59 protein-coding genes (1 of these 59 cut by a window edge) are annotated in these 54,598 nt (G+C 69.1%); 18 read left to right on the forward strand and 41 right to left on the reverse strand.

Annotation, left to right across the window (positions count from 1 at the left end):
• Positions 1-33: 33 nt before the first annotated feature.
• The 5 genes from ACNJ7K_RS04435 to ACNJ7K_RS04455 form a co-directional block, all read right to left on the reverse strand.
• Positions 34-1,599: a bifunctional uroporphyrinogen-III C-methyltransferase/uroporphyrinogen-III synthase gene (locus tag ACNJ7K_RS04435; RefSeq protein ID WP_016693742.1), complete on the reverse strand. Its 1,566-nt coding sequence runs from the start codon at positions 1,597-1,599 to the stop codon at positions 34-36.
• A 63-nt stretch (positions 1,600-1,662) separates the two neighbouring features.
• Positions 1,663-2,673: a hydroxymethylbilane synthase gene (gene hemC, locus ACNJ7K_RS04440; protein WP_120280057.1), complete on the reverse strand. Its 1,011-nt coding sequence runs from the start codon at positions 2,671-2,673 to the stop codon at positions 1,663-1,665.
• Entirely contained in the window at positions 2,670-4,097 is a 1,428-nt protein-coding gene (locus ACNJ7K_RS04445; protein ID WP_159417742.1) for a glutamyl-tRNA reductase, read from the reverse strand. Before ACNJ7K_RS04445 ends, hemC begins: the two co-directional genes overlap by 4 nt.
• A complete protein-coding gene (locus ACNJ7K_RS04450; RefSeq protein ID WP_120280059.1) occupies positions 4,094-4,963 on the reverse strand; it encodes a redox-sensing transcriptional repressor Rex in 870 nt (289 codons plus the stop codon). Before ACNJ7K_RS04450 ends, ACNJ7K_RS04445 begins: the two co-directional genes overlap by 4 nt.
• Positions 4,964-5,122: 159 nt before the next feature.
• On the reverse strand, positions 5,123-5,413 hold the full coding sequence (locus ACNJ7K_RS04455; RefSeq protein WP_006552340.1) for a glutaredoxin family protein: 291 nt from the start codon (positions 5,411-5,413) through the stop codon (positions 5,123-5,125).
• Positions 5,414-5,654: 241 nt separating this feature from the next.
• Here ACNJ7K_RS04455 and ACNJ7K_RS04460 point away from each other — a divergent pair, with 241 nt between their 5' ends.
• Positions 5,655-6,611, forward strand: coding sequence for an HAD family hydrolase (locus tag ACNJ7K_RS04460; RefSeq protein ID WP_120280060.1), 957 nt, complete (start codon positions 5,655-5,657; stop codon positions 6,609-6,611).
• A 66-nt stretch (positions 6,612-6,677) separates the two neighbouring features.
• On the opposite strand, the gene ACNJ7K_RS04465 is transcribed toward ACNJ7K_RS04460, so the two are convergent.
• From ACNJ7K_RS04465 to ACNJ7K_RS04495, 7 genes are all read right to left on the reverse strand, one after another.
• Complete coding sequence (locus ACNJ7K_RS04465; RefSeq protein WP_120280061.1) at positions 6,678-7,661, reverse strand: lysophospholipid acyltransferase family protein; 984 nt, start codon at positions 7,659-7,661, stop codon at positions 6,678-6,680.
• Positions 7,658-8,689 (reverse strand): NAD-dependent epimerase/dehydratase family protein, encoded by a 1,032-nt coding sequence (locus ACNJ7K_RS04470; RefSeq protein ID WP_120280062.1) that lies wholly within the window; start codon positions 8,687-8,689, stop codon positions 7,658-7,660. The genes ACNJ7K_RS04465 and ACNJ7K_RS04470 overlap by 4 nt, the downstream gene beginning before the upstream one ends.
• Before the next feature lie 225 nt (positions 8,690-8,914).
• Positions 8,915-9,016: a 30S ribosomal protein bS22 gene (locus ACNJ7K_RS04475; protein WP_003402602.1), complete on the reverse strand. Its 102-nt coding sequence runs from the start codon at positions 9,014-9,016 to the stop codon at positions 8,915-8,917.
• Positions 9,017-9,277: 261 nt separating this feature from the next.
• Positions 9,278-9,514, reverse strand: a complete 237-nt coding sequence (locus ACNJ7K_RS04480; protein WP_006552345.1) for a helix-turn-helix domain-containing protein — start codon at positions 9,512-9,514, stop codon at positions 9,278-9,280.
• Between the two features lie 259 nt (positions 9,515-9,773).
• Positions 9,774-10,634 (reverse strand): pyrroline-5-carboxylate reductase, encoded by an 861-nt coding sequence (proC, locus tag ACNJ7K_RS04485; protein ID WP_120280063.1) that lies wholly within the window; start codon positions 10,632-10,634, stop codon positions 9,774-9,776.
• Between the two features lie 77 nt (positions 10,635-10,711).
• Positions 10,712-11,569: a thioesterase family protein gene (locus tag ACNJ7K_RS04490; protein WP_120280064.1), complete on the reverse strand. Its 858-nt coding sequence runs from the start codon at positions 11,567-11,569 to the stop codon at positions 10,712-10,714.
• The gene (locus tag ACNJ7K_RS04495; protein ID WP_120280065.1) at positions 11,566-12,231 is read right to left on the reverse strand and encodes a MerR family transcriptional regulator; all 666 of its coding nucleotides are present in this window, start codon (positions 12,229-12,231) and stop codon (positions 11,566-11,568) included. Before ACNJ7K_RS04495 ends, ACNJ7K_RS04490 begins: the two co-directional genes overlap by 4 nt.
• Positions 12,232-12,346: 115 nt before the next feature.
• Here ACNJ7K_RS04495 and ACNJ7K_RS04500 point away from each other — a divergent pair, with 115 nt between their 5' ends.
• On the forward strand, positions 12,347-12,763 hold the full coding sequence (locus ACNJ7K_RS04500; RefSeq protein WP_016693729.1) for a hypothetical protein: 417 nt from the start codon (positions 12,347-12,349) through the stop codon (positions 12,761-12,763).
• Here ACNJ7K_RS04500 and ACNJ7K_RS04505 read toward each other — a convergent pair.
• Genes ACNJ7K_RS04505 through ACNJ7K_RS04515 form a run of 3 tightly spaced genes read right to left on the reverse strand, consistent with a single transcriptional unit; the run spans position 12,722 to position 15,964 of the window.
• Positions 12,722-13,675, reverse strand: a complete 954-nt coding sequence (locus ACNJ7K_RS04505) for a sugar phosphate isomerase/epimerase family protein (RefSeq protein ID WP_120280066.1) — start codon at positions 13,673-13,675, stop codon at positions 12,722-12,724. The two genes, ACNJ7K_RS04500 and ACNJ7K_RS04505, sit on opposite strands and share 42 nt — an antisense overlap.
• A gap of 4 nt (positions 13,676-13,679) precedes the next feature.
• On the reverse strand, positions 13,680-15,014 hold the full coding sequence (locus tag ACNJ7K_RS04510) for a hypothetical protein (protein ID WP_487041274.1): 1,335 nt from the start codon (positions 15,012-15,014) through the stop codon (positions 13,680-13,682).
• On the reverse strand, positions 15,011-15,964 hold the full coding sequence (locus tag ACNJ7K_RS04515; RefSeq protein ID WP_487041275.1) for a Ppx/GppA family phosphatase: 954 nt from the start codon (positions 15,962-15,964) through the stop codon (positions 15,011-15,013). The genes ACNJ7K_RS04510 and ACNJ7K_RS04515 overlap by 4 nt, the downstream gene beginning before the upstream one ends.
• 45 nt (positions 15,965-16,009) lie before the next feature.
• On the opposite strand from ACNJ7K_RS04515, the gene ACNJ7K_RS04520 reads away from it, so the two are divergent.
• The gene (locus tag ACNJ7K_RS04520) at positions 16,010-16,840 is read left to right on the forward strand and encodes a DUF3109 family protein (RefSeq protein WP_487041311.1); all 831 of its coding nucleotides are present in this window, start codon (positions 16,010-16,012) and stop codon (positions 16,838-16,840) included.
• On the opposite strand, the gene ACNJ7K_RS04525 is transcribed toward ACNJ7K_RS04520, so the two are convergent.
• The 3 genes from ACNJ7K_RS04525 to ACNJ7K_RS04535 form a co-directional block, all read right to left on the reverse strand.
• Positions 16,822-17,511 carry a response regulator transcription factor gene (locus tag ACNJ7K_RS04525; RefSeq protein WP_006552355.1) on the reverse strand — a complete coding sequence of 230 codons (690 nt, stop codon included), beginning with the start codon at positions 17,509-17,511 and terminating at the stop codon, positions 16,822-16,824. The two genes, ACNJ7K_RS04520 and ACNJ7K_RS04525, sit on opposite strands and share 19 nt — an antisense overlap.
• A 61-nt stretch (positions 17,512-17,572) precedes the next feature.
• Positions 17,573-18,754: a sensor histidine kinase gene (locus ACNJ7K_RS04530; protein WP_120280070.1), complete on the reverse strand. Its 1,182-nt coding sequence runs from the start codon at positions 18,752-18,754 to the stop codon at positions 17,573-17,575.
• A gap of 201 nt (positions 18,755-18,955) precedes the next feature.
• Entirely contained in the window at positions 18,956-19,702 is a 747-nt protein-coding gene (locus ACNJ7K_RS04535; protein ID WP_060650675.1) for a phosphoglyceromutase, read from the reverse strand.
• 212 nt (positions 19,703-19,914) lie between these two features.
• Here ACNJ7K_RS04535 and ACNJ7K_RS04540 point away from each other — a divergent pair, with 212 nt between their 5' ends.
• Positions 19,915-21,669 carry a hydroxysqualene dehydroxylase gene (locus ACNJ7K_RS04540; RefSeq protein WP_487041276.1) on the forward strand — a complete coding sequence of 585 codons (1,755 nt, stop codon included), beginning with the start codon at positions 19,915-19,917 and terminating at the stop codon, positions 21,667-21,669.
• Positions 21,670-21,729: 60 nt separating this feature from the next.
• Here the strand turns inward: ACNJ7K_RS04540 and ACNJ7K_RS04545 are convergent, their stop codons facing one another.
• From ACNJ7K_RS04545 to ACNJ7K_RS04570, 6 genes are all read right to left on the reverse strand, one after another.
• Positions 21,730-23,316: an AMP-binding protein gene (locus ACNJ7K_RS04545; RefSeq protein WP_120280072.1), complete on the reverse strand. Its 1,587-nt coding sequence runs from the start codon at positions 23,314-23,316 to the stop codon at positions 21,730-21,732.
• 247 nt (positions 23,317-23,563) lie between these two features.
• The gene (locus ACNJ7K_RS04550) at positions 23,564-23,893 is read right to left on the reverse strand and encodes a transglycosylase family protein (protein WP_006552360.1); all 330 of its coding nucleotides are present in this window, start codon (positions 23,891-23,893) and stop codon (positions 23,564-23,566) included.
• Between the two features lie 444 nt (positions 23,894-24,337).
• Entirely contained in the window at positions 24,338-24,892 is a 555-nt protein-coding gene (locus ACNJ7K_RS04555; protein WP_006552361.1) for a type III secretion system chaperone family protein, read from the reverse strand.
• Positions 24,889-26,223: a D-inositol-3-phosphate glycosyltransferase gene (gene mshA / locus ACNJ7K_RS04560; RefSeq protein WP_060650672.1), complete on the reverse strand. Its 1,335-nt coding sequence runs from the start codon at positions 26,221-26,223 to the stop codon at positions 24,889-24,891. The genes ACNJ7K_RS04555 and mshA overlap by 4 nt, the downstream gene beginning before the upstream one ends.
• Positions 26,220-27,122, reverse strand: coding sequence for an alpha/beta fold hydrolase (locus ACNJ7K_RS04565; RefSeq protein ID WP_230791048.1), 903 nt, complete (start codon positions 27,120-27,122; stop codon positions 26,220-26,222). Before ACNJ7K_RS04565 ends, mshA begins: the two co-directional genes overlap by 4 nt.
• A 5-nt stretch (positions 27,123-27,127) precedes the next feature.
• Positions 27,128-28,321, reverse strand: a complete 1,194-nt coding sequence (locus ACNJ7K_RS04570) for an MFS transporter (RefSeq protein ID WP_487041277.1) — start codon at positions 28,319-28,321, stop codon at positions 27,128-27,130.
• 185 nt (positions 28,322-28,506) lie between these two features.
• Here ACNJ7K_RS04570 and ACNJ7K_RS04575 point away from each other — a divergent pair, with 185 nt between their 5' ends.
• Positions 28,507-29,601: a tocopherol cyclase family protein gene (locus ACNJ7K_RS04575; RefSeq protein WP_487041278.1), complete on the forward strand. Its 1,095-nt coding sequence runs from the start codon at positions 28,507-28,509 to the stop codon at positions 29,599-29,601.
• Positions 29,602-29,616: 15 nt separating this feature from the next.
• Here ACNJ7K_RS04575 and ACNJ7K_RS04580 read toward each other — a convergent pair whose 3' ends face one another.
• Positions 29,617-30,942 (reverse strand): ROK family transcriptional regulator, encoded by a 1,326-nt coding sequence (locus ACNJ7K_RS04580; protein ID WP_487041279.1) that lies wholly within the window; start codon positions 30,940-30,942, stop codon positions 29,617-29,619.
• Positions 30,943-31,223: 281 nt separating this feature from the next.
• Entirely contained in the window at positions 31,224-31,901 is a 678-nt protein-coding gene (locus ACNJ7K_RS04585) for a TetR/AcrR family transcriptional regulator (RefSeq protein ID WP_120280076.1), read from the reverse strand.
• A gap of 82 nt (positions 31,902-31,983) precedes the next feature.
• Here ACNJ7K_RS04585 and ACNJ7K_RS04590 point away from each other — a divergent pair, with 82 nt between their 5' ends.
• Together ACNJ7K_RS04590 and ACNJ7K_RS04595 are read left to right on the forward strand one after the other, a co-directional pair.
• Positions 31,984-32,733: an SDR family NAD(P)-dependent oxidoreductase gene (locus ACNJ7K_RS04590; protein ID WP_120280077.1), complete on the forward strand. Its 750-nt coding sequence runs from the start codon at positions 31,984-31,986 to the stop codon at positions 32,731-32,733.
• 63 nt (positions 32,734-32,796) lie between these two features.
• Complete coding sequence (locus ACNJ7K_RS04595) at positions 32,797-33,831, forward strand: DUF2804 domain-containing protein (RefSeq protein WP_120280078.1); 1,035 nt, start codon at positions 32,797-32,799, stop codon at positions 33,829-33,831.
• Positions 33,832-33,847: 16 nt separating this feature from the next.
• Here the strand turns inward: ACNJ7K_RS04595 and ACNJ7K_RS04600 are convergent, their stop codons facing one another.
• A complete protein-coding gene (locus tag ACNJ7K_RS04600; protein WP_120283586.1) occupies positions 33,848-34,942 on the reverse strand; it encodes a UDP-N-acetylmuramate dehydrogenase in 1,095 nt (364 codons plus the stop codon).
• A 23-nt stretch (positions 34,943-34,965) separates the two neighbouring features.
• Here ACNJ7K_RS04600 and ACNJ7K_RS04605 point away from each other — a divergent pair, with 23 nt between their 5' ends.
• The 3 genes from ACNJ7K_RS04605 (at position 34,966) to ACNJ7K_RS04615 (ending at position 36,865) form a co-directional block, all read left to right on the forward strand.
• Positions 34,966-35,475 carry a DUF2505 domain-containing protein gene (locus tag ACNJ7K_RS04605; RefSeq protein ID WP_120280079.1) on the forward strand — a complete coding sequence of 170 codons (510 nt, stop codon included), beginning with the start codon at positions 34,966-34,968 and terminating at the stop codon, positions 35,473-35,475.
• 76 nt (positions 35,476-35,551) lie between these two features.
• Complete coding sequence (locus tag ACNJ7K_RS04610) at positions 35,552-36,052, forward strand: DUF2505 domain-containing protein (RefSeq protein WP_120280080.1); 501 nt, start codon at positions 35,552-35,554, stop codon at positions 36,050-36,052.
• 3 nt (positions 36,053-36,055) lie between these two features.
• Positions 36,056-36,865 carry a class I SAM-dependent methyltransferase gene (locus ACNJ7K_RS04615; protein WP_120280081.1) on the forward strand — a complete coding sequence of 270 codons (810 nt, stop codon included), beginning with the start codon at positions 36,056-36,058 and terminating at the stop codon, positions 36,863-36,865.
• A 29-nt stretch (positions 36,866-36,894) separates the two neighbouring features.
• On the opposite strand, the gene ACNJ7K_RS04620 is transcribed toward ACNJ7K_RS04615, so the two are convergent.
• The gene (locus ACNJ7K_RS04620; protein WP_060650660.1) at positions 36,895-37,512 is read right to left on the reverse strand and encodes a type IV toxin-antitoxin system AbiEi family antitoxin domain-containing protein; all 618 of its coding nucleotides are present in this window, start codon (positions 37,510-37,512) and stop codon (positions 36,895-36,897) included.
• Positions 37,513-37,616: 104 nt separating this feature from the next.
• Between ACNJ7K_RS04620 and ACNJ7K_RS04625 the strand changes: the two genes are divergently transcribed.
• Complete coding sequence (locus ACNJ7K_RS04625) at positions 37,617-38,369, forward strand: LmeA family phospholipid-binding protein (RefSeq protein WP_120280082.1); 753 nt, start codon at positions 37,617-37,619, stop codon at positions 38,367-38,369.
• A 56-nt stretch (positions 38,370-38,425) separates the two neighbouring features.
• Here the strand turns inward: ACNJ7K_RS04625 and deoC are convergent, their stop codons facing one another.
• Positions 38,426-39,091, reverse strand: a complete 666-nt coding sequence (gene deoC / locus ACNJ7K_RS04630) for a deoxyribose-phosphate aldolase (protein ID WP_019291175.1) — start codon at positions 39,089-39,091, stop codon at positions 38,426-38,428.
• Positions 39,092-39,285: 194 nt separating this feature from the next.
• Here deoC and ACNJ7K_RS04635 point away from each other — a divergent pair, with 194 nt between their 5' ends.
• Genes ACNJ7K_RS04635 through purU form a run of 3 tightly spaced genes read left to right on the forward strand, consistent with a single transcriptional unit; the run spans position 39,286 to position 41,620 of the window.
• Positions 39,286-39,819, forward strand: a complete 534-nt coding sequence (locus ACNJ7K_RS04635; RefSeq protein WP_120280083.1) for a GNAT family N-acetyltransferase — start codon at positions 39,286-39,288, stop codon at positions 39,817-39,819.
• A complete protein-coding gene (locus tag ACNJ7K_RS04640; protein WP_120280084.1) occupies positions 39,816-40,688 on the forward strand; it encodes a class I SAM-dependent methyltransferase in 873 nt (290 codons plus the stop codon). The genes ACNJ7K_RS04635 and ACNJ7K_RS04640 overlap by 4 nt, the downstream gene beginning before the upstream one ends.
• Positions 40,689-40,732: 44 nt before the next feature.
• Complete coding sequence (purU, locus tag ACNJ7K_RS04645; RefSeq protein WP_006552379.1) at positions 40,733-41,620, forward strand: formyltetrahydrofolate deformylase; 888 nt, start codon at positions 40,733-40,735, stop codon at positions 41,618-41,620.
• Positions 41,621-41,702: 82 nt separating this feature from the next.
• On the opposite strand, the gene ACNJ7K_RS04650 is transcribed toward purU, so the two are convergent.
• The 6 genes from ACNJ7K_RS04650 to ACNJ7K_RS04675 form a co-directional block, all read right to left on the reverse strand.
• The gene (locus tag ACNJ7K_RS04650) at positions 41,703-42,740 is read right to left on the reverse strand and encodes an alpha/beta fold hydrolase (RefSeq protein ID WP_487041280.1); all 1,038 of its coding nucleotides are present in this window, start codon (positions 42,738-42,740) and stop codon (positions 41,703-41,705) included.
• Between the two features lie 40 nt (positions 42,741-42,780).
• Positions 42,781-43,704 (reverse strand): AurF N-oxygenase family protein, encoded by a 924-nt coding sequence (locus tag ACNJ7K_RS04655; RefSeq protein WP_060650655.1) that lies wholly within the window; start codon positions 43,702-43,704, stop codon positions 42,781-42,783.
• A gap of 174 nt (positions 43,705-43,878) precedes the next feature.
• Positions 43,879-44,169, reverse strand: a complete 291-nt coding sequence (locus ACNJ7K_RS04660; RefSeq protein ID WP_024101750.1) for a DUF2516 family protein — start codon at positions 44,167-44,169, stop codon at positions 43,879-43,881.
• Positions 44,170-44,233: 64 nt separating this feature from the next.
• Positions 44,234-45,160, reverse strand: coding sequence for a heparin-binding hemagglutinin (locus tag ACNJ7K_RS04665; protein ID WP_487041281.1), 927 nt, complete (start codon positions 45,158-45,160; stop codon positions 44,234-44,236).
• Entirely contained in the window at positions 45,157-45,633 is a 477-nt protein-coding gene (locus ACNJ7K_RS04670; protein ID WP_059383424.1) for a helix-turn-helix domain-containing protein, read from the reverse strand. Before ACNJ7K_RS04670 ends, ACNJ7K_RS04665 begins: the two co-directional genes overlap by 4 nt.
• A 61-nt stretch (positions 45,634-45,694) precedes the next feature.
• A complete protein-coding gene (locus ACNJ7K_RS04675) occupies positions 45,695-46,906 on the reverse strand; it encodes a DUF445 domain-containing protein (RefSeq protein WP_269072781.1) in 1,212 nt (403 codons plus the stop codon).
• A gap of 156 nt (positions 46,907-47,062) precedes the next feature.
• Here ACNJ7K_RS04675 and ACNJ7K_RS04680 point away from each other — a divergent pair, with 156 nt between their 5' ends.
• The 3 genes from ACNJ7K_RS04680 to ACNJ7K_RS04690 are packed head-to-tail and all read left to right on the forward strand — an operon-like array spanning position 47,063 to position 49,123.
• Entirely contained in the window at positions 47,063-47,806 is a 744-nt protein-coding gene (locus ACNJ7K_RS04680) for a TetR/AcrR family transcriptional regulator (protein WP_120280087.1), read from the forward strand.
• Positions 47,807-47,850: 44 nt separating this feature from the next.
• A complete protein-coding gene (locus ACNJ7K_RS04685) occupies positions 47,851-48,210 on the forward strand; it encodes a DUF4873 domain-containing protein (RefSeq protein WP_487041282.1) in 360 nt (119 codons plus the stop codon).
• Positions 48,211-48,265: 55 nt separating this feature from the next.
• Positions 48,266-49,123, forward strand: a complete 858-nt coding sequence (locus ACNJ7K_RS04690; protein WP_120280089.1) for a polyphosphate kinase 2 family protein — start codon at positions 48,266-48,268, stop codon at positions 49,121-49,123.
• A gap of 100 nt (positions 49,124-49,223) precedes the next feature.
• Here ACNJ7K_RS04690 and ACNJ7K_RS04695 read toward each other — a convergent pair whose 3' ends face one another.
• The 4 genes from ACNJ7K_RS04695 to ACNJ7K_RS04710 form a co-directional block, all read right to left on the reverse strand.
• The gene (locus tag ACNJ7K_RS04695; RefSeq protein WP_487041283.1) at positions 49,224-49,445 is read right to left on the reverse strand and encodes a hypothetical protein; all 222 of its coding nucleotides are present in this window, start codon (positions 49,443-49,445) and stop codon (positions 49,224-49,226) included.
• 63 nt (positions 49,446-49,508) lie between these two features.
• Positions 49,509-50,072, reverse strand: a complete 564-nt coding sequence (locus tag ACNJ7K_RS04700) for a dihydrofolate reductase family protein (RefSeq protein ID WP_159417720.1) — start codon at positions 50,070-50,072, stop codon at positions 49,509-49,511.
• Positions 50,069-51,052, reverse strand: a complete 984-nt coding sequence (locus tag ACNJ7K_RS04705) for a helix-turn-helix transcriptional regulator (protein ID WP_120280092.1) — start codon at positions 51,050-51,052, stop codon at positions 50,069-50,071. Before ACNJ7K_RS04705 ends, ACNJ7K_RS04700 begins: the two co-directional genes overlap by 4 nt.
• Before the next feature lie 65 nt (positions 51,053-51,117).
• Positions 51,118-51,975, reverse strand: coding sequence for an SDR family oxidoreductase (locus ACNJ7K_RS04710; protein WP_120280093.1), 858 nt, complete (start codon positions 51,973-51,975; stop codon positions 51,118-51,120).
• A gap of 128 nt (positions 51,976-52,103) precedes the next feature.
• Between ACNJ7K_RS04710 and ACNJ7K_RS04715 the strand changes: the two genes are divergently transcribed.
• Positions 52,104-53,123, forward strand: a complete 1,020-nt coding sequence (locus ACNJ7K_RS04715) for an iron-containing redox enzyme family protein (RefSeq protein ID WP_487041284.1) — start codon at positions 52,104-52,106, stop codon at positions 53,121-53,123.
• Between the two features lie 77 nt (positions 53,124-53,200).
• Here the strand turns inward: ACNJ7K_RS04715 and ACNJ7K_RS04720 are convergent, their stop codons facing one another.
• Positions 53,201-53,473, reverse strand: a complete 273-nt coding sequence (locus ACNJ7K_RS04720; RefSeq protein ID WP_006552395.1) for a hypothetical protein — start codon at positions 53,471-53,473, stop codon at positions 53,201-53,203.
• Positions 53,474-53,598: 125 nt separating this feature from the next.
• On the reverse strand, positions 53,599-54,598 hold the 3' portion of the coding sequence (locus ACNJ7K_RS04725; RefSeq protein ID WP_487041285.1) for an NAD-dependent epimerase/dehydratase family protein. It continues 107 nt past the right edge of the window; 1,000 of the gene's 1,107 nt are visible here — the last part of the coding sequence; its start codon lies beyond the right edge, outside the window; it ends in the stop codon at positions 53,599-53,601.

A 54,598-nucleotide genomic window follows, 5' to 3' on the forward strand; every position in this document is an offset into this window, starting at 1 on the left:
GGGACCGCGCACGGATCATCGGATCACGAGAGATCAGCGGCGGGCGCGGGACTTCTTCCGCGGCGGAGGCAGTGCGCCTTCCGCGCGGAGCCGGGCCGCGTGCTCGGCGAGCGCGTCGACCAGGGGCCCGATCTGCGCGGTCTCGGGCTGCACGTCCACCCGCAGGCCGAACTCGATCGCCGTCTCGGCCGTCTTCGGGCCGATGCACGCGACGATCGTGCGGGCGTGGGGCTTGCCGGCGATACCCACGAGATTGCGGACGGTCGACGACGAGGTGAAGCACACCGCGTCGAAGCCACCGGTCTTGATCATCTCGCGGGTCGCGGCCGGCGGCGGAGCGGCACGCACGGTGCGGTAGGCGGTGACGTCGTCGATCTCCCAGCCGCGCTCGCGCAGGCCCTCGGCGAGGGTCTCGGTGGCGATGTCGGCGCGCGGCAGCAGCACCCGGTTGACCGGGTCGAAGACGTCGTCGTACGGGGCGAACTCGGCGAGCAGGCCGAGGCTGGACTGTTCGCCGCTGGGCACGAGCTCGGGGATGATGCCGAACGAGCGCACCTTCGCGGCGGTGGCCTCACCGACGCACGCGATCTTGACGCCGGAGAACGCACGCGCGTCGAGACCGAACGCCTCGAACTTCTCCCACACCGCACGCACCGCGTTGGTGGAGGTGAACACCACCCACTGGTACCGGCCGTCGACCAGGCCCTTGACCGCACGTTCCATCTGCGCGGGGCTGCGCGGCGGCTCGACCGCGATGGTCGGCACCTCCATCGGGATCGCGCCGTGGGTGACGAGCCGCTCGCTCATCTCGCCGGCCTGATCCTTGGTGCGGGGCACGAGCACGGTCCAGCCGTACAGGGCGCGCGACTCCCACCACGACATCTTGTTGCGGTGCGAGACGACCTTGCCGACGGTGACGACGAGCGGCCCGACGAGCTCGGAACCCGCATCGTTCAGCGTCGCGAGGGTGGCCTCGACGGTGCGCTGCTGACGGGTGGTGCCGCGCACGGTGATCGCGGCGGGGGTCTGCGGCGCCAGGCCGTGTTCGACGAGCGCGCTGGCGGTCTCGGCGAGGTGACCGGAGGTCGCGTGGAGGACGAGGGGGCCGGGGGCTGCGGCGAGCGCGGCCCAGTCGACCTCTCCGCGCACGTCGACCTCGGTGTGGCACGAGCCGAGCGCCATACCGGCGTAGCTCGGCACCGACGACCCGGCGGGCAGGCCCGGCAGGACCTCGAAGACCACCTGGGTGCGGGCGACGGCGTTGACCTCGGCGATCACCGAGTCGGTGGTGAGGGGGTCGCCGGCGACGAGGCGCACCACGTCGCGTCCGGCCTTCGCCTCGGCGACGAGCGTCTTGGCGACCTCGGCGGGCTCGCCGAGCGCGGGACGGACCTCGGCGACGGGCTCACCGGTCTCCGGGTCGGTGCCGTGGTCGACACCGACGAGGGCCACGACACCCTTGTCGACATCGGGGTCGGTGAAGGCGATCGTGGCGCCCGCCAGCACGTCACGCGCGCGCACGGTGAGCAGCGCAGGATCGCCCGGACCCGATCCCACGAACAGGATGCGCCCGGGGTTGTGCTTACGGACTCGGCTCATCGGTCATTCTCCAGTGCGGTCAAATCAGCGGTAAGGGCAAATCGGGTGACGGTGACGGCTGGGTCAATCATCGGCAGGTCTCGTCTCGGGGACGACGCCGTGCTCGACCATGAGCTCGCGCGCACCGAGGTCGAGCAGTTCGCGGGCGATACGGCGACCGAGTTCCTCGGCCCTCTCCGGCGCCCCCACCGCGCTCGCTCGCAGCACATCCGATCCGTCCAGGGCGGCGGCGCATCCGCGCACCGACAGTTCCTCGATCACCCGGCCGTCGTCGTCGAGCGATTCGACGACCTCGGCGATCGCCCCCACCGGTGCGGTGCATCCGGCTTCGAGTTCGGCGAGCAGCGAACGCTCCGCGACGACGGCGGCGCGGCTCGGCGCATGGTCGAGTCCGGCGAGCAGCTCGATCATCTCGGGATCGTCCGACCGGCACTCGACGGCGAGCGCACCCTGCGACGGCGCGGGCAGCATCTGCACCGGTTCGAGGGACTCGGTGACGCGGTCCAGGCGTCCGATGCGCGACAGTCCGGCACGCGCGATGACGATCGCGTCGAGTTCGCCGGAGTCGACCTTGCCGATGCGGGTGTCGATGTTGCCGCGCAGCGGTTCGATCTGCAGTCCCAGACCGAGCGCGGCGAGTTGTGCCCGCCGGCGCGGCGCCGAGGTACCGACCTTCGAGCCGGGCGGCAGCTCGCCGAGGACGAGTCCGTCGCGGGCGACGAGCGCGTCGCGCGGGTCCTCCCGCTCGGGGACGGCCGCGACGACGAGGCGCGGATCCTGGAAGGTCGGCAGGTCCTTGTAGGAGTGCACGGCGACGTCGACCTCACCTGCGAGCAGCGCCTCGCGCAGCTCGGCTGTGAACACGCCGACACCGATGCGCTGCACCGGGCCGGGCGTCACGTCGCCCTTGGTGGTGATGATGACGAGCTCTGCCGGGCGACCGGCGGCGATGAGTGCGTCGCGCACGGTACCGGCCTGGGTCGTGGCGAGCACGCTGCCGCGGGTACCGATCCGCAGGGGACGATCCTGCCGAGCAACGTCGTCGCGGGAAACCGATGCGGCTTCGGTGCTCATGCGGTGCCGTCCTTTCGTGAGGCCTGGAGTTCGGTGGTGACAGCGGGATCCAGTGCGGCGGACAGATCCCCCGAGAGGGTGGGATCGGTCAGCGTGCTCAGTTCCAAATCCTTGGTGGGTGTCGCGACCGCTTCGGCCGAACCCGGGCTCAGCTCGAAGAGTTCGCGCAGAGCCTCGGCGTACTGGTCGCCTCCCGGCGTCGACGCGAGTTGCTTGACGCGCACCGTCGGTGCGTGGAGGAGCTTGTCGACGACCCGGCGCACGGTGCGGGCGACCTCGCCGCGCTGACCGTCGTCGAGATCGGGCAGTCGCGATTCGAGGCGCATCAGTTCGCCCTCGACCACCTCGGCGGCGCGCTGACGCAGTGCCGTCACGGTGGGGGTGACCTCGGCGAGTCGCTGCGCGGTGAGGTACTGCGACAGTTCGGCGGCGACGATCTTGCGGGCGGCCTCCGCGTCGGTCGCGGCGGCGCCGGCCGACGGATCGCGCTGCAGCGACTCCATGTCGAAGACCTGCACGCCGGGAAGACCGGCCACGGCGGTGTCGACGTCGCGCGGCAGACCGAGATCGCAGATCGCGAGGGGGCGTTCGCCGCGGCCGGGCTGCGCGAGTGCGCGGTGCGCGTCGGCGAGGGTGACGACGGCCCCCACCGCTCCGGTGCAGGTGACGGCGACGTCGGCGCGGCTCAGCGCGGTCGCGAGATCGTCGAATCCGACGACCTCGGCGTCGACACCGGCGGCCCGTGCGGTCTCGGCGAGTCGCTCGGCGCGGTCGCGGGTGCGGTTGGCGACGACGATCGAGCCGACCTCGGCCCGGACGAGATGCGCGACGGCGAGGCCGCCCATGGCGCCGGCACCGATCACCGCGGCGGTGCGGCCACGGAGGTCGCCTCCGAGGAAGTTCGCGGCCTTGTCGAGCGCGACCGACACGACGGACGCACCGGCGGCGTCGATGCCGGTCTCCGTGTGCACCCGCTTGCCGACGCGCAGCGCCTGCTGGGCGAGTTCGTGCAGGGTGCGGCCGGCGGCCTGCTGGGCGTCGGCGGCGGCGTAGGCGGTGCGGATCTGGCCGAGGATCTGCTGCTCCCCCACGACCATCGAGTCGAGTCCGCTGGCGACGGAGAAGAGGTGTTCGGCAGCGGCCTCGCTGTACCGGACGTAGGCGTGCTTGTGCAGTTCGGTGACGGGCAGACCCGAGTGCTCGGCGAGCAGTTCGCTGACCGCGGCGAGTGCGCCGTGGAAGGCGTCGACCACCGCGTAGATCTCCACCCGGTTGCAGGTGGAGACGATCATCGCTTCGGAGATCTTGTCCGACGCCAGCATCTTGTCGGTGAGCTTGGGGCGGTCGGTGTCCGTGACCGCCACCTTCTCGAGCACCGGGACCGGTGCGCTCCTATGCGATATCCCGACGAGGAGAACACTCACGGTGCGATCACCGATCCGTTTCTGGTCGCGGCCGAGCCCATCGGACCCGCCTTTCCTGTTGTGGTATGCCGAGCAGAGCTTCGGGTGGACACCCGCGGGATGCCGGCGGGGCGTACGTCGCCGGCAGCAGGACGAACGTCAGCCGTCGCGGCGCGGGGGGTCTCCCCGTTACGCGTGCTGTTGAAGGACAGGACCTGCATCTCGACGGACAGATCGACGCGTCGGATCTCGACGTGGTCGGGGACATCGAGTTCGACGGGAGCGAAGCTCAGGATGCTGCGCACTCCTGCGAGCACGAGCCGATCGCACACCTGCTGCGCTGCCTCGTCGGGGGTGGCGACGACACCGATGGTCGCGCCGAGTTCACGGGCTCCGTTCTCGAGATCGTCGACGTGACGCACGACGAGATCGCCCACACGTGTGCCCACCACGTCGGGATCGGAATCGAAGAGTCCGGCCATCGTGAAACCGCGGCGGTCGAAGCCGGGATATCTGGCGAGGGCGCGTCCGAGACTGCCCACTCCGACGAGCACGACGCGATGGCCCCGGTCGAGTCCGAGCGCTGCTTCGATGCGGGACTGGAGGCGCAGGACGTCGTAGCCGACGCCGCGCACTCCGTTGGGTCCGAGGAAGGACAGATCCTTGCGCAGTTTGGCCGAACCGACCCCGGCGGCTGCCGCGAGTTCCTCACTGGAGACGATGAGCGTGCCCGCTTCGGCGAACGCACCGAGGACCCGGAGGTAGGTCGCGAGACGCGTCACAGTAGCCTGTGGGATATCGCGGACCGGAGGGGTGGGAGTGGCACCCTCGCCGGACTCGGCGGTGCCGCGAGCGTCCTCGCCCTGCGGTGGGTGCAACTGCGTCACGGTACGTGGCTCCTCGTCCGGCCGGTGGATACACGCCTGGCCTCACGGTGATCCGGGAATTCGTTCACACCACGGTAACCGCTTGTGAAGCCATGCACAAAGTTGCTCGAAGCACCCCGAATGTGCTTCCCACCTGCTGTACGACGAGGACCTGCCGACTCAGCGAGCGAGATCTGCGCGCAGTCGCGGCTCGTCGACCTCCCAGTAGCTGTGCTCGCGTCCGTCGAGCAGAACGACGGGCAGACGGTCCCCGAATTCGGCCCGCAGATCGGGATCGGTTGCGGCAGCGACATCCACGTCGATGCAGGTGACCTCGACGCCGAGCTCCTCCGCGAGCGCCTCGAGCTGCTCGCGCGCCGGACCGCACGCACCGCACCCGGCGCGCACGAGAAGGGTCAGGTGATGACGGCTCGCGGAGCCGCTCGTTGCCGATGACGATTGCTCACTCATGCCTCCACTGTGCGGCACGGCCTGTCGAGATGAACGTCACACCCGGTCACGGGGGCGACGGCCTCCCGGTGAGGGGCGGTATCGCGGGCTAGGCTTGGCGCGGGTCGCCCGTGCATGCGGTCGTCGTGTGGGCGGCGCCCGGAGCGCTGGGGTCACACGGAGCCCGCCCGTTTCGACAGCCCCGCCCGTTACGACACCGGAGGTGCGAGTGCCAGGACGTTCGTTTCCCTACGGATGGGGCATGGGTGAGACGTGGGCGCGCATCATCCGTCCCGGACGTCGGCTCTTCTCTCGCAAGTTCGGGCCCAGCGAGGAAGAGGTCCGCGCCAATCTCGCAGGTGAGGCGAGCGCCGATGCCGCCCTCGCGTTGCAGGAATCCCGTGTCGAGCCCGAGCCCTCCCCCGACACCGCTCCCGTCCCGCGTGATCTGACCGCGGCGGCGTTCTTCGATGTCGACAACACGATGGTGCAGGGCGCGTCGATCATCCACTTCGCCCGCGGCCTCGTCGCCCGGGACTACTTCGACAAGTCCGACCTGTTCGAGTTCGCCTGGCAGCAGGTCAAGTTCCGCCTGACGGGCAAGGAGAACATGAACGACGTCGCGTCCGGTCGCGACAAGGCGCTGTCGTTCGTGCAGGGCCGCTCCACCGAAGAACTGCGCCGGCTCGGCGAGCAGATCTACGACGACATCATCGCCGACAAGATCTGGCCGGGCACCCGCGCGCTCGCGCAGATGCACCTCGACGCGGGCCAGCAGGTGTGGCTCGTGACCGCGACGCCGGTCGAACTGGCCGACGTCATCGCCGAACGCCTCGGCCTCACCGGTGCGCTCGGCACCGTCGCCGAGTCGGAGGACGGCGTCTTCACCGGCCGCCTCGTCGGCGACATCCTGCACGGTCTCGGCAAGGCGCACGCAGTGCGGGCCCTCGCGATCCGCGAGGGTCTGAATCTCAAGCGGTGTACGGCCTATTCGGACAGCCACAACGACGTGCCGATGCTCTCGGTGGTCGGCACGGCCGTCGCGATCAATCCCGATCCGGATCTACGGCAGGTCGCCCGCACACGCGGGTGGGAGATCCGCGACTTCCGGACGGCGCGCAAGGCCGCGAAGGTCGGGGTGCCGACGGCGCTCGGTCTGGGTGCCGCGGGTGGTGCCGTCGCGGTCCTCGTGGGTCGCCGCCGCGATCGAGCGGCCTGACAGTACAGTCGCGATCGAGCGGCCTGACAGTACAGCCGCGACCGAGCGGCTCGATTTTCGAGGTGCTCAGCCGAGGAAGACGTTCCGTCTGCGTGTGAGCAGCTTGTAGAGGGTCTGCTGGATCGTCTCGCGCACGTGGTCGGTGACCTCGAACAACACCATCGGATCCTCCGCCGAGGCGTCGTCGTACACGTCGGTGACGATGGGGGTGCCGAACTCGATGTACCACTTCGACGGCAACGGCACGATCCCGAGCGGGCCGAGCGCCGGGAACAGCGGGGTGATCGGGAAGTAGGGCAGTCCGAGCAGGCGCGCGAGCGAGGTGAGGTCGGCGATGTTCGGGTAGATCTCCTCGGAGCCGACGATCGAGCACGGCACGATGGGCGCCTGGGTGCGCAGAGCCGCCGACACGAAGCCGCCGCGGCCGAACCGCTGCAGTTTGTAGCGCTCCTTGAACGGTTTGCCGAGGCCCTTGTAGCCCTCGGGGAAGACCGCGACCACCTGGTCCTGGCGGAGGAGTCGTTCGGCGTCGGGATGGCACGCGAGGGTGTGGCCCGCCTTGCGGGTCACCGTCCCCACCACGGGCAGACCGAAGGCGAGGTCGGCGGCGAGCATCCGCAGGTGACGATCCGCATGGTCGTGCACGGCGACGGAGGTCATCAGTGCGTCGACGGGGAGCGTGCCGGCGTGGTTGGCGACGACGAGTGCGCTGCCCTCGGCGGGGATGTTCTCCACGCCGCGGACCTCGACGCGGAACCATTTGTCGAACAGGGGTCGCAGCACCGGCAGGACGACGTTCTCGGTGAAGTGCGGGTCGAAACCGAAGTCGTCGACCTCGTAGTCGCCGGTCATCCGGCGGCGGACGAACTCGGCGGTGGCGGTGACCTGGTGCGCGAGGGTGCCGCGCAGGTCGTCGAGGAACCGGTCGGTGCGGCTCATCTGCTCGGGGGTGGGCGGTGGCCCCATCGACGGATGGGGTGTGCGTGTGACCCGTTCGCCGGGACGGCGGTTGCCGGCATGCAACGGGATGACCTTCGCGACCTCCGTCATCGCGTCTCCCTCGTCTCTCCGAGCACGGAGAGCGCCATCGACTCGGCCTTGTCCACCCATTCGGTCTTCACGATGCGGGTGAGGGCGAGGCCCCGGGCGAAATCGTCGAGCGCTTCTCTCGTGGTCCAGCGTGGTTCGAATCCGAACTCGTTGCGCATGCGCGTGGTGTCGAGTCCGCATCCGAAATGGAAATAGTCGAGTTCTTCCTTGGTGAAGGAGTTCATCACCGAACCCATGAGTGCGTGCCCGACCGTGCGGAACAGCGCATAGGGCATCGGCACCGTCATGCCCCCGGCCCGGCGTACTGCCTGGGTCATCATGACGATCCCTTCACCGGCGATGTTGTACGTCCCGGGCGGTCCGGCGACGACCGCGTGTTCGAGCGCACCGAGCGCGTCCTCCTCGTGCAGCAACTGCAGTCGCGCGTCGCGGCCGAGCACGTTGGGGACGAGCGGGGAGGTGAGATAACTCGACACCGAGCCGGGCAGCCGGGTCCCCACGGTGGGGGCGAGCCGGAGGATGGTGGTCGCGAGGTCGGTGCGCCGCCGGGCGACGCCGCGCAGATACCCCTCGACTTCCATCATGTCGCGGGCGAAAGCGCCCGTGGGCCGGCGGCGGGCGCTCATCTCCTCCGTGAACTTCGCGGGGTCCTTGGCACTCGAGCCGTAGACGACGGACGACGAGCGCAGCACGATCCTGCGCACCGAGGGCGCCTTCTGGCACACCGCGAACAGTTGCATCGCGCCGAGGACGTTCATGTCCTTCATCGCCGTGCGACTCCCGGACTTCGGGGCCTTCGTGACGGCGGACGCGTGGACGACGGTGTCGACGTCCATGTTGCGGATGATCTTGCCGATGAGAGGGTTGCGGATGTCGGCGAGCACGAATTCGGCCCGGCCCATGCGTCGGAGCATGTCCTTCGACGGCGACTGGGTGTCGACGCCGATCACCCGCTCGATGTCCGGATTCTGGGCGAGCCTGGTGACGAGGAAACCACCCAGGAACCGACTCGCTCCGGTGACCAGCACGACTCGTGGACGTGCCACTTCGTGCCCCTGCGAAACCACTCGTGAAACCCCCTGCTGCACCACACGCGTCATCGGTCACATTCGCCCCGACGCGGTATGCCGTCCCACAATACGGCCACTTCGCTGCCATCGCACGACTCGCGGGTGAACTTTCGGGTGTGGGGATGCGCAGACGAACGATGCCCGCCACCATGGAAGGTGACGGGCATCGGACAGGCGCAGGGCTTACTTGCCGAGTTTACGACGCTGCACTCGGGTGCGGCGGAGCAGCTTGCGGTGCTTCTTCTTCGACATGCGCTTACGGCGCTTCTTGATCACAGATCCCATGTGGGCATCCCTCACGTTCCTTGTAGCGTTCCTGCGCACGCCGGTGACGTACGCCTGATGTATGTCGACGCTGGGCCTCGTGGCGACGAGTAACAGCGCCTCACGACACCGGCTGGCCGGTACGACGACAAGCAATCCTACCGGGGCGGCCCACCCGGCGTGAAACCGAGGTCCGCCCCGGAACGCGACTTCCCTCGCGCACCGGATCCGTTCGTCGTACCGTCGTCCCCCGACGACGCGCCGATCGTCCCTGTCCGACCTCTATCCGACGTCGAAGTACGACGTCTCGAGGTAGTCGTGGACGGCCTTCGCATGCACGCGGAACGAGCGTCCCACGCGCACTGCGGGTAGTTCGCCACTGTGCACCAGCCTGTACACGGTCATCTTCGACACCCGCATGAGAGCTGCCACTTCGGCAACCGTCAGGAACTGGGTACCGGCGAGAACCGACTGTCCGTCTTGAGGTTGACCCTTCGACGGCGTGTTTCCTGAAACCATTACACACCTCCGGCACGCCCGCGCCGCCGGCTTCCCCTCCGGCGGAACAGACACGCACGTGCTGATTCGAGCTTAGCGTGACGAATGGTTCCTGTGCGACGATGCAGCCGGGGAATTTCCGGCGGGCGGCTGTTCGTCGCCACGCTACGCCCCGCAGTGACGTCTGTCAGCGTTCCGCAGGGACGTCTGTGAGCGTTCCGCAGTGACACCTGTCGGCGTTCCGCAGGGACACCTGCGAGAGCCTCGGGTGGATGCCCTGTCAGGCCGTCCCGGAGAGCCCCTCGCGGGCCGCGGGCGATGGCTGATCCGATGCCGCCCCGAGTTGCGCGGAGCGGCGCTTCGCGGCGTCGAGCGCCTCGTAGAAGGCCGTACGCAGGCCTCCACGCTCGAGTTCGCGGATCGCGGCCGCCGTGGTGCCACCCGGCGAGGTGACCGCGGCGCGCAGGTCGGCAGCGTTGTCCCCCGAGCGCGCGAGCATCGCGGCCGAGCCGGTCATCGTCTGCACCACCAGATCGGTGGCCACCGCCCGCGTCAGGCCGAGCGAGACACCCGCGTCGATCATCGCCTCCGCGACGAGGAAGAAGTAGGCGGGGCCGGATCCGGAGACCGCGGTGACCGCGTCGATCTGCGATTCCGGGACCACCGAGACCGTTCCCACGCTCGCGAGGATCTCGCGGACCGTGTCGAGATGCTGCTGCTTGACGTACCGACCGGCGGACAGCACGCTCGCGCCCTCCCCGACGAGCATCGGGGTGTTCGGCATCACGCGCACGACGGGGAAGCCGGCCGGGAGCTTGGTCTCGTAGCGGACCGTCGGGATGCCCGCGGCCAGCGACACCAGGATCTGCTCGTCGTCGTTCCCGGCGTCGACCGCCGCGAGAGCGGTGACGACGACGTCCACGTCGTTGGGCTTGACGGCCACGACCACCACGTCGGCGCCTTCCGCGGCGTCGGCGGTGCTGTCGGTGACCCGGATCGAGTAGGCCCGGGACAGTTCCTCACGCCGTTCTTCGAACTTCTCGGCGACCACGAGATCCTTGGTCGCGAAGCCGTTCTTCAGCAGACCCGAGACCAGCGCCTCGCCGATCCTGCCGCCACCGATCACTGCGATTCTCGTCATGGGGACAGCCTGCCACGACCGCCCGTGCGGCCTACACCACGGTCACCGCCTGTCGGAACCTGCCGCGCTCGGGCGCATCAGCGCGGCATCATGGCCAGCTGACGCGATTGCACGACCACCTGGCCGGTCGAGTCGACGACGGTGTGGTCCTCCTCGAACCAGGTGTTGCCGAGCACGCTGCTCTCCGCGATGACCCGCAGCCATCCCGGAGCCGGAACCCGCCGCAGATAGGCGGTGAGCTGCACCGTCGGCGCCCAGCCGAATCGGCCGAGGTTCATCGCGACGGGAGCCGACACGTCGCCGCACATGAGCGCGAACAGCACCGAGGTGTCGACGTCGGCCTCGTCGCCCGGCGACGGCCGCGTCCACATCGACACGAGCGGTTCACCCTGCTGCCCGTCGAGGAAACGCGCGGTCGAGGCGTCGATCCGGAGCCGGGAGGTGGCGGCGAACTTCACGATCTGCCCCATGGGGTGCTCGGGGGTGACGAGCACCGACTCGGCCGGCGGGTCGACGGGCATGGTGGTCGCGCGGTGCGGCACCGTGTGGAAGGGCTCCTCGGAGTCCGGCGTACCGAGGGTGACACTCGCCCGCACCGCCACACGTCCGGCCTGGGACAGTTCGACGTCCACAAGGGTGATCTGCTTGCCCTGCTTGCGCAGGAGGGTGGTGAGTTCGACGTCACCGGGGTCGGGCGCGGCGACGAACGAGGCACTCACGGCGAGCGGCTGGGTGAGCGGGTCGACGCCGGCGTCGAGCACCGACCTGCGCGCCGCGGACGCGCAGACCGCGAGCATGCATCCGCCGTGCACCTTGGGTCCGATGGTCCACACCGGATCGATGTGCGCCTGCCAGGCATCGGTGCCATCCGGGTGCTCCCCCGGCACTCGGGTGACCGAGGTCAGGTCGAGGAAGGGCTGGTCGGTGGGGGTCACTGCTGCTCCTGGTCGTCGTTCGGGGCCGGATCGGCGCCGGTGGTGGGGAGTTCACCGGACCCGAACATGCGGGCGGCGAGATGCTGGTGGGCCAGTCGGCGCATGGCCGTGAGGACCGGTTCGTACAGAGCCGTCCCGAGCACGGCCGCTTCCACGGTGGCCTCCCGGGAGTGCGTCGGCAGCAGTTCGAGGTCGAGTTCGGCGATGGCGCGGACGTGACGGCCGTAGGCGTCGATCCGGCGGTCGTCCATCCGCAGGCCGGCGGCTTCGAGTGCCGTGAGCGCGTGTTCGAGTTGCGCCACGGCCGCGAACCGGGGGTCGTAGATCTGGCCGAGGTGCTCGAGCACGCGGCGGGCGCGGGGATAGTCGAGACCGGCCGAGTCCTCGACGTAGGGCGGCAGCGCGGCGATGGCGTGGCCGAGTTCGACGAACAGGTCGTCGCGGGGGTTGTCGACGAGATCCACGACGGTCTTGATCTTCTCGAGAGGCAGACCCTGCGCGGCAAGTGCCCGGACCAGGCCCAGGCGCCGCACGTGCCGGTCGTCGTAGGTCGCCGAGGTGACGCTCGTCGCCACGCCCGGCATGAGCAACCCCTCGCGCAGGTAGTACTTCACCGTCGGCAGCGGTATGCCGCAACGCTCGGCGAGTTCCGAGATACGCACCGATCACCTCCGTCCTTGACACCGGATACTACAACTATCCAGTATTGGATAGTGAAGCTATCCAGCAACGGACAGTGGAACCGTCAGTCACGGAGTACCGGCCGAGGAGGCCCTCATGCATCCGATCGTGACCATCGTTCTCGGGAGCACCGTGCTCACCGTCGCAGGCATCGCCTTCGGAGGCACCTTCCTGCTACGCGTCGCCGCGGGCGGCGTACCCACCAACGACCTGCAGAAGACGTTCTTCCGTGCCGGTCACGCCCACGCGGGAGTACTCGTCACGCTGGGGCTGCTCATCGCCGTTCTCACGCACGTCGTGGGCGCATCACCCGGTTGGTCGGCGGCCGGCGCCATCGCCGTGCTCGTCGCCGCGATCCTGATCCCGGCAGGCTTCTTCCTGTCGGTTCTCGGGCCCGATCCGACGCGGCCCGGCCGGATGTTCGCGGCGGTCCGGCTCGGCGCCGTCTCCCTCACCGCGGGTGTGCTGATCTCAGGTGTCGCCGTGCTCGCCGCCGGAATCGCTGCCCTCTGAGGCGGGGACGCGCGCGATGTCCGTGTGCCGGGGACTCTCGGGGCCGGCGGTGATCGCGCGCGTCGCCGAGCGATCCAGGTGCGTGCGCGCGAAGGCCAGCGAACGCGCCAGCATCCCGGCGCGCTCCGCACGCGTCCGTGCGCTCTGGGTGCTGATCTCGAGCACCACGTGACCGCCGAAGTCGCTCGCGGCGAGCCGGCGGCACACGTCCGCACACGGCTGCGTGCCCGTTCCCGGGACGAGGTGTTCGTCGAGCGAGGAGCCCCGGCCGTCGGCGAGATGGAGGTGGGCGAGCCCCTCCCCCATCCGATCCGCGAGCGCGAGGGCGTCGGCCCCCGCGGTCGCGGTGTGCGACAGGTCGAGCGTGTAGTGCGCGAAACCGGTGTCGGTGGGGTCGAGTGACGGACTGTAGGCCGAGACCGCGCGGCCGGGACCGCGTCGGCGCAGACGTTCGGCGCCGCGATCACGACCGCCGAAGACGACGTCGGCCCTCATCGGGTACATGTTCTCGACCGCGACCACCACGTGGCTGTCGGCCTCGAGCGCCGCGACCTGGTCGGAAAATCCCTCCGCATAGCGACGCTGCCACCGGAAGGGCGGATGGACCACGACGGTCTCCGCACCGAGGATCTCGGCGACACGCACCGAACGGTCGAGTTTGGCGGCGGGATCGGATCCCCACACGCGCTGCGAGATCAGCAGGCACGGCACGTGTACGGCGAGCACCGGCACGCCGTACTCGCGGACCAGGCGCTCCACCGAGGTGGGGTCCTGGCTCACCGGTTCGGCCCACACCATCAGCTCGACCCCGTCGAAGCCGAGATCGGCCGCGAAGCGGAACGCCGCTTCGGTGTTCTCCGGATAGACCGAAGCGGTGGACAGCCCTACCCGGATTCCCTGCGCGGTCGGCATCGGCTCACCCGGGCAGCAGGAACAACAGCGGCCCGAAGGCCACGAATGCTCCCACCGCGAGCGCGATGAGCTGACTCGTGATGTCGTCGGTGCGCCGCAGGACACGCACCAGCGCGACCAGGCCCACGATCACCAGCAGCGCGAGTGCGAAGGCGACCCACGGCATGAGGTCCCACAACCGCTCGAAGCCCTTGAAGAGCAATCCGCCCGCGACGATCGCGGCGACGCTCTCGCCGATCAGCAACGCCCACTGCTTGAGGCCACTGCCCTGCTCTGCATCGGTGGAATCGTCGTCCGCACTCTTCCGTGCCGAGTCGTCGGCGGCGTCGGACGTCGCCTTCCTGCCCTTGCCGCGGGACTTCCGCGACCGCGACGATGCCGATCCCTCGGAAGCGTCGGACGCGGCATCCGCAGCACCGATGGTGTCGGTGGAGTCGTCGGCGTCGGAACCGGTGCCCTGCAGGTCGCTGGCCGGGCCGGACAGCAGTCGAGGTTCGGCGACGTCGGCCTTGCGCACCGACACCGCAGGGGCGCTCGCCTTCTCGGACTTCTTGTCGGCGAACGCCGCTCCCTCACCGGACGGCGAGCCCGTCGCGACCGCTCCGAGATGCGCCCGCGCACGCCGCGGAAGCGCCTCGGGGCGGATGACCTCGGTCGGCGACTCGATCTTGGGTGGAGCCGCCGCGGCCGCCTTGGACGCTGTCTCCGTCGACGCAGCCGCCTTGGACGTTGCACCCGCCTTCGACACTGCATCCGTCGATGCGGGCGCCTTCGACACTGCGTCCGTCGATGCGGGCGCCTTCGAGGCCGGGCCCGGCGGTGTCTTCGCGGCGGGCGGTGTCTTCGCGGCGGGCGTCTTCGGGACGGACGGCGCCTTCGTGACGGCAGGCGTGCCCGTTCCGGCCTTCGGCGGGGGCGTCTTCGTCTCGACGGCGACCCGCGGGGTCACGGTGGTCTTCTCGATGTCGGACAGCGCGAAAGTCGCCGTCTTCGGCGTCTCGAGCTTCGGTGTCTCGCTGTTCGGGGTCTCGGCCTTGCGCGGCGCCGGGGCGACCTTCGGCGGGGTCCTCACATCGGTAGCCGCGGCAGAGGAAGCCGAATCCGACTGTCCGGCAGCACTTTCCGCGTCGGCGGCGGTGTGTCGCTCGCCCTTGCTGTCTGCGCGGTCGTCGGCCGCGCGCGTGATCGGGATCTCGCCCGTCAGTTCGGCGACGGAGATGCCGCCGCTCGCGCCTCGTCGGCGTCGTCCCCCGGCCCGCGTTCCCACCTTCTGGCCGTTACGCGCCAACAGCTCGGCCACGGAGATCTGCCCCGTGTCGTTGCTGCGATTCTCGCTCATCCGGTTGCCACCACCAGTTCGCCACCCATATCCGTATCGAGCTTCCGAAGAATCAGGCCTTCGCGCAACGCCCACGGGCAGATCTGCAGCGTCTCCACTCCGAGGGCACGCATGCTGGCCTCCGCGACGAGGGCGCCGGCGACGAGTTGCTCGGACCGGTCCGAGCTGACACCTTCGAGTTCTGCCCGGTCCGCCGTGGTCATCCGGGAGATGAAGGCGATGAGCTGGCGCAGGCCGCTGGCCGTCAGGGTCCGTTGTACCCGCAGGCCGGCGGACGAGGGGGCCGCGCCGGTCAGGCGGGCGAGGGTCCGGAAGGTCTTGGAGGTACCCACACACAGGTCGGGGTCGCCCGCGTTGCGTATGACCTTCGCCGGCTCGGCGAGTTCGGCGTCGAGCCAGTCGCGCAGCGCCGAGATCCGGCGCTTGCCGGGCGGGTCCTCACGGAACCAGTCACGGGTGAGCCGTCCAGCACCGAGCTGGAGCGAGTAGGCGATCTCGGGGTCCTCGTCGCCGCCGAAGGTGAGCTCGAGCGAACCACCGCCGATGTCGAGGTCGAGGATGTTCCCGGCGCTCCAGCCGTACCAGCGGCGCACGGCCAGGAAGGTCAGCCGCGCCTCGTCCTCGCCGGAGAGCACGTCCAGCGACACCCCGGCCTCCCGGCGCACCCGCTCGAGAACGACCTCGGAGTTGCCGGCGTCGCGCACCGCGGACGTCGCGAACGCCATGAGCTCACCGCATCCCGAGGTGCGGGCGATGCTGGCGAATTCGGCGGTGGTCTCGACGAGCCGCTCGGCCCCCTTGGAGGTGATGTCGCCGTTGTCGTCCATGTTCTCGGACAGCCTCAACGTGGCCTTCGTCGAACTCATCGGCGTGGGGTGCCCACCACGATGGGCGTCCACCACCAACAGGTGAACGGTGTTGCTTCCGACGTCGAGTACCCCTAAGCGCACATCAATACGGTACTGGGTCTACCGTCGGGACCTGTGACAGCAGGTATGTCCCATGCCCCACACAAACTCGACCCGGCCCCCGAAGTCCCTCTCGACTTTCCTCGGGAATGGGTGGAGTTCACCGACCCCGACAACGACGAACACGTCATCGCTGCAGACATGACATGGCTGCTCTCGCGGTGGACCTGCGTGTTCGGCACTCCGGCGTGCCAGGGCATCATCGCCGAGCGACCCGACGACGGGTGCTGCTCGCACGGTGCGTTCCTGTCCGACGACGACGATCGCAAGAAGCTGGCGAAGGCAGTGAAACACCTCACGCCGGCCGATTGGCAGTTCATGGACAAGGGCCTGGGCAAGAAGGGCTACCTCGAAGAGGACGAGATCGACGACGAGCCCGCCCTGCGCACCCGCCGCTACAAGGGTGCGTGCATCTTCCTGAACCGTCCCGGATTCGAGGGCGGCCAGGGCTGCGCCCTCCACACCATGGCGTTGCGACGCGGCATCGAACCGCTCGAGATGAAGCCCGACGTGTGCTGGCAGCTCCCGATCCGGCGCACCCAGGACTGGGTCGAGCGTCCCGACGGCACCGAGATCCTGCGCACGGTCGTCACCGAGTACGACCGGCGCGGCTGGGGTGAGGGTGGCCACGACCTCGACTGGTACTGCTCCGGCTCTCCCGACGCGCACGTCGGCGAGCGTCCGGTCTGGCAGTCGTACGCCCCCGAGCTCACCGAACTCCTCGGTGCGGCGGCCTACGACGAGCTCGCGCGCCTGTGCCGGCGACGCCAGGGGCTGGGGCTGATCGCGATCCATCCCGCGACGTCGGCAGCACAGGCGGGCTCCGGTGCCGGTTCCGATCAGGCCTCGAGCTTGTAACCCAGGCCGCGCACCGTCACGAGGTGACGTGGCTTGGCAGGATCCTCCTCGATCTTCGAGCGCAGACGCTTGACGTGGACGTCGAGGGTCTTGGTGTCGCCGACGTAGTCGGCGCCCCACACCCGGTCGATGAGCTGTCCGCGGGTGAGCACCCGCCCGGAGTTCCGCAGGAGATATTCGAGCAGGTCGAATTCCTTGAGCGGCATGGCAACCGGCTCACCGTTGACGTGCACGACGTGACGGTCGACGTCCATCCGCACGGGCCCGGCCTCGAGTAGTCCGTCGTCCGCCGCTACCTCGCTCTCGGTGTCGGCCCCGCGTCGCAGGACCGCGCGGATGCGGGCGATGAGTTCGCGCGCCGAGTACGGCTTGGTGACGTAGTCGTCGGCGCCGAGTTCGAGCCCGACGACCTTGTCGATCTCGCTGTCGCGAGCGGTGACCATGATGACCGGCACACCCGAGCGGGTCCGCAACTGCTTGCACACGTCGGTGCCGCTCATCCCGGGGAGCATCAGATCGAGCAGGACGATGTCGGCGCCCTCCCGGTCGAACTCGGCGAGGGCCGAGGGGCCGTCGCCGGCGATGGTCGTCTCGAACCCCTCCTTCCGCAGCAGGAAGGCGAGCGGATCCGCCAACGATTCCTCGTCCTCGACGATCAGCACACGCGTCACGAGCTGGTCCTCCGTCTGTTTCTCGATATCCGTCCGCCCGGGAGCCCGGGTGGGGTCTGCGTCACGATCCGACCACCTTCTCGGTGCGGTCGGCGGTGTGGTTCTCGTCGTCCTCGGCGTCCTCGACGTGGGCCGGGACGAGGAGGGTGAAGGTGGAGCCGGTACCGGGCTTGCTCCACAGGGTGATCTCGCCGTGATGGTTCGCGGCGACGTGCTTGACGATGGCCAGCCCGAGGCCGGTGCCTCCGGTGGCCCGCGACCGGGCCTTGTCGACGCGGAAGAAGCGCTCGAAGACCCGTTCCTGGTCCTCCTTGGCGATACCGATCCCCCGGTCGGTGACGGCCATCGCGACCTTCCCGTCGCGCAGCGACCTGCTGATCGTCACCGGTGAGCCGGCCGGCGAGTAGGCGATCGCGTTCTCGATGAGGTTGGTGAGGGCGCTGACGAGCAGCGTCCGGTCGCCGAGGATCTCGAGGCCGCTCGGCCGGTCGGTGCTGATGGTGATCGAGGCGTTCTCGGCGGTCAGGCGCGTGCGGTCGAGGGCCTCGTCGACGACGGCGTCGACGTCCACGACCTCGAGATCGGGCAGTTTCTCGGCGCCCTGGAGCTTGGAGAGGGCGATCAGTTCGGTCACCATGTTGCCGAGGCGCGTCGCCTCGCGTTGGACCCGTTCGCCGAAGTGACGGACGGTCTCGGGATCGTCGACGGATTCGAGCAGCGCCTCCGCGAGCAACGCCATCGCGCCGACGGGGGTCTTCAGTTCGTGGCTGATGTTGGCCACGAAATCGCGCCGGGTGGCCTCCATGCGGACGTGTTCGGAGTCGTCGAAGGCGTAGAGCACGACGAAGCGCGGGTCCTGGTCGAGCAGCGGCCGGACGGTGCAGCGCACCGCGACGGGCTCGCGGCCGAGCAATGCCTTCGCGCCCAGGTCGAGTTCGATCGACTTCCTCGTCTCGAGCACCTGGCAGGCGGCCACCCAGGCCCGGTCGTCGATCTGCCGGTTGCGGACGAGGCCGAGTTCCTCGGCGCGCGGGTTCGACAGGACGACGTCGTGGAACTTGTCGACCACCGCGATACCGGTCGACGCCCCGTGCACGACCCGGTCGAGCACGTCGAACATCGTGAGGTCGGTTTCGTCGCTACCGTGGGCCCGGCGCTGCACCAGCCTCCCGACGGCGACGGTGACGATCCCGCCGAGGACCGCTGCGACCACGGCCAGCAACACGGCCTGCGTAACACTCACACTTCGAATCGTAATGACACCGGTACCCCACCGGACAGCGGGTCGACGGCATTTCCCGCACGTCACACCCCATTTTTCGGGTGTTGGAGTGTTGTTCACCCTTTGTTCGCCCAGAACCGACCACTCCGCGACGGACCTGCACGAACGAACCGACCCCGTCACCGAACGGCAACGGGGTCGGGTCTCGCTTCCGTGGAGCTGCTACTTGGCGCCCTGGTTCGCGACCGCTGCCGCACCGGCAGCTGCGGCCTCGGGGTCGAGATAGGTGCCACCCGGGTTCAGCGGGCGCAGGTTCTCGTCGAGGTCGTAGCGCAGCGGGATGCCCGTCGGGATGTTGAGTCCGGCGATGTCGTCGTCGGAGATCCCGTCGAGATGCTTGACGAGCGCGCGCAGCGAGTTGCCGTGCGCGGTGACCAGCACCGTCTTGCCCGCGAGCAGATCCTTGGAGATCGTCGACTCCCAGTACGGGATGAAGCGGGCGACGACGTCCTTCAGGCACTCCGTCAGGGGGACCTCGTCGACGTCGGCGTAGCGCGGATCGGTGTCCTGGCTGTACTTCGAACCCGGCTCGATCGGCGGCGGCGGGGTGTCGTAGCTGCGACGCCACAGCATGAACTGCTCCTCGCCGAACTCGTCCTTGATCTCGGACTTGTTCTTGCCCTGGAGCGCGCCGTAGTGGCGCTCGTTGAGACGCCAGTCGCGGATGACGGGGATCCAGTGCCGGTCGGCGGCGTCGAGCGCGAAGTTGGCGGTGCTGATCGCGCGGCGCAGCAGGGAGGTGTAGGAGACGTCGGGAAGCACGTTGTGCTCGGCGAGGAGGGCACCGGCCCGCTTGCCCTCGGCGATCCCCTTGTCGGTCAGATGCACGTCCACCCAGCCGGTGAACAGGTTCATCGCATTCCATTCGCTCTCGCCGTGGCGGAGCAGAACAAGTGTTCCGATAGTCATGACCCAATCCTGACATGCACGGATGGCGATTTCGCCACGGGCGCCCCCCTTCGTGGGCTATATCTGACAACGCGTGTTGCCAGGAACACGGGAGTCGGCGCCGCGCACGACAGTTCGTCATCACCGACACACACGGGGGTTCGATGTCACACGGGGGTCGGCAGTCACACGGGGGTCGGCAGTCATATGGGGGTCCGCAGCCCGACGGACGTATGTCCCGCCGCACCGTCCTCACCGCTCTCGGGGCCCTCGGGGCCGCCGCAGCCCTGCCGGCCACGGCGAGCGCACAGCCGAGCCGCCGCGCGCCGGCGGTGCACTCCGGGGGACGCCGGGTCGCGATCCTCGGCGGCGGGATGGCCGGACTGGCCGCCGCACACGAGTTGATCGAGCGCGGCTTCGAGGTCACCGTCTTCGAGCCGACCGCGCTCGGCGGCAAGGCGCGCAGCATCCCTTCCCCCGGCACCGCGGCAGGCGGCCGCCTCGATCTGCCCGGTGAACACGGCTTCCGCTTCTTCCCCGGCTTCTACCAGCACATCCCCGACACGATGCGACGGATCCCGTTCCCCGGAAACCCGAACGGTGTGTTCGACAACCTCGTTGCGGGACACGGCTTCCGGATGGCGATCCCCGGCGCGCCCGACCTCACCGCCCCGGCCTCCATCGCACCGCTGCGCTTCGACATCTACGACCCGCTGAGTCTGCAGGAGAGCCTGACGGCGGCCTTCTCCCTCGGCGGTTCGATCCCGCCACACGAACTCGCTGTCTTCATGCGCAAACTCGTCATGTTCCTCACCAGCAGTCTCGAACGTCGCAACGACCAGTGGGAACACGAGACGTGGGCGCAGACCCTCGAGGCCGACGGCAAGTCGAAGGGGTACCGCGAGATCCTCGTCTCCGCACTGACGCGACAGCTCGTCGCGGCACGGCCGCAGACGGTCTCGACCCGCACCATCGGCATCATGGGCCAGGCCTTCGTGTGGAACGCGATGGGCACCGTGCCGCAGTACGGACATCTCGACCGCCTGCTGTCGGCACCGACGAACGAGGCGTGGATCGATCCGTGGGCGCAGCTCCTGCGCGACCTCGGGGTGAAGTTCGAGATGGGCTGGGCGGCCGAGGCTCTGGAGATCTCCGGCGGACGGATCACCGGTGCACGGGTCGTCGACGGGTCGGGCAACCGGGCCCGCGCCGAGGCCGACTGGTTCGTCGCGGCCATGCCGGCCGAACGCGCCGTCTCGCTGTGGTCGCCCGAGATCCTCGCGGTCGATCCCGGCCTCGAACGGATGAACGCTCTGGTCACCGACTGGATGGTCGGCATCCAGTACTTCCTGCGCCGGCCCACCCCCATCACGCCGGGCCACGTCGCCTATCTCGGTTCGCCGTGGGCGCTCACGTCGATCAGCCAGGCCCAGTTCTGGCGCGGCGACTTCGCCCGACGGTACGGCGACGGTTCGGCGCACGACTGCCTGTCGGTGGACATCTCCGACTGGGACACCCCCGGCATCCTCTACGGCAGAACCGCCAAGCAGTGCACGCCCGAGGAGATCGCCCGCGAGGTGTGGGCGCAGATGTCGGCCTGCCTCGAGGACGGGACGGGCGCGATCGACGAGAACGACATCGTCTCGTGGTTCCTCGATCCCGGCGTGAAGTGGGGAGCCGGCGGCATCACCAACGACACCCCGCTGCTCATCAACACCGCCGGGTCGCTCGCGAACCGGCCCGAGGCACACACCGCGATCCCGAACCTGTTCCTCGCGGGCGACTACGTCCGCAACGACATCGACCTCGCCACGATGGAGGGCGCGAACGAATCGGCGCGGGCGGCGGTGGGTGCGTTGCTGCAGACGGCCGGCTCCCCCGCCGCACCGCCGGCACTGTACAAGCTGCACGAACCGCCCGAACTGGAACCGTTGCGGCGCATCGACGCCGACCGGTACCGGGCAGGGCAACCGCACATGCTGGCCTGACGGTACGGCGAAGGGCGCGGCTCCGATGCGACGGCACCGGAACCACGACCTCCGCGAGTCTCAGGCGTTCAGGGCACGCAGATCCTTCCGAAGGATCTTGCCCGCAGAGGATTTCGGCACCGTGTCGATGAACTCGACCTGGCGGACCTTCTTGTGCGGCGCGACCCGCGCGGCCACGAACTCGATGACCTCGTCCTCGTCGATCGTCGAATCCGGCTGCCGGACGACGAAGGCCTTCGGGACCTCCTCGCCCTCGTCGTCACGGACGCCGATCACCGCGGCGTCGGCGATCTGCGGGTGCGTGAGCAGCAGAGCCTCGAGCTCGGCCGGCGGCACCTGGTAACCCTTGTACTTGATGAGTTCCTTGAGCCTGTCGACGATCCGGACGGCACCCTTCCCGTCGACCGTGGCGATGTCGCCGGTGTGGAGGAAGCCGTCCTCGTCGAGGGTGTCGGCCGTGGCCTCGGGATTGCCGAGATAACCGACCATGACGTTCGGCCCCTTGCACCACAGTTCGCCGGGCGCCGAAACACCGTCGCCGGTGGGATATTCGACTTCCTCGCCGGTCGCGGGATCGACGATCTTGCATTCCATGTTCGCGATCGTCGGACCCACCGAATCGAGTTCGGTCTCGTTGTCCTCGAAGGGAATTGCATGCGACACGGGCGACATCTCCGACATGCCGTAGCCCTGCCGGACGTTGCAGCCCAAGCGCTTCGCGACCGATCCGGCGAGTTCCTTGTCGAGCGGTGCGGCACCGGAGAAGACCGTGTGCACGCTCGACAGGTCGTACTGGTCGACGAGGGGGTGCTTGGCGAGCGCGACCGCGACCGGCGGCGCGATGAACACGTACGTGCACTTGTGTTCCGAGATGTAGGTGAGGAAGTCGACGAGGTCGAACTTCGGCATCGTCACCAGCGACGCGCGGTTGTACAGCGCGGCGTTCAGCAGCACCGTCATGCCGTAGATGTGGAAGAACGGCAGCAGTGCGAGCACGCGGTCGTCGGCGGCGATACCCATCCGCGGGGTGATCTGACAGACGTTCGCGACGAGGTTGCGGTGCGTGAGCATCACGCCCTTGGGCCGGCCGGTCGTGCCCGAGGAGTACGGCAGTACCGCAAGGTGGGTGGCCGGATCGAACTCGACGGCGGGAGCCGGTGAACCCTCGGTGAGTACGTCGCGCAGGGACGGATGGCCCTCGGCGCCGTCGAGCACGAAGAGCAGCTCATCGGGGATCCCGGCGGCCTCGGCGGCCTCCTTCGCCTGCGGCAGGAACGGGGACACCGTGAACAGTGCGACGGCCCCCGAGTCGTCGAGCTGCTTCGAGATCTCCCCGGCCGTGTAGAGGGCGTTGATCGTGGTCGCGGTGGCGCCGGACCTGAGGATGCCGTGGAAGACCGAGGCGAAGGCCGGCACGTTGGGTGCGAGCAGCCCGACGACCTTCCCCACACCGATGCCCCGGGCGGCCAGCGCTCCGGCGACGGCGTCGATGTGGGCCACGAGCGTGCGGTAGTCCGTCACGGTGCCGGACGCGCCGTCGATCAGCGCGGGTCGATCGAGCTCGGACTCGTCGAGCGAACCGAACAGGAAGTCGTAGACACTCGATGCCGGGATGTCGACGTCGGGAAAGGGACTGCGGAAACTCATTACTCATCCTCCGAGCACTCTGCCGGCACGCCGTGCCGACTTTCGGTCGAGTTCACACTACCGCAGCGGCTGTGAAGCCCATCACACCCGCTGTGTGAGGATTGCGAGGATACCGTTCCCGGCGCGATTCGCCTGCCGGAGAGCACGAACCCCGCGTGCGACGGATCGCACGCGGGGTTCGGAAGCTGCTGGAGCTGCACTCACGATGTCGTGTGAGCTGCGCTCGCTACGCCCGAGGGCGCTGCGGTCAGAGGTACTGACCGCAGACCGGCCATGCACCGACGCCCTGTCCGGCGAGGACGTTCTCGGCGACGCGGATCTGCTCCTCGCGGGAGGCGTTGTTCGCGGTTCCCGAGCCACCGTAGGCCTCCCAGGTGCTCTGCGAGAACTGCAGACCGCCGTAGTAGCCGTTACCGGTGTTGATCGCCCAGTTTCCACCGCTCTCGCACTGCGCGACGGCATCCCAGTTACCGGATGCGGCGTTGGCGGTACCGGCACCCAGAGCGAACGGGGTCGCAACGAGTGCAGTGGAGGCAGCGAGGGTGCCCAGGGCGCGCTTGATCGTGAACTTTGCCATGTGGATGAATCCTTTCCGGCTGCTTGCGAGGCCCCCGACGCAATGGGTCCGCCACATGTGGGCTGGACGGTCGGTGCCGGCAACACGGTGCGGTGCTGGCGCACGCCCGGTCGCTCTCTCGCTCCACCCCTCGGCAGGTTGTGGATCCGACAATCCCGCGGGGGTGGAACGAGCGGCTGCGGGGCCGGTGTGTAACGCCCGTCGGTATCGGGCCTACATCGACGGTAAGGGTTCATCACGGCGAGGTCACGGGTCGATTTTCCGGTACGCCTGTGCGAGAAACCGGACCGGCGATCGACAAAACCCCAGGTCGCGTCGCGGGAACGCACCGTTTCCCGGACGTTTCCAGCGGATTTCGATTGTGGGGATGGTCACACCGTACGGCCGTGCAGACCTCTCCAACCGGACATGTTCACGGCGAGATAACGGTGTCCGGCAACGCCGTCACCCGTTCGCTTCGCGCCGATCCTCGGGTTCGTCGTCGTCCACATCGGGCTCGAACGGCGTGCCGGTCTCCTCCTCGATGAGGTGACGGAACGGCTCGAGATTGCGCAACGGTTCGCCGCGCGAGACCCGCCACTCCCATTCGCGCTTGATGGACGTGATGAACCCGATACCGAGGATGATGTTGAAGTCGTGGTCCGCCGCCTCGAGGACCTGCCCGAGGACCGCGTCGATCTCCTCGGGGGTCACCGCGTGCGCGGCGATGCGGCCCACCAGATAGATGTCGCCGACCTTGTCGAGCGTGTACGCCACGCCGTAGAGGCGACGGTTGCGGCGCAACAGGTAGCGGTATACCGATTCGAAGTTCTCGTCCGGCTTGCGGCACACGAACGCCTCGACCCGCACACCGTGCTGTCCGACGCTGAGCAGGGTGGTCGTCTTCAGCTTCTTCTCGCCCGGGAGCTCGACGACGAAGTGCCCGCCCTCCTTGACGGAGAACTCGAGCTCGCGATCGCGCAGCGTCGATTCGATCAGTTCGATGAGCCGGTCGCTCATGCCGTGACTCCCCTCGTCCGTCGCAACTTCCACACTCCACGCTGCCGTCGCAGCGAGTGCTCGCCGGTACCGAAGGCGCGGTTGCGACGCATCCCGGCCCGTCGGTAACTGTCGAGCAGTCCTTCCGCGGTGTGTTCCCACGAGAAGGACTCCGCATGCACGGGCGCGGTCGCCGCGAATCGGGCGAGACGATCCGAATCGCCGACGAGCGACCGCAACGCCGTCGCCCAGTCGTCGATGCGGTGCCCGTCGACGAGCACGCCGGTCTCCCCGTCGCGCACGGCGACGCCGAGACCACCGACGTTCGCGGCCAGCACGGGCGTGCCGCAGGCCTGCGCCTCGATCGCGACGAGACCGAACGACTCCGAATAGCTCGGCACCGCAACGAGATCCGCAGCCCGGTAGACCTGGACGAGACGGTCCGGCGGCTGCGGCGGGAGGAAGGTGACCCGCGATGCGATACCCAGTGCGGACGCGAGTTCGATGAGCGCGTCGGGGCGCTCGAGACCCGTTCCCGAGGGACCTCCCACCACGAGCACCCGCAGCGGCATACCGGGGTCGTCGGCGAGTGCCCGCGCAGCGGCCTCGAGCAGTACGTCGGGGGCCTTGAGCGGCTGGATACGGCCCACGAACGCCACGACGGTCTCGCGCGGATCGAGTCCGAGCTCGGCGCGGGCGGCCGCGCGGTCGCCGGGCCGGTAGCGGTTCAGGTCGGCGCCCGGTGCGACGACGTCGATCTTCGCGGGATCGGCACCGTAGATGCGTTCGAGCTGCCCCGCTTCGTCGGCGGTGTTGGCCACCAGGCGGTCGGACTCCGCGACGACCTGCTGTTCCCCGATCTGCCGCGCTGCGGGTTCGGGGGTGTCGCCCTCGGCGAGCGACGCGTTCTTCACCGCAGCGAGAGTGTGGGCGGTGTGCACGAGCGGCACACCCCAGCGGTCGCGGGCGAGCCAGCCGACCTGCCCCGACAACCAGTAGTGCGAGTGCACCAGGTCGTAGTAGCCCTGCGGGTGCCGTGCCTCCTCGCGCAGCACGCCGGCGGCGAAGGCACACAGCTGCGTCGGCAGGTCGTGTTTGTCGAGTCCTTCGAACGGACCGGCCTCGATGTTGCGGACGAGCACCCCGGGCGCGGCCTGCTGGACGGCCGGATCGGCCGACGAGGTCGCGCGGGTGAAGATCTCGACTTCGACGCCGCGACGCGCGAGCTCGACGGCGGTCTGCAGGACGTACACGTTCATACCGCCTGCGTCCCCGGTTCCGGGCTGCGCCAGCGGCGAGGTGTGGACCGAGATCACGGCCACGCGGTGCGGGCGGCTGGGCTGGGACGTCACCCCTCCATACTGCCCTGCTGCCGATCTTCGCGTGTCGCCGCCTCCGCCGTCGCGGCGCGAGCGAACTCTCCGACCTCCGACACGAACCGGTGGGGATCCTCGACGAACGGACCGTGGTCGACGCCCTCCCAGATCGAGGTCGTGGCGCGACGCAACAGCGACGCCGCGTGGTGCGCCGCGGAGACGTCGACGACCGAGTCGGCGTCGCCGTGCAGGAGGAGAACCGGCACGTCCAGGCCGGCGAGCAGGTCGTCGTTGCCGACCGCCCGGTCGAACAGCGCCGCACGGACGCGCGGCGGGGTGGACAGGCTCGCACCGAACAAGGCCTGCGACACCGCGCCCTTGCCTTCGAGGAGAGCGCTGCCCTCGACGACGGGACCGGTGAGGGCGTTCCCGAAGGAGCCGAGCGCGCGCACCGCTTCCTTCGGGTCCTCCGACATCGCGGCGGGGATCGCGGCACGCATCGAGGCACCGACGCGTCCGCCCTTCTCGCCACGGCCGATGCTCGTGATGGCACCCACGAGGACCAGGCCCGCGACGGCTCCCGCGCCGTGTTCGGCGAGATAGTCGCAGATCACCAGGCCGCCGTACGACCAGCCGAGCAGCACCGCCGGGTTCGTCTCGGAGACGTTCTCGGCGGCGAGCACCGCGGCGAGGTCGCCGGCCCACAGGCCGCGATCGGCGTATCCGGTCTCGGGAGCCTGCGAATAACCGTGTCCGCGCAGGTCGACGGCGACCACCCGGAACTCGCGGGCGAGCGCGTCGAGAACCCCGTCGCCCCAGCACCGCGACGACTGCGCCCACCCGTGGAGCAGCACCAGAACCGGTGCCGTCTCGGAGCCGAATGCGCGATAGACGAGGGAGGTGCCGTCGATACCGGCCACTTCACGAACTGCCATGCGCGTCACTCTAACCGTGCCCGCACATGGATCCCGCCGGCACAGGTGACCGCGAGGATGCCCGCGGCGACCGCCACGAGATATCCGGTGCCGGCGTCGGTCCGGTCGATGACCTGTCCCACCAGCGCCGAACCCCCGGCGACACCGACGCCGAGACCCGCAACCGTCCACGTGATGCTCTCGGTGAGCCGGTCGGGCGGCACGATCTGCTGCGTCAGCGATGTCGCCACGATCATGATGGGCGAGATCGCGCATCCGGCAACGAAGTACAGCACCGTGAGCATCGGCACCGAACCGGCGAGCAGCAACGGGCACAGCAGGACGGCGAGAGTGCCGGTGGCGGCGAACAACTGGCGGGTCGGAGCACTCGATCCCGCCCGGCTACCGAAGATCAGGCCGCTCATCGCCGAACCCGTCGCGAACAGTGCGAGCGCGAAGGTGGCCGATCCCGGAGAGTTCTGTTCGGCCGTGAACGCGACGGCCGCGACATCGATCACCCCGAAGACCACGCCCATCGCGACCATCACCACGACAATCGACAGGAGGACGGGCATGCGCAGGATGTTCGCCCGCGCACGGTCGTCGGTGTGCGGCTGCACGGGAGGCTCCGTGCTGCGCAGCGCCGCGAGGGCGAGGGTCCCGACGAGCAGCAGGACCGCGCCGAGCAGCGGACCGGCTTCGGGGAAGACCGCCACGCTCAGGCCCACCGACAGGACGGGGCCGACGATGAAGCACACCTCGTCGACCACCGCTTCGAGCGCGAAGGCGGTGCGCAGTCGTGGAGTGCCGCCGTAGAGCTGCGTCCACCGCGCCCGCACCATCGCGCCGATCGTGGGCATGAGTCCTGCCGGGATCCCGCAGACGAACAGCCATATCGTGGGCACCTCGAACCGGACGCCGGCGAGCATCGCGAGGGTGGCGACCGCACTGACGGCCGCGGCCGTGGGCAGGACCCGTCGCTGGCCGTACCGGTCGACCGCGCGGGAGACGATCGGGGTGAGCACGGCGTACGACAGCGCGAACACCGCGGACAGTGCGCCGCCGACCGCGTAGTTCCCCTCGAGCTGGGAGAACATCGTGACGATGCCGATCCCGACCATCGCGATCGGCAGGCGCGCCACGAATCCTGCCAGGCAGAACGCGGCTGCACCCGGCGCTGCGAACAACTCGCGGTACGAGCCGCCCTTCTCTCCTGTCACGTACTTCTCGCGTTCTCTTCGGTCCGATCCGGTCCGGTCAACGTTATGGCCGACCGACCACGCGAGGTGCAGGTACCTCCCGGCCTCCGGACGTCGCCGCCCGATTCCGCACGTTCCGTGACGGGAACGGCCATGCTGGGTACATCCGGGGAACGGACAGGACGGATCTACGGAACGGAGCGGGCATGGCGGTGCACGAACGACACGGGCGGCTCTCACCGAAGGAACTCTCACCGAGGAGTCTGTGGACCCGTTACCGCGCGTCGGGAGCGGATCTACCCTTCGGGAATCCGCTCGCCGCGCACGGCGTCGCGATGGAGGGTTACTTCTGGCGCTTCACCCAGCCCGGAACCGGCCGCGTCGTCATCGCCCTGTGCGGGGTCAACCGTGCGGACGACTCGGGAGGGCCCGGCTCGCACTGGGCGACCCTCGGCCTGGCCGCCCATCCCGGAGGTTTCCTGCGCACCGCCGCGCATCCGGTGGCCGCTGCCGATCCCGATCGGCTCGGCGCGTCGGCCGGCGACGTCTTCTGCGGCGACAGCGAACGCGTGTGGATGGATCTCGGCGACGACGCCCGTCTCGACATCCGGTTGTCGGATCTGCGGTCCTGGCCGCGACGCCGCTTCGGCGCGTCGAGTGTGTTCCATTCCGTCCCCGGCCTCAACCAGTACTGGCATTCCTGGCTGCTCGGCGGCCGGGTGGAAGGGCACGCGATTCTCGGCGACGAGAAGTGGGATCTGACCGGAGCCCAGGTCTACGGCGAGAAGAACTGGGGCAAGGGCGGTTTCCCCGAGTCGTGGTGGTGGGGTCAGGCACAGGGATTCGCCGACCCGCAGGCGTGTGTGGCGTTCGCCGGCGGGCAGGTGCATTCGGGTCCACTGCGCACGGAGGTCACGGCGGTCGTCGTCGCACTACCGGACGGGCGCATCGTGCGGCTGGGCAATCCCGTCACATCCCCGGTCCGGGCGACGGTCACCGACGAGAGCTGGCACCTGTGCGGTCGCAATGCCCGTTGGAGCGTGGAGATCTCGGGAAGCTCACCCCTCGGAGCGGCGCACGTCCTGCCGGTCCCCCTACCCGCGGAACGACGGAACGTCGCCGGTTCGATCGAGCATCTCGGCGGTCGCATGACCGTGACGGTCCACGAACGCGGGAAACTGGTGTGGGCCGACGAATCACACTCGGCCGCACTCGAACACGGCGGGCTGGACCGGGCCCGGGCGGAACTCGACCGGCGGGGCGCCGCTGCGGATGCGACGGACGCCCCACCGAGCGTGTGAATCCGACGGGATCGTTCAGAGTTCGGTGCGCTTCATCGCCGCGATCGGATCCGAGAACAACGAGCTGAGCGAGACGACACCCGCAGCGTGGGCCTGCACCCGGTTGCCGAAGCCGGTGATGCGGATGTCCTTGCGCGGCAGGGTGGTCGACGCGGCGAACGCGCGGGCGACGTGCGGAACCGCGGCCGGGTACTCGGTGAAGGCCTGTCCGCCGAGAATCACGCGGTCGGGATTGAACAGGTCGCGCAGCATCCCGACGGTGCGGCCGAGCACGGTGGCCCGCTCGACGAGCAGACCGTGAGCGGCCTCGGAACCGTCCCGCGCGAGGCGGTAGAGCGACTGAATGGTGTCGTCGCCGTCGGCGAGGATGCCCTCGGCCACCACGCGCTGCACGACCGCCCGATCGCTCACCGTCGCTTCGAGGCAACCCGTGCCACCGCACGAGCACCGGGCCGACGAACCGGTGGGGAAATGCGTCACCGAACCCGGACCGCCGGCAGGGGTGTGCACCTTGCCGTCGAAAGTGATTGCCACACCGGCCGTCTCCCGAACGTAGAAGTACAGGCCGGTGCCCTTGGCCTCGGGGGCGTCGCGATCGGGGGTGAGGAGCAGCTCGGAGGCGGCCATCGCCTCGACGTGCGCGGCCACCGAGACCGGAAGCCCCATACCGCCACCGACGATCGCGCCGACACGGGCGTCGACCCAGCCGAGTCGCGGGTGCGTCACGACGGCGGTGTTCGAGTCCACCCGCCCGCCGAGTGCGACGCCGACCCACAACGGGGTGCGGCGGTGCCACCGTCCGGCGAAGGCCTTGGCGCTCGCGGTGATCGACGCGAGCGCGGCGTCCTGGTCGCCGGTGGGCGTGGGGACCTCGACGGCGCCGATGATGCGACCGCGCAGGTCACTGGCGACGATACCGGTGGTGACCGCACCGATGTGGATGCCGACCGTCAGGTACCGCTCGTGGTCGACCTCGACGGGAACACGCGGCCGGCCGACGGCGCCGGGTTCGGTCAGGTCGGCGCGCTCACGCAGCAGACCTGCCGAGAGCAGGGCCGATACCTGGCGATTGACGGTGGCGATGCTCGTCCCGGTGACCTTCGCGATCACGTCGCGCGAGACGGGGCCGCGATTGGCGGCGACACGGAAGACCGACGCCCCGGTGCCGTCGGCGATACGCAGGTCCGGCGGAACGATCCTGACCGGGCTCGACACACGGGAGGTGCGGGGACGGACGACCGTCGCACGCGTGGATCCACGGACGGCGGAACCGGTGGCGCGACGAGGCGCGGACGACCGCGAGGGAAGGGAAACGGACGGCGAGAGAGTGGGAACCGACACGGCGCTGATCCTTGGCTGCTGATCCGGACGTGATGACCGGAGAACGGGCGGGAGACGATCGACGCACCGAGACCCGACGTGGAGAACACGATCGGAGACGGACCCGCACGACGAGGGCGGGATCGGTGCGGAGTTACTTTCCGCAGCAGCGACAACAGAGTTCGCGCGCCAGAGGCAGCCGTGATCCCAGCGCGGCGGTCACATAGGTGACCCGCGGTGCGGAGGTGTGGCCGACTGACATGTCGATCAAACTATCGCCCGAACCGCGTCGTGTCCAATCCTCACCGATCCGGTGGGAAACCTTCCTGCACGTCCCCGCGTGCGTGCGCGGTCTCCGCCGACACCGGGGCGAGCAGCAACGCCTCCCACGCGTCGACGAGCGCGGCGAGTTCTGCCGTGGTGGGTGATTCGCCTGCACGGTGACACCGCGCCAGCGCACCGACGGTGCCGGAGTAGACCAGCCGCAGACGCTGCCCCGCGATGTCGTCGGGCAACGGCCCGAGGAGGGTCCGTAGCGCGGTGTCGGACCGGCGGCCGCTCTCGGTTCCCGTCGGTCCGGTGACGCGGAAGCACTCGGCGAATCGGTCGTGGTTCGACAGCCGGTCGAGGAAGGCGACGTAGTGGTTGTTGCGGCCGAGCGTGCCGGCCAGTGGGCGGATGATCACCCACAGCAGGTCGCGTACCGAGAGGGTCTCCCGCGTCCGCAGCATCTCGGCGAGGAGCGCTTCCCGTTGGGAGTTCAGGGCGGGCAACCGGTGGGAGAAGACCGCCTCGAGCAGCCCCTCCTTGGTGCCGAAGTAATAACCGACCACCGACGAGTTGTGCTGTCCGGCGGCCTTGCGGATGTCGGCGAGGGTGACCCCGTCGTATCCACGGCGGGCGAAGAGCCGCTCGGCGGCTTCGACGAGCCGGATCCGGGTCTGTTCGCCCGAACTGTATCGACCGCGGATGGTGGTCATACGCCGCAGGGTAGCCGCACGGAGAGGACTTCGCAGGCCGGGACGTGCGGCGGCATCCGGTGCCCGACACTACGATTGCCCCATGAGCATCTCTCCCGATTCCCGCGTCGCCGTCGTCACCGGAGCTTCCTCCGGAATCGGCGAGGCGACCGCCCGCACGCTTGCCGCACAGGGCTTCCACGTCGTGGTGGGCGCACGCCGACTCGACCGCCTGCAGAAGCTCGCCGACGAGATCGGCGGTACCGCGCTCGAGCTCGACGTCACCGACGAGGATTCGGTCGAGGCCTTCACCACGGTGCTGCCGCGGGTCGACGTGCTGGTCAACAATGCCGGTGGCGCCAAGGGCCTCGCGCCCGTGGCCGAGGCCGTCGAGGACGACTGGCGCTGGATGTGGGAGACCAACGTCATCGGCACCATGCGCATCACCAAGGCGCTCATCCCCAAGCTCATCGCCTCGGGCGACGGCCTGATCGTCACCATCACCTCGGTCGCGGCCTTCGAGGCCTACGACAACGGCGCCGGTTACACCTCGGCCAAGCACGCGCAGGCCGTGCTGCACCGCACGCTGCGCGGCGAACTGCTCGGCCGGCCGGTCCGTCTCACCGAGATCGCGCCGGGCGCGGTCGAGACCGAGTTCTCGCTGGTGCGCTTCGAGGGCGACAAGGATCGGGCCGACAAGGTGTACGAGGGCATCACCCCGCTGGTCGCCCAGGACATCGCCGACATCATCGGCTTCGTCGCGTCGCGTCCGTCGCATGTCAACCTCGACCAGATCATCGTCAAGCCGCGCGATCAGGCCAATGCCGGCCGGTTCCACCGCGTCACCGACTGACCGACCGCGGTGGTGGGCGCGGCGAGGCGGTCGCGCCCACCACCGTCGGTACTGTCACGGGATATGCGCCAACGACGCCTCGCGCCCGGACCGCTGCTCGACGACGACGGGAGGCTCGCCGAGGCCGGCTGGAGCACCTCCGAGGTCCGCACCTACGACCGGCAGCGGGTCGCAGCGTCACGGTTCCGCATCAAGGAGTGGGACTACTACTGCGTCCTGGCCGACAGCGTGGACGGACCGTTCGGGATCGCGCTGACCGTCGCCGACAACGGTTACGTCGGGCTCCTCGGAGTCAGCGTGCTCGACCTCGCGGGTCGCTCCGAGACCACCGAGAACGCCCTCGTCCCCTTCCCGCTCGGCCGGATGCGCCTGCCGCGCACCGCCGACGGCGGCGATGTCGTCGTCCACCACGGCGGACTCCGCATCGAGTACCACCACGAAGGAACGGCCCGGCGGCTGGTCGTCGACCATCCCCGTTTCGGCGGCGGGCGCGGACTGTCCGGAGAACTCGTGCTCACACAGCCGTCCGACGATCGGATGGTGATCGCGACACCCTTTCCCCGCGCACCGAAGGCCTTCTACTACAACCAGAAGATCAACTGCCTGCCCGCGCAGGGCACGGTCACCGTGGATGGGCGGGAGCTGGTCTTCGATCCCGCCACCGCCTTCGGGGTGTTCGACTGGGGTCGAGGGGTGTGGACCTACGACAACACCTGGTACTGGGGGTCGGCCTCGGGGATCCACGAGGGTGTGCGATTCGGGTTCAACATCGGCCACGGCTTCGGCGACACCACCGCGGCGAGCGAGAACATGCTCTTCCACGACGGTGTGGCGCACAAGCTCGACCGCGTGCACTTCCATCTGCCCCGCGGCACCTACGACGGGGCCCCGTGGCGGTTCACCAGCAACGACGAGCGGTTCGAGATGGAGTTCGAACCGATTCTCGACCGCGCGGCCGACGTGAACGCCCTGCTCGTGCGGTCCACGCAGCACCAGGTCTTCGGACGGTTCACCGGCAGCGTCGTGCTCGACGACGGCACCCGGCTCGAGATCGAGAACCTGCTCGGCTTCGCGGAGGAGGTCCGCAACCGCTGGTGACGGGCCGGGCCGTCCGTCAGATCACGCAGTTCACGGTGACGGGTTCGGGATGCAGCCGCACCCCGAAGGCGTCCTCGACGCCGTCGCGCACCGTCCGCGCCAGCGCCACGAGATCCGCGGCCGATGCCGCTCCCCTGTTGGTGAGCGCCAGCGTGTGCTTCGTCGACAACCGTGCCGGTGCGTCGGCGGCGGGGAAACCCTTCGCGAAACCGGCCCGCTCGATGAGCCATCCGGCCGACAGCTTGGTGCCACCGTCCGCAGGGAACTGCGGGATGCGCACGTCCTCCCCCACCTTCGCCGCGATGGCCGCGAGCACCTGCGGCAACCGGTCGTCGGGGACGACGGGGTTCGTGAAGAACGATCCGGCGCTCCACGTGTCGTGGTCGTCGGCGTCGAGCACCATGCCTTTGCTGCGGCGGAGCGCGAGCACGTGCTCGCGGACCTGCGCCGCCGGCCGGCGTTCGCCCTCCTCCGCGCCCAGCGCGACCGCGAGCTCCCGGTATGCGAGGGGCGCGGACGAACCGTCGCTCCGCACGTCCAGTTCCACCTCGAGGACGACCGCCGCGTCGGTGTGCTTGAGGATGCTGGTCCGGTAGCCGAGACCGAGTGCCTCGGGGCCGACCCACGAGTCCTGTCCGGTTGCGCGGTCGAGCAGGCGGACGCGGCGCAGGATCGAGCCCACCTCGACGCCGTACGCCCCGACGTTCTGCACCGGCGTCGCTCCCGCGGAGCCCGGGATGCCCGACAGGCATTCGAGTCCGCCGAGGCCGGCCTCCACGGTGGCCGCGACGACGGCGTCCCACCCGGCTCCCGCGTCCACCCGGACGTGGTCGTCGCGGAGGTCGACACCGGTGGTCGCGACACGCACCACGACGCCGTCGAAACCCTCGTCGCCGATGACGAGGTTGGAGCCGCCCGCGAGGAGCAGCAGCGGCACTTCCTGCTCGTCGAGCAGGCGCACGACCTCGATCAACGACGCGGTGGACGTGCATTCGACGAGATACCGGGCAGGGCCGCCGAGCCGGAGGGTCGTGAATTCCGACAGCGACACCTGCTCGGACACCGTGGCTCCCGTTTCGACGAGCCGGGCCCTGGTACGTGGATCAAGCACCAGCAAACGGTAGCGTGCCCCGTATGGGCAGCCCTATCGACCACACTGCGAACTACTCGTCCCCGCCTGCTGCGGTCCACGCGGCGTTCGTCGATCCGCAGTACTGGCAGACCCGGCTGCGTGAGGTCGGGGGCCCGGGCGCGGCGGTCGAACGCGCCGACACCGGCGACGGCACGATCGAACTCGACCTCCACCAGGCCATCCCGGCCGAGCACCTGCCGAGCATGGTCACGAGCCTCCGCCCGGGCGATCTCGTCATCCGGCGTCACGAATCGTGGGGCGCGTTCGCCGACGGTCGCGCCGAGGGCAGGTTCTCGGCCCACGTCGACGGTATGCCCGGCGAGGTCACCGGCGGGATGACACTCATCACCGACGGAGCGGGCTCGTCCGTCGTCATCGAGGGCACCGTCGAGGTGAAGATCCCGTTCCTCGGTTCCAAGATCGAGGGGATGATCGTCGAGCAGCTCGTCGAGCTCTTCGACGCGGAGCGCACCTTCACCGAACAGTGGTTGAACGGGGCTCACTCGGCCTGATCGCACCCCCGCGGGGCTCCCCCGTGGACGGTCGCGATTTCCGGGCAGGCCGCCCGGCGCGGTAACCTGGCCGGTCGTGGCACGGCGTATCGACTACTCCGCCCGCTTCCCTCATCCACCGGAGCGGGTGTACGAGGCTCTCGCCGACCCCGCCCACTGGGAAGCGCGGATGACCGAGATGCGCAAGTACTCGGAGAACCACGTCCGCGAGTTCACGGTCTCCGGATCGGGCATCGCGCTGGTGTTGCACCACGTCCTGCCGCGTTCCGACCTGCCGGAGATCGCCCGCACGGTGATCAAGAAGGACATGGTCATCACGCGCAAGGAGAACTACGGGCCGTTCACCGACGGCGCGACCGGCACCTACCAGGCGTCGATCCCCGGCGGTCCGGGCAGCCTCACGGGCACGATGGAGCTCTTCGCCGACGACCACGGCGCCACGCTCCGCACCACCTCCGAGGCCAAGGTGCACATCCCGTTCGTCGGCGGCAAGCTCGAAGAACTCATCCTCACCAATCTCGTCGACGTGTTCCGCACCGAAGCGGCCATCACCGCCGACTGGCTCGCCGGTCGGTAGCGCGTGCGGAATCGAGGACCCGTCGGTGTCGTCACGCGCGGCACCACCGGCATCAACAGGCTGCGCCGCAGCGACCGCTGGGCGATGCACGACCCCCACATCACGAGGGCGTTGACGCACGCCACCGACCCGCTGGTGGTCGATCTGGGTTACGGCGCCATGCCGGTGACGACCCTCGAACTCGCCGCGCGCCTGCGTCGGGTCCGCAGCGATCTGCGCGTGGTCGGTCTCGAGATCGATCCGGACCGTGTGGTCCCGGGCCGCGACGGTGTCGAGTTCGCCCGGGGCGGCTTCGAGCTCGCGGGCCTGCGCCCGACCCTGGTCCGGGCCTTCAACGTGCTCCGGCAGTATCCGGAGGAGGCGGTCGAACCGGCGTGGGCGCACCTGCGTTCCGGCCTCGCTCCCGGCGGCCTGCTCATCGACGGCACGTGCGACGAGCTGGGCCGGCGCTGCGCCTGGGTGCTCCTCGACGAGCACGGTCCCCGTTCGCTGACCCTGGCGTGGAGCCCGTTCCACGTGGAGAGACCGTCCGACGTCGCCGAACGGCTGCCGAAGGCGCTGATCCACCGGAACGTCCCGGGCGAGCCGATCCACGCGCTGCTCCGCGCGGCCGACCGGGCGTGGGCGACGAGCGCTCCGCACGCGGCGTTCGGGCCGCGGATCCGATGGAAGGCGACGCTCGAGTTGCTGCGGGATCAGGGCTTCCCGGTGTCCCAGCCCCGCCGTCGTCTGCGCGACTGTGTACTGACGGTGCCCTGGGACGCGGTCGCACCCGCCGGTGCACCTGTCGTGTCCGAGCTCGTGGCGGTCTGAGACCGTCCACCCGAGCTCGTCCCGGTCGTTCAGCCCGCGGCGAGGAGTGCCAGCTCGATCCGGTCGGCCACGGCGGCCGGCTGGTTCGCCACCGCGGCGTGCAGCCGGTCGGAGTCGACCCGGCCGAGCGCGATCGCGTCGCCGACGAGTTCGTCGAGCACTTCCTGGGACACGCCACCGGCCGCGAGGTCGACCGCGGTACGGGCGGGTGTGGTGATCCGGAAGGCCCCGACGACCTCGCAGTCCTCCTCCGCCAGCGTCCGGTGATGCAGCGCGAGCCGGTTGCTCGGCACGGTGCGCTGGTCGGGGGTGGACAGGTGCAGGAAGCGCGGCTGCAGGTGGCCCATGCCGTGCAGGTCGGCGGCGCTCTGGTGCGAGACGACCGCCTCCCCCTCGTACCAGGTGCACCACTGGGCGAATTCGTCGAACTTCGTCCGTGGGCTGTCGCTGAGGCGGAACAGTTCGGTCTCGACGCGGATCCACAGTCCCGCCTCGATGCGTTCCGCGAAGTCGTGAGCTGCTATCCCGTGACCGACGGCCTGGCGTGCGGTGAAGAACCCGGCTTGCGTGGCGGCGAGGCGCCGCAGCGAGTCGTCGGCATCGGCCCGCCCGGTTGCGTCGTAACCTGAATCCGTCCACCCTGTCATGGCGCCCAGCGTAGCCGACGAATGTGGTACACCTCACATATTTTCCTCATCCTGTGGCCGTGTGCTCAGTCGATCCTCAGCGTCGTCCGGAAGAATCGGCGACCATGACGCAACGGAAGCGCAACCGCACCGTCACGATCGCCGTCGTTCTCGTCGCGGCGCTGGTCGCAGTCCTGGTGGGCGCGGAGGTCTACGTCCGCAACCGCGCGACGACCTGCCTCGCCCAGTCCTTCGAGAGCGAGCTCGGCACGGGAGTCGACGTCGACCTGAGCTGGAAGCCGGTGCTGCTCCAGCTGCTCGACCGACAGGTTCCCTCGGTCGCCCTCGACAGCGACGACACCGCCTTCGGTCCGGCCCAGCAGATGCAGGTGCACGCCGAGGTCAAGGACGTCGACCTGCGCGACTCCGCCGAGGGTGCCGGCACCATCGGCAGCTCGAGTGCCGACGTCTCGTGGCCCACCTCCGGGATCCTCGCGACCGTGCAGAGCCAGTCGGTCGGTGGCCTCGTCACCGATGTCACGGCCGACGAGAACGCGGGCACCCTGACGTTCACCGTCGGCGGCCAGGGCCTCGCGGAGTTCACTGCGCGACCGGTGGTGAACGGCGGTGTGGTGACGGTCGAGACGACCGACGCGACGATCCTCGGCATCGGGCTCCCGACGGCCCTCGTCGACGGCGTCGTGGAGATCCTGACCTCGGGTCTGCAGCAGTACCCGCTGGGTATGCAGGCCACCGAGGTGAACGTCACCGACAGCGGCATCGACCTCCGCCTCGAGGGGGGCCGCTTCGTGTTGCCGGAGGCCCCGCAGGGACAGCAGCAGCAACAGCAGGAGGGCAGCTGCGGCCTCCTGTCGTAACCGAAGAGAGACCCTCGAGAGCTGTCGTCAGCTCTGCAGCCCCTCGAGAGCTGTCGTCAGCTCTGCAGCCCGTCCAGCACCGCGCGGCTGCCGGACAGTCCGAGGCGCGTCGCTCCGGCCTCGATCATTGCGACCGCGTCCTCGGCGGTGCGGATGCCGCCGCTCGCCTTGATGCCGAGCTTGCCGCCCACCGTCTCCGCCATGAGCGCGACCGCGTGGGTCGTGGCACCACCCGCGGGGTGGAAACCGGTGGAGGTCTTCACGAAGTTCGCACCGGCCTTCTCCGCGGCGCGGCACACCTCGACGATGGCCTCGTCGGAGAGCACGGCGGATTCGATGATGACCTTGAGGACGGGGTCGAAACCGATCGCTTCACGCACGGTGAGGATGTCGGCGAGGACGGCGTTGTAGTCGCCGGCCACCGCTGCGCCCACGTCGATCACCATGTCGATCTCGCGCGCCCCCTCGTCCACGGCGAGTCGCGCCTCGGCGCCCTTGATGAGCGAATGGTGCTTGCCGGAAGGGAAACCGACGACCGTCGCGACCGTGACCCCCTCGGCCCGCAGGGGCAGCATCGACGGCGACACGCACACCGCGTACACGCCGAGTTCGACGGCTTCGTCGACGAGGGCCCGCACGTCCTGCGAGGACGCTTCGGGCTTGAGGAGGGTGTGGTCGATCATCGACGCGACCTGCGCGCGGGTCAACGTGGTTCCGGACATGACTGCAGCTTTCCACACGGCGAGATCCGACGGCCGTGCTCGGCATGCGTCGCCCCGTGCCGGGTAGCCGATTCCCATGGAAATCCTGGTGATCGCGCTTCTCGTTGCAGTCGTGGCCGTCGTGGTGGTCCGGAGGAACAGCAGACGGCGATAAATCGATACCGCAGCGCCGCTTCGGCTACGACAATGATCGCGTGCTGATCCGTCGAGAGCTCCCCGCCGACGTCCGTGCGATCGCCGACGTGCATCGCGCCGCCTTCGCGCCGTTCGCCCCGGAAGGTCGCGAGCCGGTCGAACCCGGCCTGGTCGCGTCGTTGCGGGCGAGTGATGCATGGCTGCCGTCGTTGTCGCTCGTGGCCGAGGACGCCTCGGGCGCGATCGTCGGCCATGTCGTCGCCACCCGGGGTCACGTCGGCACCATCCCTGCCCTGGGCCTCGGTCCGCTCGGTGTCCGTCCCGATTCCCAGCGCTCCGGAGTGGGCGCCGCTCTCATGCACGCCGTGCTCGGTGCGGCGGACGCCCTGGACGAGTCGATCGTGCTCCTGCTCGGACATCCCGACTACTACCCCCGCTTCGGTTTCGTGCCCGCCGCCGAACTCGGGATCTCCCCCGACGTCGAGGAGTGGGCGTCCCACTTCCAGGCACGGGCGCTCACGGCACACGACCCCGAGCTGCGGGGCACCTTCCGGTACGCCGAGCCGTTCTACACCCTCGAGGAGCAGGCATGAACGACGATCCCGGGAACCCCTGGGCCGATTCCGCCGAGACCGCACGCACCTTCGACGCGGCGAGCGGGGATTTCGACGAGCTGACCCCGACGGTGTGGGGACCGGCCGGGCAGGCGCTGGTCTTCCAGCTCGGCGTCGCCCCCGGCGAGGCGGTGCTCGACGCGTGTTGCGGAACGGGATCGTCCGCGCTTCCCGCCGCCGCAGCCGTCGGACCCGAAGGTCTCGTCCACGGCGTCGACGTCGCCGACGAGATGCTCGAACACGGCCGCCTGACCGCGGAACGCCGCGGCCTGAAGAACATCGAATTCGTCTGTGCGGACGCCTCGCAGTGGGAGGCGCCGTCGGACGTACCCGAGGCCGGCTACGACGTGCTGTCGATCTCCTACGGGGTGTTCTTCCTCCCGGACATGGACCGCACCTTCTGGCGTCTGGTCTCGCTCGTGCGGCAGGGCGGACGCGCCGGCGTGACGGTCTGGCGACGCGGCGCGATGGAGGAGTTCTCGTCGATCGTGTTCGACGTCGCGTCGCGCTACTCCCCCGAACTGCGCGAGCGCGGTGCCCTGCGCGACCGCACACCGCTGCACCGGATCGACACGCCGGACACACTCGAGACGTGGCTCGCGGACGCCGGAACCGATTCCGTGGAGGTCCGCACGCTGTCGAATCTCCTTCCGGCGACGGACGAGTTGTGTTGGTCGCTGGTGATGGGCACCGGTCTGCGCGCGGCGCTGACCGGGCTCGACTCCGGGCAGGTGGCGTCGGTGCGGCAGCAGATCGCCGAGGAGGTCACCGCTCGCGGACTGCACACGATCGACGCGACCACCCTCGTCGCCACGGGCACGGTCCGGCGTCCTCCGGTCTCGGGCTGACGACCGGAAGTAGGACGCCGTATGTCACCTGAGACAATCGGGGCATGACGCTCGCCTCATCCGCCGACGATCGACGTTACGTTCTGACCCTGGGCTGCCCGGACACCACCGGGATCGTCGCCCGCATCGCGACCTTCCTCGCGGAGGTCGGTGGTTCGATCGTCGAGGCGGCCTATCACGCCGATCAGGACACCGGTTGGTTCTTCACCCGGCAGGCCGTTCGGGCGTCGTCGATCCCGTTCGGCCTCGACGAGCTGCGCGAGAAGTTCGCGAGTGTCGCCGCCGACATCGGCCCTCAGACCGAATGGACACTCTCCGACACCGGCAAGCGCAAGCGCGTCGTACTGCTCGTCAGCAAGGAAGGGCACTGCCTGCACGACATCCTCGGACGGGTCGCCGCAGGGGAACTCGACGCCGAGATCTGCGCGGTCATCGGCAACCATCGCGATCTCGAACCGGTCGCGCAGCGACACGGCATCACCTTCCATTACGTGTCGTTCCCGAAGGATCCCGCCGAGCGCGGACCGGCCTTCGAGCAGGTCCGCAAGCTCGTCGACGCCCACGACCCGCACGCGGTGGTCCTCGCCCGGTTCATGCAGGTGCTCCCGGAGGAGCTGTGCGAGCACTGGGCCGGCCGCGCGATCAACATCCACCACAGCTTCCTGCCGTCGTTCATCGGCGCACGGCCCTACCACCAGGCCTTCACGCGCGGCGTGAAGCTCATCGGCGCGACCTGCCACTACGTCACCGCCGAACTCGACGCGGGCCCGATCATCGAACAGGACGTCATCCGTGTCAGTCACAGCGACAGCGTGAGCGACATGGTCCGTCAGGGCCGTGACGTCGAGAAGCTGGTCCTCTCCCGCGGTCTGCGCTGGCATCTCGAGGATCGGGTGCTGGTGCACGACAGCAAGACCGTCGTCTTCCGGTAGATCCCCAGCAGTAGACCCCGGACCCGGAACCGGTCCACCCGCGAGCGGATGGACCGGTCTTTCGTGTGTGCGAGTGATCGACTCAGCCGACGGGCACACCGGCTCGTTCGACGAGGTGCGCGAGCTCCTCGTCGAACCGGTCGATCGCTTCGACCGAGCTCATGTGGCCGATGCCGTCGAGCACCACGAGACGTTCGAGGTTGCCCGCACGGTCGAGTTCCTCGGCGAGACGCCGGGCGTGGACGGGCGGGGTGAGACGGTCGGCGGTCCCGACCAGCACCGTCGTCGGCACGGTGAGATTGCGCAGGCCCTCACGGATGTCGAGGGCACTCAGGGCCCTGCCCCAGCCGCCCCGCGTGCGCGGTGGGCAGCCGAGCACGATCTTCTCGCAGAACTGCACCTCCGCGGCGCTCGCGCCGGGCGACAGGGCCACGTAACGCAGGGCCCGCGTCGTCACCGGGGACGCCGCCAGCGGAACCGTCGCACCCATGAGCCGGCTCGCGACGGGCACCGGCACCCGCGGGAAGCGTTGCGGCAGTGGCACGATCGCCGAGTCCGCGACCAGCCGGTCGGTGCCGGTGCTCGCGAGCAGCACGCCCCCGACCGTGCGGTCGACGTTCTCCGGGTACTTCTCGGCCCACGCGATGATGCTCATCCCGCCCATGCTGTGACCGGTGAGCACGGCCTTCGAACCGGGCCGGACCACGGCGTCGAGGACCGTCTGGAGATCGTCGGCGAGCACGTCGGCTCCCAGCGGTCGCGCCCCGGCCTCGCTGTCGCCGTGCCCGCGCTGGTCGTAGACCACCACCCGATAGTTCTCCGCGAACGCGTTGATCTGCGGCGTCCAGTACGCGGCGTTGCACGTCCAGCCGTGGCAGAACACCAGCACGGGAGCGTCCGCGTCGCCGTAGGCGAGCACGTTCAGCCGGGCACCGTCCTCGGCGCGGACGTCGAGGATCTCGGGTTCGAGTTCCGGTTCGCGCAGCAACTTGTGCGGCGCGACGTCCTCGGTACGGACGACCGTCCGACGACGCCGCCGGACGAGCACGGCAGTGGTGGCCGCGGCAGCGAGGACGATCGAACCCGCGACGATCGACGCGGTCGGGGACGGCTTTCTCACGGGTGGGATTCTCCTGTCGGTTCGGTGGAGCAGCGCGGCGTCACAGGACGTGCGCGCGACGCAGAAGCAGAGTGGACGGACCGCCGATCAACCCCACCTCGTCGAGGAACTCGACCGTGCGGCGAGTGCCCTGGCGGAGCTTGTCGTGGTAGTGCCTGTTCTCCCGCGCGGCTTTCTTCGCTTCGGCGATGTCGAGTCCGGCCGCGGCGTAGACCTGGTCGTTCACGAGGCTGGTGACGACGAAGTACGCGCTCACCCCGAGGTGGATCCGGATCCATGCCCGCTCGAGACGACCGAGCCGGGCCGAGCGCCTGCGGGTCTCCTCGCGGGCGTAGCGGATGTGCCGCGATTCCTCCACGACGTGGACGTGGCTCACCGTCCGGGTGATGGGCTGCACCCGCTCGTCGCGCATGAAGTCGCGCTGCATCATGTCGAGGATCTCCTCGGCGAACAGGGTGCCGCCGTAGGCGAGGGCGCCGCGCGCGACGGCCTTGAACAGCCGGCCGGTCTCCCGGATCCAGCGCTTGGGCCGGTACGAGGGAATGCCGTATCGCTGCGCCGACCGCGCGAACATGATCGAGTGCCGGCATTCGTCGGCGATCTCGGTGAGCCCGAACTGCACGTAGGGGGTCGCCGGATCGTGCCGGTAGAGATCGCGGACGAGCATCTGCATGAGGATCATCTCGAACCAGATCCCGGTGCCGGCGATGCTCGCGGCCTCGTGCTTGGTGAGGGTGATGCGCTGGTCCTCCGACATGCGTTCCCACAGGTCGGTGCCGTAGAGACTGCACCATTCCGGGGTCATGCCGTACTTGCCGTCCACGAGCGGCGCGTCCCAGTCGATCTCGAGCCCGGGATCGTAGGAGAGCCGTGCCGACGAATCGAGCAGGCGTTGCGCGGTTTCCTGCCGGTGATCCGTGGAATGTTCACCCGGCAGGCTGTCGTGCTTTCGCAGGAGCGTCATCGCCGACCACCTCGTCTCGGAAATTATCCGTTACCCGAAGTGTCATTATCTGGATCACACTTGTCAAGCGAAAGGGAGGCCCGGCCGCCCTACCACCGAGGACGACGGACCTCCCTGATCACCACCGCGAAGTTCGGGCTCCGCAGTCACCACCGCGGAGATCAGACTTCGCGATCACCACCGCGGACGCTGGACCTCCTCGACCCGCGGACGGACGTCCACGAGGTACACGCACACCGCGACAACCGCGATGATCCCGAGCAGACCCACCGCGCCGAAGACGACGAGGACGAGCAGCGCGGCCACGAGGATGCCGAGCCAGACGGGCTTGGTCAGCTTGTCGACGGCCGGAAACGCCTCGGCGGGCTGGCGCACGACGTGGAACAACGCGAATCCCGCCCCGGCGATGGCGATGATCTGCAGCGCGAGGATGATCAGACCGGCAAGTGAATCGACATTCGTCACCACCCCAGTCTACGAGAATCGGCCCCCGTGCGAGTTCGCACGAGGGCCGATCGATCGCTGCAGGTCAGGAGCCGCTGGCCTTGCGCGGCGCTGCCTTCTTGGCAGGGGCCTTCTTGGCCGGAGCCTTCGCCGGAGTCTTGGCGGCGGCCTTGGCCGGAGCCTTCGCGGCGGGCGTCGCGGCAACCGTCTTGGCCGGCATCTTCGCGGGGGTCTTGGCCGGAGCCTTCTTGGCCGGAGCCTTGGCCGGGGTGACCTCGACCGGCTCGACCGGGGTGGCCACCGACTCGACCTTCTCCGCAGCCTTGTCGGCCGCCGCGCGGACCTCTCCGCGGGCCGACTCGACCCGTCCGGCGGTCTCGGAGCCCGTCTCCTCGGCACGCTCACCGAGCTCGACGACGCGCTCGGCGGCCTTGTCGCCGGCGTCGGACACGGCCTCGCTCACCTCGTCGCTCGTCTCGGAGATGCGGCCGGCTGCGCGACCCGCGAGCTTCGCGGCCTGCTCACCGACCTCGCGGGTCCGGCGGGCCACCGTCCCGAGCGCTTCCTCGGTGAGGTCGGCGGCGTCGCCGAGTACAGCTTCGGCGCGACCGAGGCCGTCCTCGAGGGCCGGCTGGGAACGCAGACGCTCGATGGTCTCCTCACCGCGCTCGGCGAGAGCGGTGTAGAGGTCGGAGGCGACCTTCAGGTACGCCTCGGCGACCTTACGCAGCTCCTCGGCGCTGAAACGCTCGCGCAGGTCCGCGATCTCCTCGGGCAGCTCGGCCGGGAGTTCGGCGAGACGCTCGCGGAGGGACTCGACGGTCTCGGTGAGATCGGCGGGCAGGGTCGCGAAGCGGTCGCGGGCGGTCTCGACCCGCTCGGCCACCTCGTTGCGGTTGGTCTCCGCACGTCGGCGCGCCTGGGCCACGAGGTCGGCGACGGCCTGGACGACGGCGTCGCCGGCACCGACCGCGGCGTAGAGGGAGGTACGGATGCTGGTGGGATCGGTCATGAAGATTTCTCCTCGTCGAAGTCTGTCGGGTGGTCGGGCCGGGCATCGCCGGTGTTCTGCTGGTTCTCCCGGCAGAACGAGTCGTAGATGTCGAGCAGGACCTGCTTCTGCCGCTCGGTGAGAACGGTGTCGACGAGCACCGCATCGCGCACGGCGCTCTCCGCTCGATGCTCGAGGATCCCCGCTCGTACGTAGAGAACCTCGGCCGAGAGCCGCAACCCCTTGGCGATCTGGGCGAGCACTTCCGCGGACGGCTTGCGCAGGCCCCGTTCGATCTGGCTCAGGTACGGGTTGCTGACACCGGCCAGTTGCGACAACTGCCGGAGCGAAACCTGTGCGGCCTCGCGCTGCGACCGGATGAAGGCGCCGATGTCCTGGGCGGCGTTGTTGACCACCCGGGCGGCGATATCCCCCGGTCCGGCGCTGTCGTCCGGCGTGTCCGAGCCCTCGATCGGATCTGGTTCCGTGGACACACCGACCACTCTACGGACAAGTGCTAGCTACAGCAAGCACTCTGCTAGCACGTGACCGTCGTCACGCGAACAGCAACTCCGACACCGCGTAGATCGTCAACCCGGCGAGCGAACCGACCACCGTGCCGTTGATGCGGATGAACTGCAGGTCGCGCCCCACGGCGAGCTCGATCTTGCGGCTGGCCTCCTCGGCGTCCCAGCGCTCGACGGTCTCGCGGATGACGGAGGTGATCTCGTCGGCGTAGTTGGACGCGACGAAGCGCACCGCGTCGAGCAGCCAGCCGTCGATCTTGGTGCGCAACTCGGCGTCCTCACGCACCCGGATGCCGAACGCCATGACGTTCTCCGCGATCTTCGTACGCAGGGTGCTGTTCGGGTCGTCCACCGAGTCGAGGATCATCCGCTTGGCCGTCCGCCAGGTCGCCGCGGCAAGGCCGGTGATCTCGTCGCGGCCCATGATCTCGGCCTTGACCTTCTCCGCCTTGGCAATGGTCACGGGATCGTTCTGCAGGTCGCGGGCATAGTCGGCGAGGAACTTGTTGACCGCGAGGCGCACCTCGTGGTCGGGATTCGACCGCACCTTCCACGTGAACTCCACGAGTTCGCGGTGGATCTTCTCGCCGAGCAGCAGGTCGACGAACTTCGGCGACCACGACGGCGAGTCGCGGCTGATCACGCGGTCGATGGTCTCCTGGCTCCCGAGCGCCCACTGGTGCGCGCGTTCGGCGAGCATGTCGACGAGCGGCAGGTGGCGGTTCTCGGCGAGGAGTTCGGTGAGGACACGCCCGATGGGCGGTCCCCATTCCGGTTCGGCGATCCGCTTGACGATGGTGTGGTCGATGATCTGCTGGATGTCGTCCTCCCGCAGGATTCCGACCACACCGCGCAGGACTGTCGACGTCTCCTTGGCCACACGCTGGGCGTTCTCGGGTTCGGCGAGCCAGGTACCGACCCGCAACGGGATCTGCGCCGACTCGACCTTGGCCGACACCACCTCGGGTGCGAGGAAGTTGTTGCCGACGAACGAGCTCAGGTTGGCGCCGAGCTGGTCCTTCTTCCGCTTGATGATCGCCGTGTGCGGGATCGGTATCCGCAGTGGGTGCCGGAACAGGGCGGTCACGGCGAACCAGTCGGCGAGCGCGCCGACCATGCCGGCCTCGGAGGCCGCGCGCACGTAACCCACCCATGCACCGGCGCCGCGGGTTTCCTGCCAGCGGCAGAAGAGATAGATGATCGCGGCGGCGACGAGGAAGCCGGTCGCGACCGCCTTCATACGGCGGAGTTCTCGGCGTTTGATCTCGTCGTCGGTCGTCAGGAGCTGCACCCGATCGATTGTGCCGAAAGTCGGCACTCGGCGGACGGATCGCCCTCGAGTTCTGAAGGACGGGGGGCCGGATCGTAGACTGAGCCGACGATCGAAACCGAACGGATGTGCCACACAGTGTCCAGCAGACCGCAGACGACTTCGAACCCGACCTCGAGCGAGGCCGCCCCGCCCGTGAAGCAGGACGGCCGCAAACGGCGCTGGCACGAGCACAAGATCGCCCGCCGGGAAGAGCTCGTGGACGGCACCATCAACGCGATCCGCTCCCGCGGCCACGAGATCGGTATGGACGAGATCGCCGCCGAGATCGGCGTGTCGAAGACGGTGCTCTACCGCTACTTCACCGACAAGAGCGACCTGACGACCGCGACGATGCTGCGGTACGTCGAGACGGTCCTCGCTCCCCGGATCTACGCGGCGGTCGCGGAGGATCTCGACGAGTACGAGCTCACCCGGGAGGCGATCACCGCCTACGTCGAGACCGTCGCCGACGATCCCGAGGTCTATCTGTACGTGATGAGCAACAGCGCGTCGGCGGGACGCGACGTGGTGGCCGACTCGGAGCGGATGATCGCCGAGCTCGTCGCCACCGTCCTCGGGGAACGGCTGCGGTTGCTCGAGATGGATTCGGGCGGTGCCGTGCCGTGGGCGTACGGGATCGTCGGCGGCATCCAGCTCGCGACGCACTGGTGGATCTCGAACAAGTCGATGACCACCGAGGACCTCATCGACTACCTGACGATGATGATCTGGGGCGGCATGACCGGCATCGCCGCAGTCGCCGGATCCCCGGTGCGCTTCAAGTCGCAGCCGCATCCGCTCCTGCCCGAGTCGTCGGCCACCTCCTGACCGACACCTTTACTGTTACTCGAAGTTGCACGTATAGTGCGGGCATGAGCGACCACGCCGACGACCTGCACGACGAGGACGACCCCGGCTACCGCGGTCCCGCCGAGGTCACCGTGGGCGACCGCACGGTCGCCGTCGACGTCGAGATCTCCGGCCGGTTCGACCCTCTGCTCGGCCGGCACGTGTGGCGCGGCCGGCTCCGCAGGCTCGCCGAGGCCCTCGGCACCGACGCCTCGCCCACTCCCGGCACCACCGTGACGATCACGGTGCCCGACGCCCCCGAGGCCGCGACTGCCCGCATCTCGGAGGTCGACCTGTGGGGCAGCCACATGGTCGACGGCGTCTCGCGTCCGCCCTACCCTCTGCCGACCGAGCCCGAGACCGAGGGTGTCGATCCCGCCTGATCGCCACTGCGTGTGGCACACGCCCGATCACGACTGCGTGTGACACGCTGGCGGGATGACGAAGGACGACGTCTTCCGGCCCGCATCGATCGTCGAAGCCCTCCGGGCGACGCCCGAGACCCGCGTCGCCGACATCGACACGAACGGCACTCCGGGATTCGACGGCGACAAGGCGCTCGGCGAACGCCTGCTCGCCGAACGTGGTGCCGTGCTCTCCGACCTGCAGGAGATGCTGTTCGCCGAGGGGCGGACCGGCGGCACCCGCTCGGTGTTGCTGATTCTGCAGGGCATGGACACCGCCGGGAAGGGCGGCATGGTGCGTCACGTCGTCGGCCACGTCGACCCGCAGGGCGTCGACCACAGGGCCTTCGGGGTGCCTACGGAGGAGGAGAAGCGGCACCACTTCCTGTGGCGGATCGCGAAGGCCCTCCCTCGTAACGGCCAGCTCGGTGTCTTCGACCGGTCGCACTACGAGGATGTGCTGGTCGCGCGGGTGAGATCACTGGTGCCGGAGAGTGTCTGGCGCGGACGCTACGACGAGATCAACCGGTTCGAGAGCGAAGTCGTCCGCGAGGGCACGACCATCGTGAAGGTCGCGATGTTCGTCTCGTTGGACGAGCAGAAGAAGCGCCTCGCCGAGCGCCTCGAGCGCCGCGACAAGCACTGGAAGTACGACCCGAGCGATGTCTCGGAGCGCGCCCTGTGGCCGCAGTACCAGCAGGCCTATCAGGACATGCTCGATCGGACCAGCACCGACGACGCGCCCTGGTACGTCGTACCGTGCGACCGCAAGTGGTACGGCCGCCTCGCGGTGACGGAACTGCTCATCGACGCGTTCGAACGCCTCGACCTCGATTGGCCGGAGCCGACTTTCGACATCGAAACGGAGAAGCGCCGACTCGCAGAGTCGTGATGTCACCGACTCGCAGAGTCGTGATGTCACCGACTCGCAGAGTCGTGATGTCACCGACTCGCAGAGTCGTGATGTCACCGACTCGCGTCGGATACCACCCTCAGAACAGGTGCGGGGTGTCGTAGTGCCGTCTGTGGTCTCGACGCACGGTTCCGGCGACCATGCCGAATGCCGCTCCGAGCGCGACGACTGCCGCGACTGCCGCGACCATCGCCCAGCCCGTGAATCCGTACCCTATGGCGACGATCGTCAGCGCGATCATCAGGACCGAGGTGAGTGCGAGCGCATAGGCGCTCCAGGCTACGAACAGATTGAGTTTCACGACCGGCCTCCTCGGACGAGGTGTGTCCCTCTCGATGCCGACGGTACCTGCAGGTGATGCACATCACAACCGGCCGGTGGCGTCCTTCAGCACTTCGTAGCGGACGACGGCGAACTCTCCGCTCTGCCCGAGCTCGGTGAGGCGCATCTCCACGTGTCGCGGGAGCAGTGGACGGCCGGAACCGATGGTCACCGGTGCGAACGAGACGACGAGCTCGTCGAGCAGACCGCGCTCGGCGAACTGTCCGGCGAGATCACCGCCGCCCACCATCCACAGGTCGCGGCCGTTCGCGGCCTCGGCCATCTCGTCGTAGACCTGACGGACGTCCTTCTGCGTGAAGCGGATGTCGCCGGGTTCGTCGCCTGCCCGGGCGACGGGCAGGTCGTCGCGATGCGTGAACACCCAGCAGGGCAGGTCGTACTCCCACTTGTCCTCGCCTGCATGGTCGAGCACCCAGCGGTAGGTGGACGATCCCATGGCGATGGCGCCGATACCGGCGATGAACTTCTCGTAGTCGAACGGCCCGCCGTCGCCGGACTCCCGGGTGAGCAGCCAGTCGAGCGAATGATCCTCGGTGGCGAGGAAGCCGTCCAGTGTGCTTGCGGTGTAGTAGATCATCCGGGTCATGAGTTGCTCCTGTTCCAGTCGAGTGGATCTCCGTGATCGACGTCGAGGCCGGCCGCCCGCATCATGTGCCGCGCGAGTTGACGGCGGTGTGCGGCGAAGGTGAGGACGTGGGCGACCACTCCTCCGAGGACGAAGCTCTCGGGAGGGTCGCACAGGGCGTCGATGAGCACGTCACCCCAGGCGCCACGGCGATGGATGTCGCGGATCGTCTCCACCCAGCGCGGAGCGATGTCCTCGAAACGCGCCGTCAGAGAGTCGATTCCGTCGTCCGCATCCTCGGGGTGGTCGGCGCCCACCATCGAGGCCAGCCACATCTCCTTGGCGCGTACCAGGTTGCCGAGCACACGTGAGACGGATTCCTCGGGACCGTCCCATGCGAGAACCACCAGTCCGGGGAACCTGATCCGGTCGCGCTCGTCGTCGTCGAGTTCGGTGGCGCGCTCGAGGAGATAGCGGGTGTCCGCGAGATCGTGCTGCACCATCTGCGCGAGGACCTCGGCGGCCGGGTAGGCGGGCGCGGTGGGCCGTCGCCCGTCCTCCTCGACCCAGAGATTGGTGGGCGGATGGAAGTGAACGCCGTTGGGGGCGGGCAACCAGTGATCGACGGGCGCGGGCGCCCAATGATCGACGGGCGCGGGCGCCCGGTTGCCACCGCCGCCGGTGCCGAGCACCCGGGCGGCCGCGCTGGGTGGATATCCGTAGGCGCGGGCGAAGGCGCGGGCGAACCCTTCGACGCTGTCGTAGCCCGCGGCGAACGCGGCATCGGTGACCGAACTGCCGTGACGCAGTTGCCAGGCGGCGCGTTCGAGCATGACCCGGCGCCGCAACGCTACCGGCGACTCGCCGGTGCCCACCGCGAAGGTGCGGCTGAAGTGCCACTGCGACGCGTAGGCGTGCTGCGCCATCCGTCCGAGGGTCGCGTTGTTCTCGTCGAGAACGGCGTCGAGCAGTTCCCGGAGTCGGTCACGGCCGAAGGTCATGCATTCAGTGTCGCGCGCAGACCCCGGCCGCCGCCCGACCGTTCTTGCTCTCCTGGCTCACCCGGTCAGCCGGGCATGGTCTCGCCGCCGAGCGGGGCGAGCACTTCACCGCTGTAGTACGAGGACATCGTCTCCGATGCGAAGAAGACGTAGGACGGGGCGATCTCGTCGGGTTGCGCGGCGCGGCCGAAGGGCGCCTGCTGTCCGAACTCGGAGACCTTCTCTGCGTCCATGGTCGCCGGGATCAACGGGGTCCACACCGGTCCGGGCGCCACGCAGTTCACGCGGATCTGCCTGTCCTGCAGCGCCTGCGCGAGTGAGTAGGTCAGGGCGATCACCGCGCCCTTGGTCGCCGAGTAGTCGATGAGCGTCTTGTTGCCGCGCAGACCGTTGACCGATGCGGTGTTGATGACGGAACCGCCCGGCGTCAGGTGCGGCAGGGCCACCTTCGTCACGTGGAAGAAGCTGTCGATGTTCACGGCGAAGGTGTGGCGCCACTGCTCCTCGCTCAACTCGGCGAAATCGTCGACGGGCTGCTGGGTGCCGGCATTGTTGACGAGGATGTCGAGGCCACCGAGTTGTTCGACCGTCTCGGCCACCACTGCCCGGCAGTGCTGCGCGTCGCCGAGGTCGCCCGCGATCACGTGACATGTGCGGCCCTCGCGTCGCACGAGGTCGGCGGTGTGTTCGGCGTCGCGGTGTTCCTCGAGGTACGCGATCGCGACGTCGGCACCTTCCTTCGCGAAGGCGACGGCGACCGCCCGTCCGATGCCGGAGTCACCGCCCGTGACGAGGGCCTTGCGGCCGGACAGCAACCCGCGGCCGACGTAATCGCGCATCTCGTCGGTGGGGCGCTCGGCCATCTCGTCGGTCTCACCCGGATAGTCGATGGTGTGTGGTTCTCGTTCGCGGTCCTCGCTCATGGCCGCCGGATACCCACAGGCTGCACCGATATTCACGCCCTTTTCCCCGGTCCGCACCGACCGAGGGGTCGCTTCTGCACCGACCGACGGGTCGTTTCTGTACTGCTCCGAGAGGGTAACCCCGGCATATGGCTCATGAGACCCGGATGTGCGACGTGCACGACGCTCCGCTTCCCACGCCCCGCGGCCCCATCTCCGCCGAGATCGTCGAGCGACTCGGCGGCCCGGTGGACGATGCCGTGTGGGACGTCGCGACCGACGGCGCGGATGCCTACGGCGAGGACGTCCAACTCGCTCTGGCCGTTCTCTACGAGCTCCACTACCGGGGGTTCGCGGGCGTCGATCCCGCCTGGGAATGGGCACCGGGCCCGCTCGGGGTCCGGGCGCGTCTCGAGCGCATCTTCCTCGATCGGCTGCGCGCCGACGTCCCGGCTTCCGACGATCCGCAGGGTGTCCTCGAGGACCTGTGCCGCGAGCCGGACGACTCGTGGGGTGTCTCCCACGAGCTCGCCGCGAACGGCACGTGGGAGATGATGCGCGAGTTCTTCGTCCATCGCTCGATCTACCACCTCAAGGAAGCGGACCCGCACGCCCTCGCGATCCCGCGACTGTCCGGTCGCGCCAAGGCGGCGCTGGTCGCTGTCGAGTTCGACGAGTACGGCGGAGGTCGGGCCGAGCGCATGCACTCGCGGTTGTTCGCCGACCTGTTGCTCGCCGCCGGCCTGAAGGACGACTATCTGGGCTATCTCGACGTCGTTCCCGCCGTGACCCTTGCAACGGTGAACTTCATGTCGTTGTGCGGTCTGCACCGCGCGTATACGCCGATGCTGGTCGGGATGTTCGCCGCGGCCGAGATCACCACCGCCCCCAGCGCCCGCCGCATGGTCGAGGCTCTCGAGCGTCTGGGCGCCGACGACGCGTGCGTCCTCTTCTATTCCGAGCACATCGAGGCCGACGCTGTCCACGAGCTCGTCCTGCGGCACGACGTGGTGGGTTACATGGTCGAACAGGATCCGGCTCGGGCGCAGGACATCTCGTTCGGTGCGCAGGCCATCGAGTTCCTCGAGGGCCGGCTCGGAAGCCATCTGCTGGGCAGCTGGGCCGCCGGTCGCAGCTCGCTCCTCGCGTCGGCGGAGGCACCGGCCTGACGCTCGGGTACGAGACAGCGAGGGGAGCCCCGGGACAGTGCGTCCCGGGGCTCCCTCGTCGGCGCCGGGGTCCCGGCTCAGTCGATGAGGCCGGGTTCGTGCGTGGGGGTACCGCCGGACCCGCGGAGGCGGCGTCGACGGAGGTTGAGCGCGGACATCACCACGCCGACGACGATGAGCACGGCCGCAGCGATGGCTCCGACGATCACCCATCCCTCGAATCCGTCGCCCGCCGCGTAGAGGACGAGAGCGACGACAGCGATCCCCGCGAGGATGCAGGCGTATCCGACCCAGCCCGAAGCTCGGGACGCAGTGGTGGGAGCGTGAGCTCGATTCGATGGTTTCGTCATGGTGGTGGATACCGCATCCGGCCCTCCATGAAACCAGCCCTCCACGAACCAGCCCTCCACGACCCAGCAGGGACGGCGGAGGGCGGCGGATGGCTCTGCGCAGGAGAGCGTTGCGGCCGAGAGTATTACGGCGGGATCCGCCGGCCGATGGGTCCACGTTCGACGAGCGCGGCGAGTCGTTCGCGCGCGCTGCGCGGAGAGAGGACGGGGCTGTCGGTGCCCGTTGCGCTGCGCATGCCGCGCACCGTCTCGGACCATACCTCGGGACCGTCGTACTTCGGCGACCATCCGAGTTCCTCGCGGGCCCTGCTGCAGTCGAGCATCGGGCAGGTGTAGGCCAGGTCGATCCAGCCGCCCTGCACCGGTTGCAACCGTAGGCGCCAGGTCGCTTCGGCGAGCGCCGACAGACCCCATCGCGGCACGGGAATCGTCGGGCAGTCGAACGGAGCGGCGAAGTCCCGCGCTCCCACCGGAGTCGGTGCTCCCAGGTTGAACGGACCGGGCACCCGTCGCTCGAGTGCTGCGACCAGCGCGTCCGCTACATCGTCGGAGTGCACGGCGGGGATGGCGAGCCCGTGATCGATCGGGATCAACGGCAGATGGTTCGTGATGCCGGCGGGCACGAACTCGGGCAGCACGTAGCGTTCGAGACCGGAGCCGGAGACGAGTTGCCCGATGAATCCCGGGCGGAAACGGGTGAGGACAGGCACGTTCGTGCCGGACTCGAAGTCGTCGAGGAATGTCTCCGCCGCAACCTTGTCGACGCTGTAGACACAGGTGGGCACGCCTTCGCGGCCCCACGACTCGTCGACCTCCCGACCGTAGGCACCGTCGGAGTACACGGCGGCGGAGGACATGTGGATCACGTGTGCGACACCGGCGTCGGCGGCGGCCGTCATGACGGCGCGGGTGCCGTCCACCGCCACCCGCCGGAGATAGTCGCGACGGTGCGAGGGCTGGAATCCCCAGGCCAGATGCACGACGGCATCGGCCTCCGCGAAGATCGGAGTCAGGATGCGGGCGGCGTCGGGAGCCGCGAGGTCCACGGCGCACCACCTCGCCACCGCATACGGATCGCGCGCCGGGGGAATCCGGCGCGCGATCGCGACGATATCGAGTTGTGCG

The organism is Rhodococcus shunpengi, from assembly GCF_048381395.1.
Lineage (GTDB): Bacteria > Actinomycetota > Actinomycetes > Mycobacteriales > Mycobacteriaceae > Rhodococcus.

Excerpts from the sequence above, each read along its gene's own strand:
- ACNJ7K_RS04435 (WP_016693742.1), bottom strand. The coding sequence starts at position 1,599 with ATGAGCCGAGTCCGTAAGCACAACCCCGGGCGCATCCTGTTCGTGGGA.
- hemC (WP_120280057.1), bottom strand. The coding sequence starts at position 2,673 with ATGAGCACCGAAGCCGCATCGGTTTCCCGCGACGACGTTGCTCGGCAG.
- ACNJ7K_RS04455 (WP_006552340.1), bottom strand. The coding sequence starts at position 5,413 with ATGAGTGAGCAATCGTCATCGGCAACGAGCGGCTCCGCGAGCCGTCAT.
- ACNJ7K_RS04460 (WP_120280060.1), top strand. The coding sequence starts at position 5,655 with ATGGGTGAGACGTGGGCGCGCATCATCCGTCCCGGACGTCGGCTCTTC.
- ACNJ7K_RS04465 (WP_120280061.1), bottom strand. The coding sequence starts at position 7,661 with ATGACGGAGGTCGCGAAGGTCATCCCGTTGCATGCCGGCAACCGCCGT.
- ACNJ7K_RS04475 (WP_003402602.1), bottom strand. The coding sequence starts at position 9,016 with ATGGGATCTGTGATCAAGAAGCGCCGTAAGCGCATGTCGAAGAAGAAG.
- ACNJ7K_RS04480 (WP_006552345.1), bottom strand. The coding sequence starts at position 9,514 with ATGGTTTCAGGAAACACGCCGTCGAAGGGTCAACCTCAAGACGGACAG.
- proC (WP_120280063.1), bottom strand. The coding sequence starts at position 10,634 with ATGACGAGAATCGCAGTGATCGGTGGCGGCAGGATCGGCGAGGCGCTG.
- ACNJ7K_RS04500 (WP_016693729.1), top strand. The coding sequence starts at position 12,347 with ATGCATCCGATCGTGACCATCGTTCTCGGGAGCACCGTGCTCACCGTC.
- ACNJ7K_RS04505 (WP_120280066.1), bottom strand. The coding sequence starts at position 13,675 with ATGCCGACCGCGCAGGGAATCCGGGTAGGGCTGTCCACCGCTTCGGTC.
- ACNJ7K_RS04510 (WP_487041274.1), bottom strand. The coding sequence starts at position 15,014 with ATGAGCGAGAATCGCAGCAACGACACGGGGCAGATCTCCGTGGCCGAG.
- ACNJ7K_RS04520 (WP_487041311.1), top strand. The coding sequence starts at position 16,010 with ATGTCCCATGCCCCACACAAACTCGACCCGGCCCCCGAAGTCCCTCTC.
- ACNJ7K_RS04535 (WP_060650675.1), bottom strand. The coding sequence starts at position 19,702 with ATGACTATCGGAACACTTGTTCTGCTCCGCCACGGCGAGAGCGAATGG.
- ACNJ7K_RS04540 (WP_487041276.1), top strand. The coding sequence starts at position 19,915 with ATGTCCCGCCGCACCGTCCTCACCGCTCTCGGGGCCCTCGGGGCCGCC.
- ACNJ7K_RS04545 (WP_120280072.1), bottom strand. The coding sequence starts at position 23,316 with ATGAGTTTCCGCAGTCCCTTTCCCGACGTCGACATCCCGGCATCGAGT.
- ACNJ7K_RS04550 (WP_006552360.1), bottom strand. The coding sequence starts at position 23,893 with ATGGCAAAGTTCACGATCAAGCGCGCCCTGGGCACCCTCGCTGCCTCC.
- ACNJ7K_RS04555 (WP_006552361.1), bottom strand. The coding sequence starts at position 24,892 with ATGAGCGACCGGCTCATCGAACTGATCGAATCGACGCTGCGCGATCGC.
- ACNJ7K_RS04565 (WP_230791048.1), bottom strand. The coding sequence starts at position 27,122 with ATGGCAGTTCGTGAAGTGGCCGGTATCGACGGCACCTCCCTCGTCTAT.
- ACNJ7K_RS04575 (WP_487041278.1), top strand. The coding sequence starts at position 28,507 with ATGGCGGTGCACGAACGACACGGGCGGCTCTCACCGAAGGAACTCTCA.
- ACNJ7K_RS04585 (WP_120280076.1), bottom strand. The coding sequence starts at position 31,901 with ATGACCACCATCCGCGGTCGATACAGTTCGGGCGAACAGACCCGGATC.
- ACNJ7K_RS04590 (WP_120280077.1), top strand. The coding sequence starts at position 31,984 with ATGAGCATCTCTCCCGATTCCCGCGTCGCCGTCGTCACCGGAGCTTCC.
- ACNJ7K_RS04595 (WP_120280078.1), top strand. The coding sequence starts at position 32,797 with ATGCGCCAACGACGCCTCGCGCCCGGACCGCTGCTCGACGACGACGGG.
- ACNJ7K_RS04605 (WP_120280079.1), top strand. The coding sequence starts at position 34,966 with ATGGGCAGCCCTATCGACCACACTGCGAACTACTCGTCCCCGCCTGCT.
- ACNJ7K_RS04620 (WP_060650660.1), bottom strand. The coding sequence starts at position 37,512 with ATGACAGGGTGGACGGATTCAGGTTACGACGCAACCGGGCGGGCCGAT.
- ACNJ7K_RS04625 (WP_120280082.1), top strand. The coding sequence starts at position 37,617 with ATGACGCAACGGAAGCGCAACCGCACCGTCACGATCGCCGTCGTTCTC.
- deoC (WP_019291175.1), bottom strand. The coding sequence starts at position 39,091 with ATGTCCGGAACCACGTTGACCCGCGCGCAGGTCGCGTCGATGATCGAC.
- ACNJ7K_RS04640 (WP_120280084.1), top strand. The coding sequence starts at position 39,816 with ATGAACGACGATCCCGGGAACCCCTGGGCCGATTCCGCCGAGACCGCA.
- purU (WP_006552379.1), top strand. The coding sequence starts at position 40,733 with ATGACGCTCGCCTCATCCGCCGACGATCGACGTTACGTTCTGACCCTG.
- ACNJ7K_RS04655 (WP_060650655.1), bottom strand. The coding sequence starts at position 43,704 with ATGACGCTCCTGCGAAAGCACGACAGCCTGCCGGGTGAACATTCCACG.
- ACNJ7K_RS04665 (WP_487041281.1), bottom strand. The coding sequence starts at position 45,160 with ATGACCGATCCCACCAGCATCCGTACCTCCCTCTACGCCGCGGTCGGT.
- ACNJ7K_RS04675 (WP_269072781.1), bottom strand. The coding sequence starts at position 46,906 with ATGAAGGCGGTCGCGACCGGCTTCCTCGTCGCCGCCGCGATCATCTAT.
- ACNJ7K_RS04680 (WP_120280087.1), top strand. The coding sequence starts at position 47,063 with ATGTGCCACACAGTGTCCAGCAGACCGCAGACGACTTCGAACCCGACC.
- ACNJ7K_RS04685 (WP_487041282.1), top strand. The coding sequence starts at position 47,851 with ATGAGCGACCACGCCGACGACCTGCACGACGAGGACGACCCCGGCTAC.
- ACNJ7K_RS04690 (WP_120280089.1), top strand. The coding sequence starts at position 48,266 with ATGACGAAGGACGACGTCTTCCGGCCCGCATCGATCGTCGAAGCCCTC.
- ACNJ7K_RS04700 (WP_159417720.1), bottom strand. The coding sequence starts at position 50,072 with ATGACCCGGATGATCTACTACACCGCAAGCACACTGGACGGCTTCCTC.
- ACNJ7K_RS04705 (WP_120280092.1), bottom strand. The coding sequence starts at position 51,052 with ATGACCTTCGGCCGTGACCGACTCCGGGAACTGCTCGACGCCGTTCTC.
- ACNJ7K_RS04710 (WP_120280093.1), bottom strand. The coding sequence starts at position 51,975 with ATGAGCGAGGACCGCGAACGAGAACCACACACCATCGACTATCCGGGT.
- ACNJ7K_RS04715 (WP_487041284.1), top strand. The coding sequence starts at position 52,104 with ATGGCTCATGAGACCCGGATGTGCGACGTGCACGACGCTCCGCTTCCC.
- ACNJ7K_RS04720 (WP_006552395.1), bottom strand. The coding sequence starts at position 53,473 with ATGACGAAACCATCGAATCGAGCTCACGCTCCCACCACTGCGTCCCGA.